The 57,671-nt window shown below is 35.7% G+C and carries 46 protein-coding genes and 2 pseudogenes (1 of these 48 only partly in view); 42 read left to right on the top strand and 6 right to left on the bottom strand.

Annotated features, from left to right (window positions below):
* The 12 genes from KHA95_RS20780 to KHA95_RS20725 form a co-directional block, all read left to right on the top strand.
* Nucleotides 1–1,064, top strand: the 3' portion of a protein-coding gene (locus KHA95_RS20780; RefSeq protein ID WP_213139489.1) for a glycoside hydrolase family 3 protein. It extends 1,060 nt beyond the left edge of the window; only the last 1,064 of its 2,124 coding nucleotides appear in the window; its start codon lies beyond the left edge, outside the window; its stop codon occupies nt 1,062–1,064.
* A 418-nt stretch (nt 1,065–1,482) separates the two neighbouring features.
* Nucleotides 1,483–2,817, top strand: a complete 1,335-nt coding sequence (locus tag KHA95_RS20775; protein ID WP_213139488.1) for an ABC transporter substrate-binding protein — start codon at nt 1,483–1,485, stop codon at nt 2,815–2,817.
* A gap of 39 nt (nt 2,818–2,856) precedes the next feature.
* On the top strand, nt 2,857–3,777 hold the full coding sequence (locus KHA95_RS20770) for a carbohydrate ABC transporter permease (RefSeq protein ID WP_213139487.1): 921 nt from the start codon (nt 2,857–2,859) through the stop codon (nt 3,775–3,777).
* Entirely contained in the window at nt 3,777–4,598 is an 822-nt protein-coding gene (locus tag KHA95_RS20765) for a carbohydrate ABC transporter permease (RefSeq protein WP_213139486.1), read from the top strand. The genes KHA95_RS20770 and KHA95_RS20765 overlap by 1 nt, the downstream gene beginning before the upstream one ends.
* Before the next feature lie 25 nt (nt 4,599–4,623).
* Nucleotides 4,624–6,801: an ADP-ribosylglycohydrolase family protein gene (locus tag KHA95_RS20760; protein WP_213139485.1), complete on the top strand. Its 2,178-nt coding sequence runs from the start codon at nt 4,624–4,626 to the stop codon at nt 6,799–6,801.
* Between the two features lie 108 nt (nt 6,802–6,909).
* Nucleotides 6,910–7,995: a response regulator transcription factor gene (locus KHA95_RS20755; protein WP_213139484.1), complete on the top strand. Its 1,086-nt coding sequence runs from the start codon at nt 6,910–6,912 to the stop codon at nt 7,993–7,995.
* Nucleotides 7,992–9,809, top strand: coding sequence for a sensor histidine kinase (locus KHA95_RS20750; RefSeq protein WP_213139483.1), 1,818 nt, complete (start codon nt 7,992–7,994; stop codon nt 9,807–9,809). The genes KHA95_RS20755 and KHA95_RS20750 overlap by 4 nt, the downstream gene beginning before the upstream one ends.
* 40 nt (nt 9,810–9,849) lie before the next feature.
* Nucleotides 9,850–10,788 (top strand): ribokinase, encoded by a 939-nt coding sequence (gene rbsK, locus KHA95_RS20745; RefSeq protein WP_213139482.1) that lies wholly within the window; start codon nt 9,850–9,852, stop codon nt 10,786–10,788.
* 841 nt (nt 10,789–11,629) lie between these two features.
* A complete protein-coding gene (locus KHA95_RS20740; RefSeq protein ID WP_213139481.1) occupies nt 11,630–12,475 on the top strand; it encodes a PRD domain-containing protein in 846 nt (281 codons plus the stop codon).
* 118 nt (nt 12,476–12,593) lie between these two features.
* Nucleotides 12,594–14,495 carry a beta-glucoside-specific PTS transporter subunit IIABC gene (locus KHA95_RS20735; protein WP_213139480.1) on the top strand — a complete coding sequence of 634 codons (1,902 nt, stop codon included), beginning with the start codon at nt 12,594–12,596 and terminating at the stop codon, nt 14,493–14,495.
* A 63-nt stretch (nt 14,496–14,558) separates the two neighbouring features.
* Complete coding sequence (locus KHA95_RS20730; RefSeq protein WP_481748463.1) at nt 14,559–16,031, top strand: glycoside hydrolase family 1 protein; 1,473 nt, start codon at nt 14,559–14,561, stop codon at nt 16,029–16,031.
* Between the two features lie 48 nt (nt 16,032–16,079).
* Nucleotides 16,080–16,928, top strand: a complete 849-nt coding sequence (locus KHA95_RS20725) for a Cof-type HAD-IIB family hydrolase (protein WP_213139478.1) — start codon at nt 16,080–16,082, stop codon at nt 16,926–16,928.
* Between the two features lie 701 nt (nt 16,929–17,629).
* Here the strand turns inward: KHA95_RS20725 and KHA95_RS20720 are convergent.
* Nucleotides 17,630–18,892, bottom strand: coding sequence for an MFS transporter (locus KHA95_RS20720; RefSeq protein WP_213139477.1), 1,263 nt, complete (start codon nt 18,890–18,892; stop codon nt 17,630–17,632).
* Nucleotides 18,893–19,189: 297 nt separating this feature from the next.
* Here KHA95_RS20720 and KHA95_RS20715 point away from each other — a divergent pair.
* From KHA95_RS20715 to KHA95_RS20620, 20 genes and pseudogenes are all read left to right on the top strand, one after another.
* A pseudogene (locus KHA95_RS20715) lies at nt 19,190–19,429 on the top strand (Uma2 family endonuclease); the annotation flags it as partial.
* 94 nt (nt 19,430–19,523) lie between these two features.
* Nucleotides 19,524–19,721 (top strand): annotated as a pseudogene (locus KHA95_RS20710) (class II fructose-bisphosphate aldolase); the annotation flags it as partial.
* 314 nt (nt 19,722–20,035) lie between these two features.
* Entirely contained in the window at nt 20,036–21,193 is a 1,158-nt protein-coding gene (locus KHA95_RS20705) for a Gfo/Idh/MocA family protein (protein WP_249317146.1), read from the top strand.
* A gap of 46 nt (nt 21,194–21,239) precedes the next feature.
* Nucleotides 21,240–22,277: an autoinducer 2 ABC transporter substrate-binding protein gene (locus tag KHA95_RS20700; protein WP_213139475.1), complete on the top strand. Its 1,038-nt coding sequence runs from the start codon at nt 21,240–21,242 to the stop codon at nt 22,275–22,277.
* Between the two features lie 52 nt (nt 22,278–22,329).
* Nucleotides 22,330–23,844: a sugar ABC transporter ATP-binding protein gene (locus KHA95_RS20695; RefSeq protein ID WP_213139474.1), complete on the top strand. Its 1,515-nt coding sequence runs from the start codon at nt 22,330–22,332 to the stop codon at nt 23,842–23,844.
* Nucleotides 23,841–24,860 carry an ABC transporter permease gene (locus KHA95_RS20690; RefSeq protein WP_213139473.1) on the top strand — a complete coding sequence of 340 codons (1,020 nt, stop codon included), beginning with the start codon at nt 23,841–23,843 and terminating at the stop codon, nt 24,858–24,860. Before KHA95_RS20695 ends, KHA95_RS20690 begins: the two co-directional genes overlap by 4 nt.
* Complete coding sequence (locus KHA95_RS20685; protein WP_213139472.1) at nt 24,844–25,884, top strand: ABC transporter permease; 1,041 nt, start codon at nt 24,844–24,846, stop codon at nt 25,882–25,884. The genes KHA95_RS20690 and KHA95_RS20685 overlap by 17 nt, the downstream gene beginning before the upstream one ends.
* Complete coding sequence (locus tag KHA95_RS20680) at nt 25,881–26,360, top strand: VOC family protein (protein ID WP_213139471.1); 480 nt, start codon at nt 25,881–25,883, stop codon at nt 26,358–26,360. Before KHA95_RS20685 ends, KHA95_RS20680 begins: the two co-directional genes overlap by 4 nt.
* A gap of 121 nt (nt 26,361–26,481) precedes the next feature.
* Entirely contained in the window at nt 26,482–28,242 is a 1,761-nt protein-coding gene (locus tag KHA95_RS20675) for a sensor histidine kinase (RefSeq protein WP_213139470.1), read from the top strand.
* A 13-nt stretch (nt 28,243–28,255) separates the two neighbouring features.
* Nucleotides 28,256–29,890, top strand: a complete 1,635-nt coding sequence (locus KHA95_RS20670) for a response regulator (RefSeq protein WP_213139469.1) — start codon at nt 28,256–28,258, stop codon at nt 29,888–29,890.
* 14 nt (nt 29,891–29,904) lie between these two features.
* A complete protein-coding gene (locus KHA95_RS20665; protein ID WP_213139468.1) occupies nt 29,905–30,864 on the top strand; it encodes a carbohydrate kinase family protein in 960 nt (319 codons plus the stop codon).
* A gap of 361 nt (nt 30,865–31,225) precedes the next feature.
* Nucleotides 31,226–33,331, top strand: coding sequence for a BglG family transcription antiterminator (locus KHA95_RS20660; protein ID WP_213139467.1), 2,106 nt, complete (start codon nt 31,226–31,228; stop codon nt 33,329–33,331).
* 61 nt (nt 33,332–33,392) lie between these two features.
* Nucleotides 33,393–33,830, top strand: coding sequence for a PTS sugar transporter subunit IIA (locus KHA95_RS20655; protein ID WP_213139466.1), 438 nt, complete (start codon nt 33,393–33,395; stop codon nt 33,828–33,830).
* 79 nt (nt 33,831–33,909) lie between these two features.
* The gene (locus KHA95_RS20650; protein WP_213139465.1) at nt 33,910–34,209 is read left to right on the top strand and encodes a PTS sugar transporter subunit IIB; all 300 of its coding nucleotides are present in this window, start codon (nt 33,910–33,912) and stop codon (nt 34,207–34,209) included.
* Between the two features lie 18 nt (nt 34,210–34,227).
* On the top strand, nt 34,228–35,478 hold the full coding sequence (locus KHA95_RS20645) for a PTS transporter subunit IIC (protein ID WP_213139464.1): 1,251 nt from the start codon (nt 34,228–34,230) through the stop codon (nt 35,476–35,478).
* A gap of 18 nt (nt 35,479–35,496) precedes the next feature.
* A complete protein-coding gene (gene rpe / locus KHA95_RS20640; protein WP_213139463.1) occupies nt 35,497–36,138 on the top strand; it encodes a ribulose-phosphate 3-epimerase in 642 nt (213 codons plus the stop codon).
* Nucleotides 36,139–36,157: 19 nt separating this feature from the next.
* On the top strand, nt 36,158–37,210 hold the full coding sequence (locus KHA95_RS20635) for a galactitol-1-phosphate 5-dehydrogenase (RefSeq protein ID WP_213139462.1): 1,053 nt from the start codon (nt 36,158–36,160) through the stop codon (nt 37,208–37,210).
* Between the two features lie 10 nt (nt 37,211–37,220).
* Entirely contained in the window at nt 37,221–37,769 is a 549-nt protein-coding gene (gene hxlB, locus KHA95_RS20630) for a 6-phospho-3-hexuloisomerase (RefSeq protein ID WP_213139461.1), read from the top strand.
* 150 nt (nt 37,770–37,919) lie between these two features.
* Nucleotides 37,920–38,423, top strand: a complete 504-nt coding sequence (locus KHA95_RS20625; protein WP_213139460.1) for an Lrp/AsnC family transcriptional regulator — start codon at nt 37,920–37,922, stop codon at nt 38,421–38,423.
* Nucleotides 38,414–39,586, top strand: a complete 1,173-nt coding sequence (locus KHA95_RS20620; protein WP_213139503.1) for an aminotransferase — start codon at nt 38,414–38,416, stop codon at nt 39,584–39,586. Before KHA95_RS20625 ends, KHA95_RS20620 begins: the two co-directional genes overlap by 10 nt.
* Before the next feature lie 31 nt (nt 39,587–39,617).
* Here the strand turns inward: KHA95_RS20620 and KHA95_RS20615 are convergent, their stop codons facing one another.
* Together KHA95_RS20615 and KHA95_RS20610 are read right to left on the bottom strand one after the other, a co-directional pair.
* Complete coding sequence (locus KHA95_RS20615; RefSeq protein ID WP_213139459.1) at nt 39,618–40,169, bottom strand: DUF420 domain-containing protein; 552 nt, start codon at nt 40,167–40,169, stop codon at nt 39,618–39,620.
* A gap of 191 nt (nt 40,170–40,360) precedes the next feature.
* On the bottom strand, nt 40,361–41,257 hold the full coding sequence (locus KHA95_RS20610; RefSeq protein ID WP_213139502.1) for a DMT family transporter: 897 nt from the start codon (nt 41,255–41,257) through the stop codon (nt 40,361–40,363).
* Nucleotides 41,258–41,427: 170 nt separating this feature from the next.
* Here KHA95_RS20610 and KHA95_RS20605 point away from each other — a divergent pair, with 170 nt between their 5' ends.
* From KHA95_RS20605 to KHA95_RS23300, 3 genes are all read left to right on the top strand, one after another.
* The gene (locus KHA95_RS20605; protein WP_213139501.1) at nt 41,428–42,306 is read left to right on the top strand and encodes a LysR family transcriptional regulator; all 879 of its coding nucleotides are present in this window, start codon (nt 41,428–41,430) and stop codon (nt 42,304–42,306) included.
* Between the two features lie 129 nt (nt 42,307–42,435).
* Complete coding sequence (locus KHA95_RS20600) at nt 42,436–43,311, top strand: GGDEF domain-containing protein (RefSeq protein ID WP_213139458.1); 876 nt, start codon at nt 42,436–42,438, stop codon at nt 43,309–43,311.
* 41 nt (nt 43,312–43,352) lie between these two features.
* Nucleotides 43,353–43,535 (top strand): anti-repressor SinI family protein, encoded by a 183-nt coding sequence (locus KHA95_RS23300; RefSeq protein WP_349305510.1) that lies wholly within the window; start codon nt 43,353–43,355, stop codon nt 43,533–43,535.
* A 56-nt stretch (nt 43,536–43,591) separates the two neighbouring features.
* Here the strand turns inward: KHA95_RS23300 and KHA95_RS20590 are convergent, their stop codons facing one another.
* Nucleotides 43,592–44,707, bottom strand: a complete 1,116-nt coding sequence (locus tag KHA95_RS20590; RefSeq protein WP_213139457.1) for a response regulator — start codon at nt 44,705–44,707, stop codon at nt 43,592–43,594.
* Between the two features lie 137 nt (nt 44,708–44,844).
* Between KHA95_RS20590 and KHA95_RS20585 the strand changes: the two genes are divergently transcribed.
* The gene (locus KHA95_RS20585) at nt 44,845–47,865 is read left to right on the top strand and encodes a hybrid sensor histidine kinase/response regulator (protein ID WP_213139456.1); all 3,021 of its coding nucleotides are present in this window, start codon (nt 44,845–44,847) and stop codon (nt 47,863–47,865) included.
* A 276-nt stretch (nt 47,866–48,141) separates the two neighbouring features.
* Here the strand turns inward: KHA95_RS20585 and KHA95_RS20580 are convergent, their stop codons facing one another.
* Nucleotides 48,142–48,783 (bottom strand): LexA family protein, encoded by a 642-nt coding sequence (locus KHA95_RS20580; protein WP_213139455.1) that lies wholly within the window; start codon nt 48,781–48,783, stop codon nt 48,142–48,144.
* A 144-nt stretch (nt 48,784–48,927) separates the two neighbouring features.
* Between KHA95_RS20580 and KHA95_RS20575 the strand changes: the two genes are divergently transcribed.
* From KHA95_RS20575 to KHA95_RS20565, 3 genes are all read left to right on the top strand, one after another.
* Complete coding sequence (locus KHA95_RS20575; protein ID WP_213139454.1) at nt 48,928–49,137, top strand: helix-turn-helix transcriptional regulator; 210 nt, start codon at nt 48,928–48,930, stop codon at nt 49,135–49,137.
* A gap of 225 nt (nt 49,138–49,362) precedes the next feature.
* Nucleotides 49,363–51,054, top strand: a complete 1,692-nt coding sequence (locus tag KHA95_RS20570; protein ID WP_213139453.1) for a methyl-accepting chemotaxis protein — start codon at nt 49,363–49,365, stop codon at nt 51,052–51,054.
* An 80-nt stretch (nt 51,055–51,134) separates the two neighbouring features.
* Nucleotides 51,135–52,346: an EAL and HDOD domain-containing protein gene (locus tag KHA95_RS20565; RefSeq protein WP_213139452.1), complete on the top strand. Its 1,212-nt coding sequence runs from the start codon at nt 51,135–51,137 to the stop codon at nt 52,344–52,346.
* A 222-nt stretch (nt 52,347–52,568) separates the two neighbouring features.
* Here KHA95_RS20565 and KHA95_RS20560 read toward each other — a convergent pair whose 3' ends face one another.
* Nucleotides 52,569–54,584 (bottom strand): sigma-54-dependent Fis family transcriptional regulator, encoded by a 2,016-nt coding sequence (locus KHA95_RS20560; RefSeq protein WP_213139451.1) that lies wholly within the window; start codon nt 54,582–54,584, stop codon nt 52,569–52,571.
* 340 nt (nt 54,585–54,924) lie between these two features.
* Here KHA95_RS20560 and KHA95_RS20555 point away from each other — a divergent pair, with 340 nt between their 5' ends.
* The 3 genes from KHA95_RS20555 to KHA95_RS20545 are packed head-to-tail and all read left to right on the top strand — an operon-like array spanning nt 54,925 to nt 57,323.
* Nucleotides 54,925–55,968, top strand: a complete 1,044-nt coding sequence (locus KHA95_RS20555) for an amidohydrolase family protein (RefSeq protein WP_213139450.1) — start codon at nt 54,925–54,927, stop codon at nt 55,966–55,968.
* A 37-nt stretch (nt 55,969–56,005) separates the two neighbouring features.
* The gene (locus KHA95_RS20550; protein WP_213139449.1) at nt 56,006–56,713 is read left to right on the top strand and encodes an iron-sulfur cluster assembly protein; all 708 of its coding nucleotides are present in this window, start codon (nt 56,006–56,008) and stop codon (nt 56,711–56,713) included.
* 40 nt (nt 56,714–56,753) lie between these two features.
* On the top strand, nt 56,754–57,323 hold the full coding sequence (locus tag KHA95_RS20545; RefSeq protein WP_213139448.1) for a DJ-1/PfpI family protein: 570 nt from the start codon (nt 56,754–56,756) through the stop codon (nt 57,321–57,323).
* Nucleotides 57,324–57,671: the final 348 nt, after the last annotated feature.

Here is a 57,671-nt window from a genome sequence, read left to right as displayed (position 1 = left end):
ATTATTTCATCAATCATATTCTAAGAGGAAAGCTTGGATTTACAGGCTATATAAATAGTGATAGCGGCATTGTGAATAATATGTGCTGGGGCGTTGAAGAGTTAAGTGAGGCTGAGCGTTTTGCTAAAGCAGTCAACGCTGGAACAGATATCGTTGCTGATACAGGTGATATAGAAAATCTTAAACTAGCCGTTACTAAAGGATGGATTAGTGAAAAACGTATTGATGAAGCGAATGTCAGACTTCTGACAGAAATGTTTACATTAGGTCTTTTCGATGACCGTACGTATAATTCACCAGAATTGGCTACATCTGTTGTAAGTACCCAAGAGCATTGGGATGCGGCTTATGAAGGACATAAAAAATCTGTAACCGTACTTAAAAACCAAAATCAGACATTACCTTTGACAGCTGAAAAGCTTGAAGGTAAAAAAGTATATGTGGAAGTTTTCCACAAGGAAGCAGAACGAGCTACCGCCTACACTGAAAAAGCAAGAAAAGAATGTCAAGAGCTTGGTCAATTTACGTTGACTGATAACCATGAAGAAGCTGATGTAGCGATCCTATTTTTACATCCAAAATCAGGATCTTATTTCAATGCGACACCAGGACTATTAGAACTTGATATCTGTGAGGATAAAGTATTATCAGCCTTGGATGGCTCATTGTATCAAGAAACGACTTTAACTGGCATGAATCATCTTAAAGAAGTGGCAGACAACATTCATAATCGTGGTGGGAAAGTGGTCATTAGTGTGAACGTGACATTACCATGGATTCTTGGAAATGTTGAACCATTGGCGGATGCATTGATTGCTGGATATGATACCTTCTATAATGCGCAGTTTGAAGTAATTGCCGGAAATAGTCAACCAGTAGGTGTTCTACCATTGACATTACCAGCAAGCGATCAAGTCATTGCAGTTTATCAGAATGGTGAGTGTGTATCTAGAAATGATGTACCTGGCTATGACAAGGACAAATATATGCCCGAAGGATTATCCTATGCGTATAAGGATAGCGATGGCAATGTGTATAAGCTTGGGCATGGGTTGAGGTATTAAAAACAATAGGGATATTTGGGCGGCATGGTGTAATAAGTGCCCCCAGTCCTTGATATAACGGGGTTTGTAGTAAAAGTGACGATAAAATGCTAAAACCCTGCTAATATTTGGATTTTATAACAAGTTAAGTTGTAAATTAGAGAAGACCTTTCTTAAGTTGATTAGACTTAAGAAAGGTCTTTTCTTTGGCGTATTTTTGAGCACGAGAGAGTAGGTGTATATATCAAAGATGGAAAATAAAGAATTACTTTTAGGATAAAACTCGCTTATCATCTTTAATCGAACATACCATTTTATAAATTTAGAAGGAAATTTTGTACTAGAATTTGTGCAATTTTGTATGGTGTTCAAGTGAAATTTAATGCGAGATAATAACAATATATAGTAAACGCTTTCAATAGAGGGTGGGAGGGAAATGATGAAAAAGGTTTATATTGTTTTTTGTCTAGTTGTATCAATGTTAATGATTGTTTCTGCTTGTAGTAAGGAATCAGGGGGAGATAGTAAAAAGAAAGATTTGAAGGACGAAAAAATAGAACTTCTTTATATGACTCATACTTCAGATACGGAAGAACAAAAGCGAGTGCTTGAAGAGGATATTATTGGTGCTTTTGAAAAAGAGCATCCAAACATAAAAATAAAATTGATCCAAAATGAAGATCCCGATACACTCGTCCGCCAACAGATGGCTGCGGGCGCTGGTCCAGACATTGTACTTGTAGATGGCCCAACAACATTACTTCAGTTTGCAAAATCAGGTTATTTACTGCCTCTAGATGAATATGCAGATGAATTTGGATGGAATCAGCGCTATTTTGAATGGGCATATGATACAGGATATACAGATGATAAATTGTATGGGCTTCCTGGCCAGTATGAATCATTGGTCGTTTGGTATAACAAAGATATGTTCAAAGAAAACGGATGGCAAGAACCGAACAATTTTCAAGATTTTATTGCTCTAAATGAAAAGATTAAGAAAAGTGGTAAAATCCCGGTTGCTTTTGGAACGACAGATTTCAGGCCCTCTAATGAATGGTGGCTTTCTGTGGTATATAACTCCTATTTAGGGGGAACCGAATTTAAGAAAGTACTAAAAAATGAACTGTCCTGGAGCAGTGACTTAATGCAGGAAGCAACGCAAACTTGGAAGGAACTTTGGCAAGAAGGTTATATCAATGAAAAGCAATCTCACGCAATTTCGATTGAGGATTCATGGTATTTATTTAATAATGAGGAAGCGGCAATGAAGATGGAAGGAACCTGGGCTACTAGTAGACTTACTACAGATCCACCATCATTTGAAGTTGACTTTTTCGTAATGCCAGCATGGCGTGACGGACTTGAACCTACCCTCCCCATGGCACTAGGTGAATCTGCAGGTATTAATTCAAAAACAAAGCATCCAAAAGAGTCTGCACAATTCCTTGATTGGCTTTTTAGTGATGAGGTAGGAACATTAATGGCTGAACAGGGCCTCTTTTATCCAAATGAAAATATTGATGTAACATCCATAAATAATATTGATCCAATCATTTTGAAAGTTTATGAAGCATTAGAAGAATCGTTTGAAAAAGGGAATACAGGTTATGCATCATGGACATATTGGGGTCCAAATGTCGAACAATATCTATGGGACAACATTGATGGTGTATTTCTCGAACAATTTACGGTCGAGGAATATTTGAGAAATGCTGACGAAAAAGCGAAAAAAGATGAAGATGAAGGATTATTGTTTGATTTTAAGGAGTAAGGGGTGTATGCCCCTTTCCTTTAAGGAGTGTGTAAATAGATGGAAGCTTCAACTACGGCTACCTATTCGAAAGGGTTAGTTAGGAACAAGAAATATTATCGGAAAAGATTATTACCTTGGTTACTTCTTTCCCCAGCATTACTATTATTACTCCTTGTTGTTGGTGGACCAATTGTTGGTACTCTATGGCTATCCTTCACCAACTGGGATGGGATAGGTTCAGCTGAATTCATTGGATTAAAGAATTTTACTTCTTTAATAAACGATAAAGTTTTTTACGCTGCGTTATTAAATAATGTGAAATGGATGGCTTTCTTCTTAACGATACCTGTAATCGCAGCCTTAAGTATTGCACTTTTAGTTAGCAAAGTTAATTACGGTCAAAAGTTTTATCGTGTAATGGTGTTCTTGCCATATATTGTAGCTACGGTCGTAACTGCTAAAATATGGCTTTGGCTTTACAACCCGTATGTTGGGATAAATGTCATTTTAAAAAATTGGGGTCTAGAAAATATTGCATTGTCTTGGCTGGGAGACAGTAAAATTGTGCTCTATGCCGTCGCCCTTGCAGATGGTTGGCATTTTTGGGGGTTTCTAGTCGTTCTTTTTCTAATAGCATTACAACAACTGGATTCCTCATTGGAAGAAGCTGCAATCGTGGAAGGGGCTAATAAAGTCCAAGTATTCTGGTCTGTGATACTACCTCAGTTGCGTCCAACTTTTGTGTTAATTTATATGCTTTTAATAATATGGTCATTTGCAGCATTTGACTATGTTTTCGTAATGACTCAAGGTGGTCCAGGAAGTGCATCGGAACTTTTAGCGACATATATGTATAAATTAGCGATTTATAACCAGCAACCTGGGTATGCGAGTGCTGTTGCAATGACGATGGGGATATTTAGCATAATTGTGATTTTGGGCTTTGGCTATTTAAAGAAAAAAGGTTGGGATGTTTAATGAAGAAAAAGCGATTTGACTGGAGACATATCCCCTTATTAATAGCTGTGGCTGTATCAATCGGTCCATTGATTTTATTATTTAGTAATGCGTTGAAACCACGTAATGAATTTCAGAAGAACCCATTTGGATTACCGTCTCGAATAGAATTTTCTAACCTATTAGAGGCTTGGCAAAAAGGAGAATATGGACAGGCATTTCTAAACAGTACGATAGTAGGCGTGTCTACGATTATTATTATTTGCATTAGCGCTGGATTAGCAGCTTATGCCTTATCCAAGCTAAATTTTAAAGGTTCAAATGCAATTATGGGTTTTCTGTTATTTGTTCTATCTATTCCGATGGGTCTATTTTTAGTACCATTATTTTTTATATGGAAAAATCTTGGATTAATGGATTCTTTATTTGGATTAATTCTTATTTATTCAGCTATATTTTTACCTTTTAATATCTTTCTCCTTCGCTCTTTTTTTGTGGCGATTCCTAACGAGTTAATTGACAGTGCTAAAGTTGATGGGTGTAGTGAGTTGCAAGTAATTTATAGAATCATTCTTCCATTGGCAAGCCCTGCGTTTCTTACTGTTGTTCTATTAGTTGGATTATGGACATGGAATGAATTTTTCTTTGCAAATGCCTTTTTGCAATCTGAGGAATTAAAAACAGTAGCAACTAAGTACTTAGTATTTACTGGCCGATTTACAGCCGATTGGACGATGTTATCTGCGGCAGGTGTTATTACAATATTACCTATTACAGTGATATTTCTTTTTCTTCAGCGGCAATTTATTGAAGGAATAGCAGAAGGTAGTGTAAAAGGATAATAAAATCATAAGTGGGGGTAATAAAATGAACGTGATAAATGCATTGGATAGCGATGAAACATTGAAAATTATGCCTAAAGACTATGTGGAACGTGTGTATGCTGGATGGCTTGGAAAAGTGATAGGTGTACGGCATGGAGCGAACATAGAGATGTGGTCGTATGACCGAATAAATAAAGCGTTTGGTGAAATAACCGGTTACGTGCATGAGTTTAAAAATTTTGCCGCAGATGATGATACAAACGGTCCTCTATTCTTTTTACGGACACTCGAAGATTATACTCATACAAGAGAGATTACCCCTGAGGAATTTGGACTTACTTGGTTAAATTATGCTCCTGACGGACATGGATTTTATTGGTGGGGTGGATATGGCAAATCTAGCGAACATACCGCATATTTAAACTTGAAAAATGGAATAATGGCTCCCCGTTCCGGCTCAATTGAGCAAAATGGATGTACAATTGCCGAGCAAATTGGTGGTCAAATATTTATTGATGTCTGGGGGCTAATTGCCCCAGGTCAACCGAAGCTAGCAGCTGAATATGCGGAAAAGATTGCTAGTGTTTCCCACGATGGAAATGGGAAATATGGCGGTATGTTCCTTGCTGCTTGTATTGCAGCGGCTTTTACTGAAAAAAGTATGATCCATATCATTGAAGCAGGGTTAGGAGTAATACCTGAGGATTGTGATTATGCTAAGATGACAAAGGATATTATACGATTCTATGAAGCTCACCCTACTAATTGGAGAGATTGCTTTAAGTATATTCAAGAAAACTATGGCTATGACCGTTATCAGGGAGTGTGTCATATTATTCCTAACTCAGCCGTGATTGTATTATCTCTATTATATGGGGAAAGTGATTTTTCTAAGACGATTAATATTTGTAACATGTGCGGTTGGGATACCGACTGTAATGTCGGGAATGTCGGAACAATTCTTGGCGTTTTCAATGGATTAGATGGAATCGATAACTCTTGGAGATCACCAATTAACGACTTCCTTTGCTGCTCAAGTGTAATTGGTACATTAAATATATTAGACTTACCTTGGTGTGCGTCTTATATTGCCGATTTAGGATATAAGGTTATGGAGGCAAAAGTACCTGAAAAATGGGATCGAATATTAAAAGAAGAGGCTGCAAAATATCATTTCGAATATCCGGGTTCAACCCATGCGTTTCGAGTTGAAAGTGACTCTGACAACACTAAAGCTTATGCCGAAAATACAAAAGAAGTTGCATATAGTGGAGAGCGCTCATTAAAAGTAACGTTTGATTATGTAAACGGTGGCTATGGTTATCGTTCTTACGTTAAAACATATTATACACCTGGAGATTTTAACGATAGTCGTTATGATCCAAGTTTTTCACCAACCCTTTATCCGGGACAGTCTATCAATTGTTGTGTAATGGTACCAGAGGGAACGGTTAGTGACGTTATTGCACGATTATACGTGAAAGATCGTAATAAAGGAATAAGACATTATGGAGAAAAAGTTAATCTTTTAATTGGTAAATGGGAAAAATTGGAGTACCAAATTCCTGCGATGAATGGAGTATGTATTGAAGAAGCTGGGATTGAGTTTATTCCGGTTCAAGAAGAAAGAAGAATAGGATTACCTTCACTAATAGCCTATATTGATGATTTTAATTTCTTTGGAGCTCCAGATTATGAAGTTGATTTTACATTAGAAAGAATAGAAAAATGGAACGAGCTGCATTTAGAAATAAGCCAATTCACCTATCTTAGAGGTTTATGGACGCTAGAGGAAGGTCAATTAAGTGGAAGTTATTTTGGAGAACCAGCTGAATCATATACTGGGGATATCCAATGGAGAAATTACCAATTTGAGGCGACTGTTATACCTAAAATTGGTAAATGCCATAATATAAATTTTCGTGTACAAGGAGGAATTCGCTCCTATGCAGTTGGACTAAGTGAAGATAATAAAATTACTTTATATAAAAATAATAATGGATATAAAGCCCTTGTATCAGCGGACTTTAAATGGTGTTTAGATAAATCATATAATATAAAAGTGGAGGCTGTTAATAATCACTTTAAAATATTTGTAGATGATTTACATGTCTTAACCTACGAAGATCACCATTCACCGTATTTGTCAGGACAAATTGGTTTCTCTAATTTCGAGGCTAGTCACACTCATTATAGTAAATTTAAAGTTAAAGGAATGTAATGTGACCCTTCAATCTCGATCTTCCAATGTGGAAGATCGAGATTTATATTCTGAATCCATTACCTATTCTGTTATTTCCCACTTATAATAAAAATGAGGTGGAAATATATGAAAGTCAATATATTAGTTGTAGAAGATGAAAAAAAAGTAAGGGATAGTATATTGAGTTTTATTGAGGAGTTGGGATGTTATTACAATATTGTAGGGAGTGCCTCAAATGGCTATGAAGCTATTAAGTTTTTTAAATCACAAACGATACACATTTTACTAACGGATTTAAGAATGCCCAAAATGGATGGTTTCGAACTTATTCGAAAAGCTTATGAAAGATCGCCTGAAACTAAAATGATTATCTTAAGTGGTTACGACGATTTTGAATATGCCAGACGTGCAATGCGGTTTGGAGTAAAAGATTATTTGCTAAAACCGATAGAAAGAGAGGAATTAAACAAAGCTTTAGTCAATGCAACTTCCTCTCTTTTTTCTATCCCAAAGAACATGTTGTTTTTTGTTAATCAGGAAAAATGGGATATGAGATTAATACGCTTAGAGGCCAAACTTCTTGATGCAGTCGAAATAGGGAATGTGACAGCCGCTGAAGAGGCTTTAGAAAGATTACTTTTAGGATTTCAGCAAAAGGTAAATGAAGATCGATTGCGTTTCATCCCTTTTATAGTTGACACATTAACATCTCTTAGAAAACGATTATCATCTATTGATACAGTTCAACTCTATTTTGATCAAGAAATAGACTCTTTGTTAAGTGCATTTGAACCACAGAACTCATTAGAAGAAATTAATCAAAGAGTGAAGCAATTTATTATTTATTGTGTGAAAACCGTTAATATGTGCAGACAACAATCATGTCCCGATATTTTGTTTAATTGTAAAAAAATCTTGGATGAACAATATAAATTGGATCTGACGTTGACAATGATAGCCCAAATGGTCGGTGTAACACCCTCTTATTTAAGTCGCTTATTTAAAAAAGAAGTAGGGATCAATTTTGTAGACTATTTACAACAAATACGCATTAATAAAGCGAAGGACTTATTAAATATACCAAATATGAAAATATTAGAGGTTTCTGAAATGGTTGGATTTAATAATGCCGAGTATTTTTCGAGGATCTTCAAGAGGTTTACGGGGATTACTCCGCAGAATTATCGTTCTCAAAGTGTGAAAGAGGAGTGATACCTAAACTATTAATTATTATTCGTATGCGCTTTAGCCTTTATCGAAAATTGATAATAACTTTGTTCTGCTTAGCATTTTTGCCACTAATATTATTTAGTATGATCGGATATAAATCATTTTCAAACATTTTATTAGAAATGATCGCTGAATCAAATATTCATATTCTGGATCAAGTTCAAGATTATTCAGAAGATGCATTTGGTAATTTAACGGATATACTTACAAAAGTGTCTATCCACAGCGAAACTCAGAGGATGCTTAAAGAAGAAGTAAAGGATGAGTGGGAGGCCTATACAGAGGCTCGTTTTTTTGCAGACTATTCTAATCAATTACTTGTAGGACATCCTGAGGTAAGTAAGATAACCATATACAATTTTAAAAATAAACGATTAGATAGTTTGGGAAGATTTCTACCATTGAAGGAAGAAGATAATATTGTAAAAGAGTTAAAGCAGCAGTTTAAATATGCTCCTATCGCAAAAAGTTCAATTCAAATTGGGGAGTTAGGTCAACCCTTTATATCATTCGGTCGCGAAATTATTGACTTGAATACAGGTAGACCTATTGGGATAGCGGTACTTGACTATAATTTAGACTATCTTATGAAGGAATTTGATGAGATTAAACTGCTTAAATCTGGTTATGTTATTCTTCTTGATGAAAATTATGATGTAATATACCAACCGAATAAAAAGATAGCTAACAAAGAGTTATATAAAAAAATATTGGCACATAGGGATCAAAAAATCCTTTTAACTAAAAATGAAAAAGGAGAGGACTCCCTGTATTTGAAAAATTCAATTCCAAGTTTAAACTGGTATTTGATAGGGGTTGTTCCTTATGATGAAGTATTAGAAAAACTAAAACCTATTCACTATGAGTTTTATTTCTTTATAATTATTATTCTTCTAACGATATTAATCGTAGCAATCACTCTTCATAAATTATTTGTTAAACCTATACGTAAACTACAATTTATGATGAATAAGGTTCAAACTGGTGATTTTAGTGTGAGGGTTCACTTTAATCGAAATGATGAAATTGCACAATTAGGTGACAGCTTTAATATGATGGTAATAAAAGTGGAAGAACTTATTGATCGTGTATATCAAGTAGAAATTAATGAATCAAGAGCATTACTTCTACAAAAACAAGCAGAGTTAGAAGCGTTGCAAGAAAAAATAACCCCACATTTTTTATATAATACACTAAATTCTATTAGTTGGGTGGCAAATCGAAGAGGAGTTCGCGAGATAGAAGGGATTGTTCATTCACTTAGTAACTTATTACGTTACAGTTTAGAGGATCCCTCAAAAATCGTAACGTTAAAAGAGGAATTAGATTATTTAATGATGTATGGAGAAATTATAAATTTTCGTTATGATCAAGAAATCGAATTTATATACGAAATTGATAGTTCGGTAGATAAAGCAATTATTCCTCGTTTAACAATACAACCAATTGTAGAGAATGTGATGAAGCATGCGTTTGAAAATATTGACGATGTGAAACGAATTATAATAAAGGCATATAGGGTTAAGGACTTAGTGATAATTGATGTCGTGGATAATGGGAAAGGAATATCCAACAATAAACTAAAAGAAATCGATCAAAAGTTAAATCAACCTATACAGGGTCCAGTTGACCGAATTACTGAAGTAAATAAATATAAGTATCAAAAAAGTATGGGTCTAATAAATGTACAACACAGAATCAAGCTATTTTTTGGAGAAGATTATGGAATAGAAGTAAAAAAGGCAAATATAGTAGGGACAATGGTTCGAATAATAATACCTTATAAGACCGAGTAATCAGTTGCGTTGCAAAGTTAATAGAGCCGAGGTGCTAACCATGAAGGAAATTCTCGTAGTTGGTAGTATAAATATGGATGTAGTGAATAAAGTAGATAAGCACCCATTACCTGGGCAAACGATCCATGGAAAAGGAGTTCAATACATACCTGGAGGAAAAGGAGCCAATCAGGCAGTTGCCGCTCGGCGATTAGGTGGGAATGTAACGATGATAGGTGCGGTTGGTACAGATATATTTGGTTTAGAGTTAATAAATTCCCTCAAAGAGAATAAAGTTAATATAGAAAATATCTTAATAAAAGAAAGTACCTCTGGTTTAGCTTTTATTACTGTTGATACAAAAGGGGAGAATAGCATCATTCTATCCAAAGGAGCAAATGGCTTACTTGATAAGAGTGATATGAAATCATTACTTGATGTACTAAGTCATACCCATATTGTTTTACTTCAAAATGAAATTCAGTGGGAAGTGAATCAATATGTAATCAATGAAGCGAACAGAAGAGGGATTCATGTGTTTTTTAATCCAGCTCCCGCCTTTGAAGTACCTGATGATATCTTATCAAGAATTGATGTACTTATTGTGAATGAAACAGAAGCGGAAGCAATAACAGGATTGAATATTACCACAAGATCAGATGCGGAAAAAGCAGCGGATTTATTGATACAGGCTAAAGTTCGGCAAGTATTAATAACTATGGGGGAGCAAGGAGCGTATTTTGCCGGAGCGGATGGAAAAACTGTGTTCACTCCTGCCTTTAATGTAAAAGCAGTAGATACAACAGCGGCAGGGGATACGTTTATTGGCGCATTTTCTGTGGCATTCAGTTTAGGTAAAAGTATTGAGGATTGTTTATTATTTGCTTCCGCGGCTTCTGCGATAACAGTAACGAGATTCGGTGCACAATCTTCAACACCTTCTGAGGAAGAAATTGCTCATTTTTTGCTAGAACATAAAAGTAACCAGGTTTATCTTTGAGCTCGAGAAGCAAGTGTTTAAACAATTAGAACCTACTTTGAAGTAATCTCCGGTAACAGCCAATTCTCGGCGTTACCATGAACAACAAAGTGAGTCAAACTGCAACTTTCAAGAGCATTTGGAGAAATAGACAACGACAACATTCCAGCAACAAGTTATATATCAATTCATTTAAAAATATAGAATCTACTTATTAAAAAGCAATTTAAAGATCTTGATATATTGGCGTTTGTACAATTTTATGGAAAAGTGTATCAGTGTTTATGGTAGCGGAGGCATGATATATTAATATCCCTCCAACCCTTGATATGAATGAGTTTGTAAGTAAGATGAGAGTGTTTTGCTAACATCGAGGATAATAATTGTGTCATCCCGTAAGTTCACTGAACTTTTGGGAGACTTCTTTTTTCAATTTTTGCGTGGCGTGAAGGTACACATTTTTAGTTATTTGATCATCATTATGACCAAGTCGGTCCATGATTTGTTCGAGTGAGACCACAGCCTCTGCAAGTCACAAATTATTCACGGTTTCAAATCATTTGCTTAACTATATATTTGTAATCACTCTTACGTAAGCTATAAAATCGATCTATCTTTTTCCGATATGTAAATAAAAGTGCCTTAATATCAACTACTGTTTTATTACTCCCTTGAAAAAAAAGAAGTATGTGGGTTGACAAACTTAAATATTAATGTAAAGTATTAAGTAGATACAGGAGTGTTACTGATACGATCAGGCACCACCAAGTCAATTGTAACAAAAAATAAGAGCTTACTCTATTTTTATTGTTATTTTTTGATATTGGTGTTTTTTTATGGGTTTTTTAGGGGTGAGATGAATATGCTTACGTTAATAAAATCATTAAACAACAATATCATATTAGCAAAATCAGAAGAAACAAATGAAGAACTAATTTTATTTGGGAATGGTCTTGGTTTTAAAAAAAAGAAGGGTGACCCAATAGACCCAAGTAAAGCACAGAAGGTCTTTCATCCTAAGGAAAGTATGGAAACCAGTAAACTGTTGGAAAATATTTCCACAGAGGTACTAACAGTAACGGAAAAAATAGTTAGTCTAGGTGAACAGAAGATAAAAAGTAAATTAAATCATTCAATACTGCTTGCGTTAGCGGATCATATACAATTCGCAATCGATAGAGACGATGATTTAATTAAAGATAATCCACTACAATGGGAAGTTCCTTATTTATATTATGCAGAACATAAAATAGGGAAGATGGCTTTGGAAATCATAAAAGAGGATCTGGGAATAACACTTCCAGAAATGGAGGCTTCTTTTATAGCTTTACATTTTGTTAATGCACAAACAGATAGTAACTCGATGGAAGATACTATTCTTATTACTAGGCTAATCAAAAATATCATTAATATTATTCAACATTTATTTGATAGAGAGTTAGACAAAACAACAATTAATTACTCGAGATTTATAACCCATCTACGTTATTTCATTGCCCGTCAGAAAATCAAAAAACGGACCGATAGTCAGATGGATGAACAATTTAAGGAAATCATTCAAAAGCAGTATATGAAAAGCTATGCTTGTGCTTTAATAATTAAAGAAATGATTAAAAAAGAATTTCAGTGGCAGATTACAGAGGATGAAGTCACTTATTTAATTATTCATATAGAAAAATTAACAAAAGAAAATAAAAAAAGATTATAATAACTTCTCATTTAGGGGTGTTACTTTTACAAGGCATTAACCTAAGCAGAGTTTGCACAGAATACTGTGTAAACATTGCTTAGGTTTTTTTTTACAAAAAAGGAAAGAAGGGAAGAATATGGGGAATAAAAAGCTGGCTGAAGCAATCATTAAAGAAATGGGGGGAAATGGGAATATTCATCAAAGTTGGCATTGTATAACACGTTTACGATTCAATGTAGAAAATAAAGACAAAATAAACATAGATAAAATCAAATTATTGGAAGGCGTTCTTGGAGCGCAATATAAAAGTGGGCAGTTTCAAGTGATTATAGGGAGTAATGTTGCTGATCTATATGCGGAAGTTAATAAATTATTAGATGAGAAAACTGTGAACAAGGGTACCCCTAAACAGAAGTTAAATGTAGTTGAGTATGTTTTTGATGTTATTTCAGGAATTTTTACGCCCGTATTGCCTGCGATTGTAGGAGGAGGATTACTTAAGGGAATTTTAGCTTTACTCGTAACTTTTAATCTCCTCTCTGATAAGGGTTCTAACTACGAGATTTTGACGTTTATCTCTGATGCACCGTTTCACTTCTTACCTTTTCTATTAGCTTTTTCAGCAGCTAGAAAATTTAACACAGATTCATCTTTAGCCATTGCGCTTGCAGGGGTTTTAATGTATCCGCAAATCATGACATATGCCAATAGTGGGGAAGTTATTTCATTAAAGTTTTTAGGGCTTCCGATACCTATGAACAGTTATGCTTCGTCCGTTATTCCGATTATTTTAGGTGTATTACTATTAAGTTATGTATATAAACAACTTGATAAGATAATCCCTAAATCATTACGTATTATTTTCCTACCGGTTTTAAGTTTGGTCATAACCGCGCCATTAACTCTAGGTCTTATTGCACCGTTAGGTAGATATGTTGGTATTTATCTAGATACATTCTTTACTGGTCTATTCTCCGTTGCAGGTCCTATTGCAGGTTTGTTATTAGGGGGTCTTATGCCACTTATCGTTATCACAGGTATGCACTATGCGTTTTTCCCAGGTGCTTTTGCCGCCTTTGATAAATATGGCTATGATATCATGCTTTTGCCAATGAATCTTGTCGCGAATTTAGCCCAAGCTGGTGCTACTTTAGGCGTGTTCATTAAGACAAAGGATAAGAAAATGAAACAATTATCTATCTCCACATTTATACCAGCCGTTTTTGGTATTACGGAACCTACTATATATGGAGTTACCATGAAGTTAAAGAAACCTTTTTATGCAAGTTTAGTAGGCGGTGCTGTTGGAGGTGCTATTTTTGGTTTCTTCGCTGTAAAAGCAACTGCATTTACTGTTCCAGGAATTATGGCTATTCCAACTTATATAATAAAAGATACAAATAATTTATTGTATGCCTCTATCGGGGTTGCTTCTAGCTTCCTAGTCGCAATGATTGTAACTTTACTATTAGGCTTTAAAGAAGAAACAGCAAAAGCAACTGAAGAAATAGTGGAGGGAAAAAATGCAAAACCAGTAATAGATGATAATGTATCTAATGCTATAAAAGAAAATCCAAATGCACCTATTGATGTATCCTCACCTTTAACAGGTAAAGTAATTCCATTAAAAGAAGTTCCTGATTCTACATTTTCCAAAGAACTTGTCGGAAAAGGCGTAGCAATTATACCCGAGGAAGGGATTGTATATGCTCCTTTTCCAGGAAAAGTAATCATGTCTACTCCGACGAACCATGCCATAGGCATTGTTTCTGATGATGGAGTTGAATTATTAATTCATGTTGGATTAGAAACAGTTTCTTTAAATGGCAAAGGATTTAAATTATTAGTAAGAGAAGGCGAAGAATTCCATGTTGGGGACAAGCTGTTATCCTTTGATATAGAACTGTTAAAACAAGAGGACGTTTCATTAATATCTCCAATTGTTGTTACGAATATAGCACAGTATTTAGATGTAATTTCTACTAATGATCAACAAGCAAAAGCTTGTGAAAGTAAGTTATTCATGTTAATTAGATAAAACTCCCTATAAATAATTGGGATTTTATATATACAATAAAAAGATTTTAGGAGGAACATGAACATGTTGAAATCAATAGAAAAAGGCTTTCCTAAGAATTTTTTATGGGGGGGAGCCACAGCTGCAAATCAAATTGAGGGTGCTTTTGATATAGATGGAAAAGGTTTGTCAACATCAGATATGGCAGCATATAAAGATCCATATGCTGGAGATTCAGTAGATAATTTTACATTTAATGTTAGTTCTGTCGAACTTGAGGAATATTTAAATAATCCTAGTAAATATGTATTTCCGAAGCGCTGGGGAATTGACTTTTACAATCATTACAAAGAAGATATTGCTTTATTTGCAGAAATGGGTTTTAAAACCTTCCGTCTATCGATTGCTTGGCCCCGTATTTTCCCTACGGGTCTAGAAGATGAGCCAAACGAAAAAGGTTTGGAATTTTACGATAAAGTATTTGATGAATGTGCTAAATATGGGATTGAACCATTAGTAACAATGTCTCATTATGAAATGCCAATTGAATTAACGAAAAAGTATAATGGCTGGATTAGCCGTGAATTAATTCCGCTATTTGAAAAATATGCCATCGTTCTGTTTAACCGTTATAAAGATAAAGTAAAATATTGGATTACCTTTAATGAAATGAATATGAATTTAAATAGTTTATATACTGGTGCTGGTGTACTTGCAGATAAAGTAGATAATCAGTTAGAAGCCGCCTACCAGGCCTCTCACCATCAATTTTTAGCGAGTGCTGTTGCGGTGAAAGCAGCTCGTGATATTATGCCGGATGCAAAAATAGGTTGTATGATTAATCAAATCGAATCTTATGCAAGAACTACAAAACCAGAAGATCAACTTCAAGCTTTAAAATCAAATCAATTAAATATGTTCTATCCAGATGTAAAAGTACGTGGCGCTTACCCAAGTTATATGATTCGTTATTTTGCTGAAAATAATATTCAACTTCAGGTAGAGGAAGGGGACGAACAAATTCTTAGGGATGGAACCGTTGATTACGTTGCAATCAGCTACTATATGTCCCATGTAACAGAAGCAAGGGAAGATGCGGCTGAGTTAGCAGGAACCTTTGATAGCCCAATCAAAAATGAGCATTTAGAGCTGTCCGAATGGGATTGGCCAATCGATCCAATTGGATTAAGAATCTCGTTAAATAAATTATATGATCGTTATCAAGTCCCATTATTTGTAGTTGAAAATGGTTTAGGAGCTAGAGATATAGTGACAGAAGATGGAAAAATCCATGATGATTATCGGATTGACTACATTAAAAAGCATATTATTGCATTGAAAGAGGCAATAGAGGATGGTGTCGATTTAATGGGTTACACCCCTTGGGGATGTATTGACCTTATCAGTTGTGGTACTTCACAAATGACTAAACGTTACGGTTTCATTTATGTTGACCAAGATGATGAGGGAAATGGTTCACTTAAACGTATTCGAAAAGATTCATTCTATTGGTTCAAGGATGTAATTGCTGCCAATGGAGGAAATTTAGAAGGGTAATTTATTAAAAGGGGGAATTCCCCCTTTTATTTATTTAGGAGTGAAAGTGTGAATAAGAAGATTATTTTCATGGATATTGATGGTACATTGTGTACCCCAAATGGAGAAGTTCCTGCCACTGCCCAAAAAGCTATCCGTATAGCTAGAAAAAATGGTCATCAAATTTATCTTTGTACAGGTCGATCAAAACCTGAAATAGTGGATGATATCATATCGATAGGTTTTGATGGAGTGATTGGTGCTGGAGGAGGATATATAGAGATAGGTGGCAAAGTCGTTCATTATCAAACGATGGCTAAAGATTCTGTTCTAGAAATTATTGATTATTTTGATAAGAATAAAATTGGTTATTATATAGAATCAAATGAAGGTCTATTTGGTAGTGATAATTGTATCGAGGCTATACGAACACGTGTTACTGAAGGCTATCCTATTAATAGTGAAGCATATGTAAATGCTGATGCGGAGTTTAATTGGTTTTATGAATTAATAGATAAGTATAAAACCCAAAAAATTGATTATAGTAAAGTTAATAAGATTTCATTTATTAGTAATCAAGATCATCCTTTTGTACAAATAGACAGCAGGTTTAAAAACAAGTTTGAAATATATCGTACAACTGTTCGTCAATTTGGTTCGGAAAGTGGAGAAATAGCTTTGAAAGATGTGAACAAATTGACTGCGATAGAGTTCGTTCTTCAATACCTAGATGTGGATAAAACTAATACTATGGCATATGGTGATGGAAATAATGATATAAAAATGTTTGAAGCTGTTGCATATGGTGTTGCAATGGAAAATGCCTCTGAAGAATTAAAAGAAGTTTCTAAAGAGATCACCTCTAAGGCAGAAGAAGACGGAGTATTTAAGAGCTTTACATTAAACGGTTTGATCTAAGAAAAAATGGAACAGTAAATAATCTATCATTTGAAAAAAATAAGCATTGAAGTTATAGAAAAGAATATAGTGAATTAATCAGATGCTAGAAAATGTAAATTGTTGATACCAAGAGCTACCTTTGAAACATTATTATACAGACTGTCTCTTTGAAAATGCTAACTTTTTGCTAACGCAATCCAATGAAAAACGATAATTTCTCGTTAAAGATGTTACAGACAAAAATTAGTAAAACATCGATGAACCGTAATTTTAGCACATGGAATGAAGCATATTACACACTCTCACCTTACGCGTGGCCGTGCATCCAACCCTTGGTATAAATGGGTTGTAAGCGAGATGAGATGAGAGTGGTTTGCTAACATTGAGGATTTTATTCGAGGCTTCTTATAAGTTAATTAAACTTATAAGGAGCTTCTTTTTATTCGTTACATTAGATATGTAGATTTATATTAAAAAGCTGTACAGATTGCGGAGTAAAAAAAATAAAAGATCACTCCTTCCAGAACGGTGATTGGAAATAATACTTGCTATGTTATATGTTGTTCTTGATAGAAAGTCATATCTAAATATCTGATGATAAACGAATCATTAAGAGTGATCTTATTTGTGGCTAACTATTGCATTCCGGGGATGCCACCTCTTGCTAAAATGAAGATGAATGATCTTCACCTCTCGGGAAAATTAATATCCCCAGCCACCTATTTACTATAATCAGATATCGGCTTTCTGGTATCTGATCGCCCTTTTTCCTTAATACTAAGTACTCCCATCAAACCAATGATTGAAAAAATTACTGGAATGATGAAACCGTAGTAGTAGCCAGCACTTATATTTCCAGAAGCTTGAAAATGGTCCAATATACGTCCGAAAATGCTAGGAAGCAATACAGCACTCAAAAATCCACCTGTATTCGCAAACCCGGAAACAAGGCCGGATTCTGATAGAGGATAGGATTGACGGATGAGGGTAAAGGTTAACATACATGCTCCATAACAAAGACCAATCATAAAGAAAAGTGTTATAACGATGAAAATCGGCGGCTTCCCATAAAAAATCAGAAAGGCAGACCAGCTTAATAACATAGTTATATGAACGATAACATATAGTCGTTTCACCATTTCTAACCGAATTGAAATCCAGCTGGATAGCGGTGCACCAATAATTGCTCCAATAAGACCAATCATGATAAGCTGGCTTGCATCTGAGCGCTCCATCCCAAACACATTCATCCCATAAGGCACAGCCCACGAACCAATAAATCCAACATACGCACCGACCATTCCAAAGTGACAAAAGAATAAAGACCATGCTTGCCAACTCGAACAAATTCTTTTCAGTAAAACTATTGTTTTTTCGGGTTGTACTTCATTTTTTACAAATACCAATTGCTTCGGCTTTTTTACAAGTACAAAGTAAAGAATCATCCCAAATAAGCATATTAACAGCCCTGCTGTAAAAAATGCTGTTCTCCAGCCGAGAAGGTCAATCCACAAGGAAAAAGGGACGGTCGCCAAAACGAAACCAAGGCTCCCTGTCATTCCAGCCCAACCAATTAATTTTACAAATTCCTTTGCACTAAACCATTGGCTCAAAATTAATACCATATTTACCCAGATTGTTGCATCTCCGATCCCTGTTAATATTCTTGCGAAAAACAGGACAAATTCATGCGTACCAAGACTATAAATTATTGTACCGATCCCTGTCAGGAGAGCCCCAATAATTAGAAAAAAATTGGGACCAAAACGATCGGCTAAAATCCCCATTGGAATTTGCAAACCGGTATAAACAAAAAATTGTATGCTTGCCAGGAGCCCAATCGTTGATGCCGTTACAGCAAAATCCTTCATTAACTGATCTGTAATCAAGCCCGGAGCCGTTCGCTGACTTGACATTAATAAATAAGTAAACGTGACAGCAGCAAATACAATCCATCTAAATCGGCTATTTTGTTTGTCCAATGATATCTACTCCAGTAGTGTTTTACTTTTATGTATATGGGATAACTGCAATAGTAGAAATGTTTTTTCTAAGAACCTTGTGAAACAAGACGAAGATGAAATAAGCTTTTTAAATGGAATTGAAAATCCAGCTTTTCGGCATGGATGGATAAAACACTGAAATTGTTAATCATATCGACGATAAATCTGAAGGAGTTAATGCCTAGTTCATTTTCAGCTTAAAATGTAAACAATGTTCATTTCATGATCGCTAGAAAAAGTAAACGAATAAATATATAATAAGGTGTCCCAAATCTTGTTGTGGAAGTGCTATCGAAAAGTACACAAAGAAAAGACTTAATAAAAAAACTTGATTTATATATGTCTTGCGGCGTGAACGAGTATTGGATCGTCAATCCAGACAATCATGAAGTAACGATTTATCAATTTGAAGAAAATAACATCCATCATTATTCTACTTTTAAAAAGGGCGAAATAGCACAATCTTTTATTTTTAAGGAACTCCGTGCCGAGATCGATAGGATTTTTCGGTTATAGAAAACTGACACAAATTATATATACGAACATGTTAGGAGGTATAATCGGAATGACGTAATAATCTGCTTATCCCTTGATATATAAGGCACGGCATGGAATGACAAAAGTGAATGTATCAACAGAGCTGAAAAATGCCTATTCTGAAGCTATTCGTAAGCATTTTGAAGAAGAACCAGAAAGTCTTGATCCTCGCGCTTACTTGCAAAAGGCAAAAGATGCTGCTAAAGAGATGGCAAAGTCTAAAATTAGAATGGTAGGAAGTGAAGGAAAAGTCGTGCCGCAGTTTGTATAGGACATAAGGATTTAACTATTCATAAGGAACACCTCTTCATGCATTTGATGGTTCGCACCTTCATCATACATGGGAGATGTTCCTTTTTTAAATATTCAGTTCCTTTATGAAAGGTTAACATGATAATTAAAGAATAGTTAATCAATTTTAGAGAATCGTTGATTAACAATAAAAATGAAAGTGCTAACATTGAAGTGAAGATATGGATAAGAGAGATGGTAGCAGATACGTTATATGCATCAGTGGATAATCGCCCTCTCATCTTTGCATTATTTACAAAATAAAAACAATTAAATTAAAGGAGGATTCAAAAAATGGTAGTCAAAGCGGGGGTAATTGGGACAGGCTTTATTGGGCCCATTCATGTAGAGGCGATTCGCCGAACAAATTTAGGTGAAGTTGTAGCTATTGCCGGTAGTAATATTGAGACAGCAAAAGAAAAAGCCAAACACTTAAGGATTGAAAAAGCTTATGGTGATTACCGAGACCTTCTAAAGGACGATGAAGTGGAAGTAGTTCATATTTGTACTCCGAATAATCTTCACTATCAAATGGCGAAAGAAGCATTACTGGCTGGAAAACATGTTGTATGTGAAAAACCACTGACCATGACAAGGGAAGAAGCGGAGGATTTACTGGAGCTTGTTAATAAAACTGGCTTAGTTAATGCGGTAAATTTTAATGTCAGATATTATCCAATGGTTCGAGAATCACGAATAAAAGTGGAGTCTGGAGATGTCGGCATCATTAATGCGATACAAGGTTCATATTTACAAGACTGGTTGTTCTTTGACACAGATTATAGTTGGCGTTTAGAACCAGAATTGAGTGGAGAATCTAAAGCAGTTGCCGATATCGGTACTCACTGGCTAGATTTAATTGAATATATTTCTAAAAAGATAATTGTTGAAGTTATGGCTGATTTTGCTACGTTCCATAAAACACGTAAGAAACCATTAAAACCAGTTGAAACGTGGTCTAGTAAGTTAATTGAATCAAGTGATTACGAGGAGGTCCAAGTTAAAACAGAAGATTACGCAAGTGTACTTTTACATTTTGAAGATGGTGGTCATGGTGTGTTTACGGTCAATCAGGTTGCAGCAGGTAGAAAGAACCGGGTTCAGTTTGAGATTAATGGCTCTAAGTCTTCACTAGTATGGGAGTCAGAAAGGCCAAATGAACTTCTCATCGGATATAGAGAGAAGGCAAATGAGATGCTTCTTCGCGATCCAGCATTAGTCAGTGACGATACGCGAAGTATTGTTTCTTATCCTGGTGGACATAATGAAGGTTTCCCTGATACAACCAAACAGCTCTTTAAGGAAGTTTATCAAGAAATTTTATCGGGTGAGCGACAAGGGTTAGAACCTAATTCTCGTTTTCCTTCATTTTATCATGGATATAGAGAGGTGTTACTGTGTGATGCAATTATTGAAAGTGCTAAAACGAGAAAATGGGTTGAGGTTAAGTGATCGATGAGTAGGATGTAGTAAAAATGATTTAATAGGGGGAAAAAGGATGGGAAAGGTTATTCGCATATTTGGAATATTACTTATGCTTATGTCTGTTGCACTAGCTGGTTGCAGCGGCGATGAAAAAAGTAGTGGTAACACTTCTAGCGATGAAAGTAAGAAGTCTGGTGATGGGGCGACATACAAAATTGCGACCGTTGTAAAAGTAAGTGGTTCTGAGTGGTTTGAGAGGATGGAGCAAGGAATTCAAAACTACAGTGAAGAAACGGGAGATGAGACTTTTTTACTTGGACCGCCAGAACTTGATGCTGCCCAACAAAGAAAAATAATTGAAGATTTGATTGCACAACAAGTGGACGCAATTTTCGTTGTTCCGATTTCTCCAGAATCATTGGATCCGGTATTAAAGCGGGCTAGGGATGAGGGGATCGTTGTTGTAACACACGAAGCAGCAGGAATTAAGAATGCTGATTATGATATAGAAGCATTTGATAATGGTGAGTATGGGGAACATTTTATGGATCAATTAGCAACTAGTATGGGCGAAAAAGGTGATTATGCCATTATGGTGGGAAGTTTGACTGCAAAATCTCATAATGAAGCTACTGATGCTGCTATTGCCTTGCAAAAGGAAAAATATCCTGAAATGAATCTTGTAGCAGAGAGAGTAGAGTCGAATGATGATACAACCACGGCGTATGAGAGAACAAAGGAATTACTAAAAGCACACCCAAGCATTAAAGGTTTAATAGGATTTGCAATGATTGATCCTGCTGGTATGTCGCTTGCAATTGAGGAAATGGGTCTTACAGGCAAGGTTCAAGTATTTGGAACAAGCCTAGTTTCTGTATCTGGAAAGTATATCGATTCAGATATTGTCAATTCAATTAGCTTCTGGGATCCCGCTGATATTGGTAATTTAGGAATGAAAGTAGTACGAAAGGCTCTCGAAGGTGAGCAAATCAATGATGGTGAGGATCTAGGTGTGGAGGGTTATAACAATATTAATCTAGTTGATAATGTGATTGAAGGTCAGGCTTGGATTGACGTAAATAAGGAAAATATGTCTGAGTATGATTTTTAATACATCGTTTAAATAAAACAATATGAAAAATGTAGAAAGGAGGATATCAACTATGTCTGACATATTAATAGATGTTGAAAATATAAGTAAATCATTTTCAGGAGTTCAAGCATTAGATCAGGTCAATCTAACGATAAAAGTTGGAGAAATTCACTGTTTAATGGGTGGAAATGGGTGTGGGAAATCAACTTTGATAAAGTTGATTTCCGGAGTGGAAGTTCCAAGTAGCGGCCGAATTGTTATCGGAAAAAACCTCTATAAGAGGCTACGTCCGATTGATGCTATTCGAGAAGGTATCCAAGTCATTTATCAAGACTTTTCTTTGTTTCCTAATCTGACTGTGGCGGAAAACATTGCTCTTGGTAGTGAAGTAGCAAAAGGAAGGCGGGTTGTAAATTGGAAAGGTGTTAGTAAAATAGCCAAGGATGCATTAAAACAGATAGGGGCAAATATGGACCTGAATGCGTTAGTGGAGACTCTTTCCGTATCAGACAAACAAATGATTGCTATTTCAAGGGCTATTGTTCAAAAAGCAAAATTGATCATAATGGACGAACCGACAACCGCTCTTACTGAGAAAGAAGTTGCGACTCTATTCAGGATCATAAAAAGATTACAAGCGAAAGGAATAGCTATTTTATTTGTAAGTCATAAGTTAAATGAGGTTTTTAACATATCAGAACATATTACAGTATTAAGAAATGGTAAAAATGTTGTTTCTGGTGATGTAAGAACGTTTAACCAAGCCAGTTTAGTCAAGGCGATGACGGGAAGGGAGATAAAGGGTACCCCCTATCTATTTCAAAAACAGTCTAAAGATAAACCAAGTCTGTTAAAAGTAGAAAATTACACAAAAAGGAATAAATTCAAAGATATATTCTTAGAGTTGTATCCAGGTGAAATTTTGGGAATTACGGGGTTGTTGGGTTCGGGGCGTACCGAATTTGCACTTTCCCTCTATGGTATGGAACCAGCTGATTCTGGAAACTTATCCTTAAATGGGAAACAAGTCAGAATAAAGTCTGTACATGATTCAACTAAGCATGGGATTGCTTATGTACCTGAAGATAGATTGACAGAAGGCTTATTTTTATCCCATTCCATTGGGAAAAACATAATGATTGGATCCATACGGAATTTTGCATCAAGACTTAATTTAATCGCGTACAATCGCGTAGAAGAAGAAACAAGTAATTGGATGAAAAGATTGAATATTTCAACTCCCTCATCTGATTTGCCTGTAAGTAGCTTGTCAGGAGGTAATCAACAGCGAGTAGTATTAGCGAAATGCCTTGCAACTAAGCCGCAAATACTAATCTTAAATGGACCTACTGTCGGTGTTGATGTTGGGTCTAAGGCTGATATTTACTCCATATTAAGGAAACTCGCAAAAGAAGGAATGGGAATCGTCATCATCTCAGATGATATTCCTGAGCTTGTTGAGAATTGTAACCGGGTGATAATGATGAAAAGAGGCAGAATAGACAGCGAGTATGCTAAGGAAACCTTAACAGAAGAGGATTTGAATAGAGGGTTACAGACAGATGTTAAGGAGCGAGTAATATGAAGCAATTATTCCGAAAAAGTGAGTTCTTCATAGGACTAACAATCATTGCAATTAGCCTCTTTGTAGGTTTTTTAAATGAGAGTTTCTATTCAGTTGCTAATATATTCGACCTTCTTAGAAGCACCGTAGTTATTGGAATTCTTGCGATGGGTGTATTATTAGTACTTATTTCAGGTGGAATTGATGTCTCATTCCCAGCAATTGCAATCTTTTCTTATTACGCAACGATAAAATTGTTAAATGTTTTTCATTTTGATGGTGGAATAATATGGATCTTGATTGTTGCTGCGGGAATTGGACTTCTATTGGGATTATTCAACTCTATCTTTATTGCATTCTTTAAAATGCAAACATTGATCGCCACATTAGGAACGGCAACCTTATACAGAGGGATCCTATTTGTATTTCTTGGAACTACTGTGATCAATCAAATTCCCAATTCATTAACGAATTTTGGTAAGTCGAGTATCTTTAAAATAGCTAGTTCTGACGGCACTAGTGGACTCTCAAGTACGATAATTCTTCTAGTAATTGTGGCTTTAGTCACTTGGATATTACTTAAATATACAATAATAGGTAGAGGGATTTATGCACTTGGGGGGGATCCGACTTCCGCCAAACGAATTGGATTCAATCTAACAAAACTACAAATTTTTATTTATGGGTTAGTGGGGATATTCTCTGGAATCGCGGGAGTGGTTCATGGCTCAACTGTGCGTAATGCAAATCCATTTGATCTATTTGGAATAGAATTAAATGTTATTGCTGCTGTTGTGCTTGGCGGGGCGAGAATTACTGGTGGATACGGGAATGTACAAGGAACTTTACTTGGAGTCTTTTTAGTTGTACTTATTAATAACAATTTAATATTAATGGGTGTTTCCTCTTATTGGCAAAAGGTTGTGATAGGAATGCTTATTCTAGTGGGAACTTCCATTACTTCTTATCAAAGTAGGATGAAAGCAAACATTAATCTGCTTGGAGAAGAGGGGGGATTGCATGCAATTAATAGGTAAAGAGTTTAATAAACTCCAAGATAATCTTTCTCTGTTTAGGAATCGAGATGGAAGCATCATTCAATTACTAATTTTAATGTTTGTCATTATAGGAATAATGACTATTTCAAATCCAGGTCTTTACTTGACTTGGAGAAATTTTGAAGCGATTGCATTTAGTTTTCCGCAGTTTGGATTGCTATCTATTGCCATCATGGTTACGATGCTCTCCGGAGGCATCGATCTTTCCGTTATTAGTACGGCTAATTTGTCCGGAATAGTAGCGGCTATGATACTAACCACCTGGATTCCAGCAGGGGCTGGATCTGGCCAGGTTATATTGGTGACTACGCTAGCTATTGTAGTTGCTATATTAGTTGGATTGCTTTGTGGAATCTTTAATGGAATGTTAATAACAATTATCAAAATACCAGAAATTTTAGCTACATTAGGTACGATGCAAGTATTCATGGGCATTGCAATAGTTTTAACGAAAGGCCATGCAATCGTAGGATTTCCTGAACAGCTCCTTTTTTTAGGAAATGATACATTGGTAGGCATTCCAATTCCATTAATTATTTTCATAGCTACTATATTTATCATTACAGTCATACTTAATAAAACAGCTTACGGATATGAACTATACATGCTAGGAGCAAATCGCACCGCAGCGAGATTTACGGGGATTAGAAACAATGTGATTCTTTTAAGGACGTATATGCTGAGTGGATGCTTATCTGCAATCGCAGGAATTATGATTATATCCCAAACGAATTCTGCTAAGGCAGATTATGGTTCTTCGTATTTATTTCCAGCTATTGTAGTAACAGTAATGGGGGGAGTAAATCCGAACGGGGGAGTTGGTCGTGTTTTCGGTGTGATAATTGCAATTTTATCAATGCAATTTCTATCAAGTGGATTTAATATGTTGCGTATCGGAGGCAGTGCGAGTAATTATGTTCAAGATATAGCGTGGGGATCATTTTTATTACTTGTGATGATGATTAACTATTGGAAAAATAAAAAAGGGGGAATAAGAAAATGAGAAAATATAAACAGGTTGCTTTGGTAGTTAAAGATGTTCAAAAAACAATGAAACACTATTGGGAAATATTAGGGATTGGTCCTTGGGATGTAAGACATTTTACACCTAAAACAGTAAAAGATTTTCATTATATGGGTAATAAGGTTACAGAAGAATTTGAATTCATTTGTGCAGTATGTTGGGAAGGGGATATAGAGATAGAACTCATTCAACCGATAAAGGGGCCAAATGTATATTGGAAATTTCTTGAGGAAAATGGAGAAGGACTACATCATATTAAGGAAATTGTTGAAGATGAAAAAATCCCTGAGGTTTTACAAAAATTTAGGGACAATGGATTTGAAGTAACTCAAACAGGTTGGATTGATAACGATGTTCACTATTATTTAAATACTAAGAATACCTTGGGGTTTGACTACGAAGTTGGTAATGGAGGGAAAATTGGTCCGCCAGATCGACGTTATCCTGACCTATAAAATGTAGGTTTTATGGACAAGAGGAATAGCTGAAACTATGGGAACTTTCTTTTGTCCATAATAAACTTCATAGCTCTATTGATGTATAATATCCTTATTAACTAAAAATGGATGGCTGAGCATGAATTTAAGTAGAGTCTATTCGAATCTATCAATAAACAAGAAATTTCTACTCCACTTTATTGTTTTATCCCTAATCCCAATTTTAATACTCGGTGGTATTGCCTATTTCATTACATACAAGATCTCTAAGGAAAATGCTATTAATTATAGCGAAGTAATTGTTCAACAATCTACTAGAGAAATGGATAATTTTCTAATAGAGGTAAATAATGCGGCATTAATGGCAGTTAAAGAACCTGATATTCAAGAATCGTTAAGGACTCCTTTAAGTGATGATATTATGATTCGATATAATGAAGAATTAAAATTAAATAAAAGATTACATTTTATTCAAAGCTTTTATGATAATCTTTATGGAATCTATGTTATTAGCGAAAATGGCGGTAAATATAAATCCAATTCCCGTGTAGTAAAAGGGGAGGATTTGACCAAAAGTGAAAATTATAAGTCTGTAATCTCACAAAATAAAATGGTTTGGTTTTCTACAAGCTCGGATGCGCCAGTGGTAAAAAATAATGTTGAGTTATTAGTTTCAGCTGGACTCCGAATAAGGGATAAATTAAGTGGGAATATATCTGGCATTGTCTACGTTGACATACAGGAATCTGTGTTTTCTAATTTTGTTGGTGCGGAGCTGGGGAAAAATGGGTACATGTATATTATCGATGAACATAATAATCTCATTACTCATCCCAATAAAGATCTAATTTATCAAACAAATCTATTAGATAGTTCTACTTCTAAAAATCTAATGGATGGTTCCAATAGTCATTCTTTGGATGATTTCATCATTATTGAAGAGAAATCATCTGTTAGTGGGTGGAAAGTAATTGGAGTTATACCTATAAATGAATTAACAAAGGAAAGCAAAATCATTAGGGGATTTATTGCTGGTATATTATTAATTGTTTGTATTTTTGCAACCGTATTTGCTTTTCTTATTTATAGAAATATTTTTACACCAATTAAGGAAATGACAATCTCGATGAAAAAGGTTGAAGCTGGAGATTTACAAGTAACAATGTCTTCAAGATACAAAGATGAAATTGGTCAGTTAAGTAACAGTTTTAGTTTGATGATACGAAGAATGAGAAGACTAATAGCAAAGGTATATAAGGAACAAGAATCCTTACGTCAGGCTGAGTTAAAATCACTGCAATATCAAATAAATCCGCATTTTTTATATAATACCCTTGATTCGATCGTATGGTTAGCAAGGGCCAATAAAAATGATGAAGTAATAAAAATGATTCTTTCAATCACAAAATTATTTCGAATTGGAATAAGTAAGGGGAAAGATATTATTACTATTCAAGAAGAAATTGAACACGCGGATAATTATTTAATAATTCAAAAAACGAGATATTCAAAGAAATTCGATTATAAAATTGAGATTCCGGATAGTGTTAAGCAATACAGTATTGTAAAAGTTATATTACAGCCACTTATAGAGAACGCAATTTATCATGGTATAAAAATGAAAAAAGAAAAAGGTTTCATCTATATTTCTGCTAAGGAATCTGCTGATTCTATAACAATACTTATCCATGATACGGGAATAGGTATGAGTAAGGAAAAACTAGAAAAATTGAATAATGTCTTAATGGGGCAGCCTGAAGAATCAATGTCCATATATGGTATTAAAAACGTGGATGAGAGATTGAAATTATTTTACGGAAGAAATTATGGTTTGAAATTTCGTAGCGTTTTTCAAGAAGGAACAACTGTCGAAGTTAAAATACCAAAAGTCTATTCTTAAAGGGTTGGTGCAGATGAATGTCTTAATTGTTGATGATGAAGATATGATTCGAGAAGGCATTAGTTCGAGTATTTCTTGGAAACAACTAGAAATGAATGTAATAGGTAAAGCAGAAGATGGGTTGGAGGCATTAGAAATTTTTTATAAAAACATACCTGAAATTGTGATTACAGATATAAAAATGCCATTCATGAATGGATTGGAATTAATTGAAAAGATAAGGAATGAATTTCCTGACACTTATATTATTATTATTAGTGGATACGATCAATTTGAATATGCACAAAAAGCTGTAAAAATGGGTGCATTTGATTATATATTAAAGCCGATTGAAATAGATTATGTTGAAAGTTTATTACTAAAAATAAAAAAAGATTATGATAATAAAAAAATGCATAAAAAGAGTGAGAAATTACTAAAAGAACAAGCAGATAATAGTTTGGAATTATTACAAACGCAATTTCTTAAGGATATTATGGTAGGGAAAATTACAGATGAAAAAATAATTGAAGAGAAAAGTAAAAAATTAGGGTTCGATCGTGCTATGAATAACTATAATAAAGTGATCATTCTAGACATGGATGATTCGGCCCATATATACAATAATACTTTAGATAAAGAGTTTTCTGAAATTATAAAAGGAATAATCCAGACAGAACATAATGTGTATTCAATTGAAATCGAAAAAAAACGAATGGTGATTTGTTGTTTAGGTGAAGGCGAACGTTTTATAAGTAAACGTATTAGCGAAATAAGTAAAAAAATCCGAAATGAGTTATTGGATCAGCTGCAAAAGACGATAACGATTGGTTTTGGGGAAAATTATAATTCCTTATGTTTACTACAAAAATCTTACGAAGAAGCGCTTAGGTGTCTAGAGTATAAATTTTTTATGGGATATAACCAAAATATTTATTATGAAGACATAAAGGATAGGGTAAATCATTATTCAAATGTTATAAATAATAATGACAATGAAATCATTTATAGTCTTGATTTTTCTAATAAGGCATTACTAAGTCAATCAGTCACTCAAATATTTTCTAAAATGAAAGATGCAGGTGGAGATTCTTACTTGTATACAAAAATGATAGTAAGTAGTATTTACATGTATGGTATTAGAGCGCTAAATGAGGTTGAAGGAACGATTGACGAAGTATTTGATAACCCGATTGTAGAAATTGAAAATAATACAAAATACCAAACAATTGATGCTGTAATAGAAAATTTAATAAGCAACTTACATAAAATATCAGATTATATAAGTAGCAGAAAATATGGTGAGTTTAAATATATAGTAGAAAAAGCAAAAGGGTATATTAACCAAAAGTATTGTTTATCTACATTTTCAATTAATGATGTTGCTAAGTATTCAAATATGAGTGTGAGTTATTTTAGTATGATATTTAAGAGAGAAACAGGTTTTACCTTTATAGATTATTTAACAATGTTAAGGGTAGACAAAGCTAAATATTTACTAAAAGTTTCAAACTATAAAACCTATGAAATATCGGAGATTGTTGGATATAATAATTCCACTTATTTTAGTACAACATTTAAAAAATATACAGGATACTCACCTAGTAGTTATCGAAAGATACATATTAACAAAGAAATTTTAGGGGAAGATATATACGAAAAACGATAAAAAGTGGGGATGGTATGTCAAAGGCTGTTATTTGTATTGGTGAATTATTAGTTGATTTTATCTGTAAGGATATTAATTCTAACTTAAGATTAGGCAGTCAATTTATTAAAAAAGCGGGAGGGGCACCAGCGAATGTAGCAGCAGCGATATCTAAACTTGGGGGCAATGCATCTTTTGCAGGAAAGGTTGGCAATGATCCTTTTGGTGCCTTTTTGGAAGAATCATTGATAGATGCAGGTGTAGATACATCAATGGTCATTAAGGATCATACTATGCCGACTACATTAGCCTTTGTTTCATTGCGAGCAAGTGGTGAGCGAGATTTTATTTTTAATAGAGGAGCAGATCAGCTCTATACTAAAGCAGATTTAAATATTGAAAAAGTAAAACAAGCAAAAATTGTTCATTTCGGTTCTGCAACAGCTTTGTTAGATGCCCCCTTTCAAAAAACTTATTTATATGCAATGAAAATGGCGGTAACTAATGGGGGATATGTGACATTCGATCCAAACTATCGTGAAGACTTGTGGAGGGGACGTATTAACGATTTTGTCTCGCTGTCTAAGGAGTGTGTAAAATCTGCAGATTTAGTAAAATTAAGTGAAGAGGAATTAGAGATTATTACTGGGACAAAAGATAAGAATAAAGCATTGAAAATCTTGCATGACACTGGCGCTGGTATTATTACAGTTACCTTGGGGAAGCAAGGGACATTATTGTCGAATGGAAATCATATAGAATTAGTTGATAGTATTAATGTAAAATCAATTGATTCTACTGGAGCGGGAGATGCGTTTATTGGAGGGATGTTATTTCAGCTTGCTCAACTAGAAAATCTAGAAATTGTTAGAGAGGATATTCACAAACTTTCACAGATCGTTGACTTTTCTAATAAAGTAGGAGCAATCACTTGTACGAAAATGGGAGCGATCTCTTCTTTACCGACCTATGAGGAAGTTCTTAATTTAAATTAGTTGATTTCCTTTCATGACTAAATTAGGGTATAGACTCTCGGACAGTAAATTCGTTCGCTTTAGGGAGAAGCGCATGATTCATCTTCTACAACAGAGATTCTTTACTAAGTGTTCTACTAGGTTAAACTACTTTATCTAATAATAAGGGATTATTTTTAAGTTGCAAAAGACCAGGGGGCATCCACTTGCTATATTAATATAGTAAGTGGATGGCCCTGTTTATTTTTTAAAAGTCCAATTTTGCAATTTTCCTAGTGACTCATTTGGTCTTATTTTTCTTCGACATTTTTCTTATAGTTGATTTAGGGCATAATACTTAAGAACTTAGTTCTAAGACTTATGTTTGAGGTGGGCTGATAAAATGGATCAAAGAAGTTTGGCAATATTAAATCTGCTTGTTCAGAGCGAATCTTATATGACAGTCCAAGAACTTGCACAAGCATTTAATGTGTCAAGACGAACGATTTACAATGATTTATCAAAGATTAATGATTTGTTAAAGGAGAGTGGTTATCCCGAAGTTAGGCAAGTACGTGGACAAGGACTCTATCTTGATGAAAATGTAAAGGAAAAATTGAGATCGCAATTTTCTGTAAGCGATTATCCGTACTATGAATATTCTCCTAGTGAGAGGAGAGCTTGGATTTATATTTTTATTACCATTCAAGAACATCCTCATTTCATAAATGATTTTATAGAGTTATTCCAAGTAAGTAGAAATACGATCCTCGAAGATATAAAAAAATTAAAAGAGGAATTAAGTGATTTTCAACTAAGCATCGAATCAGGACGTTATGAAGGTTATTACGTAAATGGCGAGGAAAATGATATAAGGCGAGTATTAATTCACTACCTAACATTTGTAACACCCGAAAGTGGATGGTATCAAATCATTGTTAATTCAGAAATAGCGGATCATCTAGAGCAAAGGCTGCCTCGGCCATATACAATATTCAATATTTATGAGCTGTGTTTGTTAAAGAACCTATTAATTGAATATGAAAGAAAGTTCCAGATCGAATTCACTGATGAAATTTTGAATCACTTCGTCATTTGGTTTTATTTATTTTCTAGACGGATACGGCAGGGAAAATATGTTGGCATTGATCCTGTGGAAAAAGAAGTGATTAATTCTACTGAGGCAATTAAAGGTGCAAAAATTTTATGTTCTCAACTCTCAACTACCGTGAATATAAGCATCCCAGAAGTTGAAATGTATTATATTGCTAAATATTTATTAAGCGCGAAGGTGAATTACGATTTAAATCCTGTCTATGAAAATGATGAAATGCGATTATTGGCTCACGTCGTTGAAAGCATGGTCTCCGATTTTCAACTGTATGCGGCTGTCAATTTTTCTGAGAAAGAACAAATGATAAAAAATCTCTTTATCCATTTGAAGCCTGCTTATTATCGAATAAGGTATGGGATTAAAGTAGAAAATATTTTACTTGATTCTGTTGAACAAAACTATCCAGAAGTATTTCGTCTAACAAAAAAAGTCATTCATCATTTTGAAAGATTCATACATCAATCTGTAAATGATAGTGAAATTGCTTATATAGCGATGCATTTTGGTGGATGGCTACGGCGAGAAGGAATTACTTTAGGTTCGGTTCGAAGAAAGTTACTAATAGTCTGTACAAGCGGATTAGGCACTTCCCGAATATTGGAGTCGCAATTAGCCGGGCTATTTTCAAATGTCGATATTGTAGGAGTCGTTTCCTTAAGGGAGTATGAAAAACAAGATTTAGCTGTAGATTTTATTGTTTCAACCGTTCCGCTTCCTGATAAAGGCATTCCGATTTTCGTAGCTAAGCCGATATTGGACAATAAAGATAAAGAACAATTGTTAAGAAAAATCAATAGCTTAAATAATGAAACAAAAACGGAACAACTATATTCGGTGGATACGCTAATGGATATGGTAAAACGTTATGCAATGGTAGAAAACGAAGAAGAATTAAAGCGGGAATTTAGAAGATATTTACACTCTCCAATTTCTGTCGAGAGCGCAAAAAGAAAACCATCTTTAGCTGATTTATTGGATTCGGAAAAAATGATTACAGCTAAACAAGTAACGATTTGGGAAGAAGCGATTAAACAAGCTGCTTTACCTTTATTGAACGAAGGTTATATAAACAATTGCTATGTGCAAAAAATGATTGATAATGTCTTAAAGCTAGGTCCTTACATCGTTATATCCGAACAGTTTGCACTTCCTCATGCGTCACCGACAGATGGAGTGAAAAAGACAGGAATGAGTATGTTGCTTCTAGAAAAACCGGTTGATTTAATGGGAGAACCTGTTCGGATTTTTGTTGTCTTGGCGTCATGGGATAATGAACAACATTTAAAAGCACTCGGACAATTAACAAAGCTAGTAAAGGAAAACCGAAAAGAAATGTTAGGTATTAAGGATAAAGAACAGATCATGCAATTGATTCAAACGTATTCGACTAGATAGTTTCAGGTTATATAGAAGATTTGAAGATATGAATTCCAAGTGAGCGTAAGGAGATGAAGGCGTGTTAAAGCAATATTTACATGGTGACCTTGTATTTTTGGATCAAAAATACAACGATTACGAGGGTTTATTGTCCAAAATAATGGAAACATTGGTTAGCAATAATTATGTTGAAAAGGAATTTGAGGAAGCACTGATAGAGCGTGAAAGGGAATTTCCAACTGGCTTGCAATTAGATGGATATGCAGTGGCCATTCCGCATGGAGGTGCTCAATATGTGAAGCAAGATTTTATTTCCTTAGTTACTCTAAAGAATCCAATCACAATGAATCGAATGGACAATCCGCAAGAATCATTGGCGGTGGATGTCCTGTTTATTATCGGATTCGGTAACTCAGAAACCCATTTAAGCTGTTTGAAAGAACTGATGGGGCTGATTCAAGATCCTAAGGTTATTGAAGATATGAAAAATGGCATCTCGCTAATGTCAATATTGTAAGGGAATCTTTACTTGAGATACTAGATGTACACAAATTCTTTGGAAATTAAATGATTTAATATTATTGGAGGAATGAAAAATGTCAAATTCAAATATTCAAATCGTAGTAGCTTGCGGAAGTGGAATTGCAACGTCAACGATCGCAGCAGATGCAGTGACAGAGTTATTAAAAGAAATTGGAATTAACAATTACAAAATTATTAAAACAAGCATGACAGAATTACCTAGCCATGTTGATAGTGCAGACGTTATTTTAACAACGAATAATTATAAAAACGATGAAAAACCATGTGTCAACATTATGGGATTTGTAACAGGAATTAATGAAGATGGCTTAAAAAGTAAGCTAAAAGATTTATTCTTAGAACTTAATAAATAGTTAAAGGGGAAACTACTTATGGATGCAATATTTAATATTGTAAAATCAATCACTGATTTGGGAGCTACGGCGATTTTACCAATTATCATCGCAATATTAGGGTTAGTTTTCCGCATGAAAATTGGAAATGCGATTAAATCTGGTCTTCTTGTCGGGGTAGGATTTTTAGGTTTAACACTCGTTGTCGGACTACTAAATAGCTCACTAGAACCAGCAATTGAATACTATGCAAAGATTGGCTCTGGCTTTACAATCGCAGATGTTGGTTGGCCAGCTGTCGGTGCGGCCTCTTGGGTCGCTCCATTTGCAGCATTAGCCATTCCTTTAGGCCTTCTAATAAATTTAGCGTTAGTTCGGCTGAAATGGACAAATACATTAAATGTTGATATTTGGAATTACATGCATTTTCTAATTCCAGGTGCATTAGCATACTTTCTATTTGATAGTTTTTGGTTAGGACTTATTATCACGTTAGCTATGTCCGTGATCGCTTTATTTGTTGGAGATTTGATTGCGAAGAAATGGCAGGACTATTTTGGACTTGAAGGTACAACATGTACAACAATTATTTATTCGGCATGGGGCTACCCAATTCCTTGGTTAGTCAATAAAATCATTGATTTCATCCCAGGTGTGAATAAATGGAATATTTCCTTGGATAAAATCAATAAAAGAATGGGTGTTTTTGGCGAACCCGTGATTATTGGATTTATTGTCGGGCTTATTTTAGGGCTAATTACAAAAAGGCCTGTGTCCGAAGTCGTTCCGATGGCAATTGGGATTGCCGGAGTTATGGTATTAATGCCAGCAGTCGTTCGAATCATGATGGAAGGGCTATCTCCAATCGGAAAAGCGGCTAGAGATTTTATGATTAAACGAATGGGCGATAACTCTAAATTAAACGTTGGTATGGATATTGCCCTCGGTCTAGGTGATCCAACAACAATTACAACAACAGTCGTTTCGATTCCGCTTGTGATGTTATTTGCTCTTATTTTACCTGGAGTTCAATTCTTCCCGATCGGACTGTTAATGTCGATCACGTATATTTCAGTTATGTGTACGTTAACAAGTAAAGGAAATCTATTCCGTTCGGTTGTTTCAACGGTTGTATTCTGTATCATTACATTTTACCTTGCAGCACTGATTGCGCCAGGTGCAACGCATATGCTTACGAGTGCAGGCGTTAAGTTAACTGGTCTAGGAACAGATGTTACTTTCTCTGAACCTTGGAACTTAGTCATCTATTGGTTTAGTACTTTAAAATAATTGGAGGATGAGACAAAAATGAGTTTGATTTTACCATCCTTATTTGCTGCAAACATAATGGATTTAAAAAATGAATGCGATGCCTTATATGAAGAAGGGTTTGAGGTGCTTCATGTCGATATGATGGACGGTAATTTCGTCCCTCATATCGCCTTTGGCCCGGAACAAATTAAACAAATCAAGAAGCAAGTGAAGATGAAATTAGATGTTCATATGATGGTTTCATCGCCTGAGCATCAAATCGCAAGTGTATTAGAAACTGGAGCGGAAATGATCTCTGTACACTATGAATCAACTCCGCATGTTAGATATGTGATTGATCAAATTAAACAGCATGATCGTAAAGCGGGGATTGTTATTAATCCCGGAACAGACACATCGCTTTTAAAACCTTTTCTAAATACGGTTGATTATATTTTAGTGATGTCGATCAATCCTGGCAGACCAGGGCAAACGTTTATGGAAGAAACGATCGACAGAATTAAAGAGCTAAAAGCAATGATTGGCGAACGCGATATTCAAATTGAAGTGGATGGCGGCATTGACGAAGTGACCGCAAGTAAATGTATCGAAGCGGGTGCTTCAATGATCGTGATTGGATCATATTTGTTTGCTGATCAAAAGGCGAATGTCAAATCCTTAAAAATGCTTGAAAACTAGGCAAAGAGAGGTTGCACAAATGAAATCATTAAAACTGTATGGAATAAGAGATTTACGTTTCGAAGAAGCAGAGAAACCCCAGCTAGCCAATGGCGATGAAGTGATCGTCAAAATCAAAGCAAGCGGGATTTGCGGGTCTGATATTTCACGTTACAGAAAATTAGGTGCGCATACGCCTGGGCAAGTATGGGGGCATGAATTTGCAGGTGTCGTAGAGCAAGTCGGTGAGAATGTGACGAGCCTCAAAGTCGGTGATCATGTTGCGGGAGTTCCAGCGATCATTGATGAAAATGACTATTATTATCGGGCGGGACAGCCGGCTAGAGCGGATTCTTTAAGTGCGATCGGTGCGAAAGAGCCTGGCGGGTTTGCTGAATATATTAAACTTCCAGCGAAAAATTTAGTTAAAGTACCAGATGAATTGGACTTTGATGCAGCTTCTATGGTTGAACCTTCAACGGTCGTTTTACACGGTTATTTCCGGACAAACCTAACGGTAGGAGATGATGTTGTAATCGTTGGTGCTGGGGGAACAATTGGACTTTTCGCTGTTCAATGGGCAAAAATCTTCGGTGCTAAACGAGTCATTGCGGTTGATATTGATGATGAAAAACTGCAAATCGCGCAAGAACTTGGTGCGGATTACACCATTAATTCGCTGAATGAGGATGTTTTGACAAAAGTATCTGAGTATACCGATAGGATGAATGCGGATATTGTTGTTGAAGCAGCTGGAACACCTATTACAGCCGCCACTGTATTTGGATACGCAAAAAAAGGAGGCGGGGTTGTCTTTTTAGGTATCCCATATGCGGACATTTCAATGGAAAGATTTTATTTTGAAAAAATCTTGAGAAGTGAACTGACGGTTTGGGGTTCATGGAGTTGTGTGTCTGCTCCATTCCCAGGAAAGGAATGGGAAACGACGATTCATTTCATGAACAATAAACGATTAAATACTGAAAAAATGATTACCCATCGAATTCAACTCGAAGAAGGTCCGGAAATGTTTGAGAAGTTGATGGAAAGAAACGAGTTAATTGGCAAAGTCATTATGTATCCAGAAGTATGAGGGTGATTGTATGAGTAAACTAATGAAACAACTTGAAGCTATAATGAAGGAACTTGAAGCCGGTCTTTCGCTCATGGATGTCAGCGAGAGCGAAGAAGTCCTGCAAACATTGAAGAATGCAGATCGAATTTTCCTCGCTGGAGCGGGCAGGTCAGGTTTAGCGATCCGTGCTTTTGCCAATCGATTATTGCACCTAGGCAAGACGGTTTACATGGTAGGAGATATTACTACTCCAAGCATTGGAGCCAACGATGTCTTATTTATCGGCTCCGGTTCAGGTGAAACATCGAGCCTCGTTGTCAATGCGGAAAAAGCGAAACAATTAGGTGCAAAGGTTATACTCAATACTACGAATCCGCAGTCAACTTTAGGAAAAATAGCAGATTGTAAGCTGGTTATCAAAGCCGCTAATAAAGACAATGGTTCATCCATTCAACCAATGGGCGCAGCGTTTGAACAATTAAGTTTTCTCGTGTATGATGCAATCATTTTACAATGGATCACAGCTTTTGATGTAGCATTCGACTCTATGAGAGCTAGACATGCAAATTTAGAGTAAGTGCAAAAAGTTGTAATGAAAGGGAAAGACGGAGACTTAGCTCTCCGTCCTTTTTTGCGTTATAAGAAAAATCCACTTTGTTTATCTACTTACATATGTAGTATAATTTTCAAATAGAGATCTGATTTTTTGAGAAGGAGCAGTATATGCATGAAGCTAAATAATCAGGAATTAGAAATTTTATCGATACTGGAAGAAAATCATAAATTACCGGTGCAAGATATTGCGATGATGGTAAATACAACAGTTGAACATGTTGAACAGACGATTGAAAAGTTAGAAAAAGAAAATATTATTGTTAGTTATCCAGCATTAATTAATTGGAGCAAAGTAGAAGGAAAAGAAGTCATTGAAGCGATGATTGATGTGAAGGTAACGCCTAAACGCGGTGTTGGCTTTGATGAAGTGGCGGAAAGAATTTATCGCTATCCAGAAGTCACTTCATTGTATTTAATGTCAGGCACATATGATTTGTCAATCACGATCGAAGGCAGAACGATGACAGAAATCGCTACATTCGTATCAAATAAATTATCAACAATTGATAATGTTGTCTCAACAACGACTCATTTTATGCTAAAAAGATATAAGCATGATGGCGTTATATTGGAAGATAAAGATGATACGGACCGCAGAATGGTGGTATCTCCGTGAATTATCAAACCTATTTATCCGAGACAGCGCAGAAGATTCAACCGTCAGGGATACGGAAATTTTTTGATTTGGCGTCAAGCATGAAGGGGGTTATTTCCTTAGGGGTTGGGGAGCCTGATTTTATCACTCCTTGGAATATAAGGGAAGCAACGATTGCCTCTATGGAAGACGGCTATACTTCTTATACTGCGAATGCTGGATTATTGGAATTAAGACAAGAAATCTCCGCGTATATAGACAGACGTTTTCACGTTCATTATGATCCGAGTGATCAAATCATCGTCACGGTTGGAGCAAGCCAAGCGTTGGATTTAGCGTTTCGTACGTTACTAAATGCAGGGGATGAAGTATTAATTGTCGAACCGGCATTCGTTTCTTATGCCTCCCTTATTACAATGGCTGGTGGGAGACCAATTCCGATCTCCACAAATGCTGAAAATGGTTTCAAAGTAACAGCTGAACAAATTGAAAAAAAAGTGACGAATAACACAAAAGCAATTTTATTATGTTCGCCAAACAATCCAACCGGAACGTACTTAAATGCAGAAGAATTGACCGAAATTGCAGAAGTCGTAAAAAGGCATGATTTGATCGTCGTTTCTGACGAAATTTACGCAGAATTAACGTATGATGAGGAGTATACAAGCATTACTTCGGTTGAAGGCATGTATGAACGGACGATTTTAATTAACGGCTTTTCAAAAGGATTTGCGATGACAGGTTGGCGATTAGGTTTTGTGGCGGCGCCAAGTGAAATGACACAAGTAATGCTGAAGTTGCATCAATTTACGACGATGTGTGCACCCCATATGCTTCAGCACGGGGCAATTGAAGCGTTACGAAATAGTGATGACGTTGTCGATAAAATGAAAAGCAGTTATCGAAGAAGAAGGAATTATATCGTCCAATCACTAAATACAATTGGCTTAGATTGCCATACACCAGGCGGGGCTTTTTACGTTTTTCCTTCGATTAAAGGAACAGGACTGACCTCTGAACAATTTGCGGAACAATTACTGAAACAAGAAAAAGTAGCAGTCGTACCGGGAAGCGCATTTGGTCAATGTGGAGAAGGGTATGTAAGATGTTCATACGCAACATCAATGGAACAATTGCAGGAAGCAATGAAAAGAATCCAGAGATTTGTCGATACGTTACAATAAAAAAGGATGGAAGCAAGATGCTTCCATCCTTTTAATAATACGGTGAAATCAAAAGATAGACTAACACGCCTGTTAAGCTAACGTACAGCCAAATCGGCATCGTCCAGCGGGCGATTTTTTTATGACGTTCATTTTCCATGTTCCAAGCGCGAGCCACACTCGTAAGCGCTAGTGGAACAATCGCCGCAGCTAAAAGGATATGTGTAATCAAGATAAAGTAATAAAAAATAGCTAGAAATCCTTCTCCGCCATAAGGCGTGGAAGGTGAAACATAATGAAAGGCGACGTACGTGACGAGGAAAAGAGAAGTTGTCACAAATGCCGCATAGATGAAACGGCGATGCACCTTCACATTTCGTTTCAGAATGGCAATCAAAGCCCCAACTAAAAATAAAAAGGTAAAACTATTCAAAATCGCATTGATGCGCGGCAGAATCGTTACATCAAATGCATCGAAATCATCCATCCCCGGCATGCCTGAAAGAACAGCTATCGCACCAATCAGGATAATGGAAATGGTAATGATCATCGGCCGGTAATTTCGCTTTCGAGGTTCGGTCACTAGACTATTGCTATGATTCATTGTTACATACGCTCCATTATTAGTAATATACAATCTCTGAAAGTAGTGTATCATAACTGGTTCAGATATAAAATTTGTTTTGCGTTAAGTTCACAGTCTTTTCGGTATTGACCAAATAAAGGGGAATGACCTTTAAGTAGATTTGCATATTTTTTGTTTATGATAGCTGACAGTACTATAAGCTTAGGCTTTTAACTTTTCAGTTGTTCGCTTAATTCTTTTCTCAGGATGAACTTGTTAAAATCGATTTTAGTAGCCAAGATCCCCATTAAGACAAGACTGGCACCTAAGTAACCTTTTACTGGAAGTAATTCCCCTAAGAAAATAAAAGCAAATAACGCCGCGAAAACAGGCTCTAATGAGAAGATAAGACCTGTATGTGTAGGTGTCGTATATTTTTGGGCGACGGTTTGGCCAATAAAACCAAACGCGCTGCATAGTATGCTTAATGCCAAAATAGACAACCATGATTCGGTTGTGTTAGGAAGATGTGTTTCTTCAAATAATAATGAAAGCAAAAGTCCCCATGCCCCAGTAAAGCCGAGTTGTAAAATCCCAAGAGTAATCGAATCTACATTTTTCGTTAATTTATCCGTAACAATAATATAAATGGCGTAAAATAATGCTCCAAAAATGATGAGAAGATCCCCTAAACTAATCTTCAATCCATGATGATTTAACGTTAATAGGGCTATGCCTACTATCGCGAAGCCTATGCCAAGGACTGTTCGTCGATCTGTCTTTTTTCTAAAAAAGATTGCTAGTAACAGGGGGACAAATACGACTGCAAGACTAAATAGAAATCCCGCATTTGAGACGGACGTGGATTGCACTCCAATCGTGACAACGGAAATGGCTAAAAACAAAATGGTTCCCAATATAAATCCGCGTTTGACTAATTGGAAGTCGATATGTAAGAGGCGCTTGTAAAACAAGGCACCAGCAATAATAAATGCGATGCAAAAACGTAATGCGACCAAGTTGAATCCTTGAATTGAATCAAGACCTACCTTCGTAAATAAATAGGATGCACCCCAAAACATGGTAACTACAATCATAGTGAAATTCGCCTTTGATTGATGATTCAATCCAGTCTTTTCTCTTTTTACGAATCTTAAAGCCTTATTTCCATTCACAACTTATCACCTAGCCTTTCACAAATTGATTAGTATTTATTATAGTTGTAGAATTAGAATAAGAAAAATGAATGTTTTTAAGGGTTAACATGAAATAAATTAATGTAAAGGGAGTGATCAAACTGTCACTTGCTAAGTTTGAGATATTTAATACAGTTGTGGAATTAGGGAGCCTCACGAAAGCGGGGGAAACACTAGGTTTGACCCAATCTGCCGTAAGTCATGCTATTTCAAGCATTGAATCAGAATGGGGATTTACGATTCTTAATCGTGGACGTTCAGGAATCCATCTGACAAGCAATGGGGAGCGCGTCTTAACGTATATACGTGAAATTTTAAGATGGAACGAAGAAATGCTTCAAGAAATTGCTTATATTAATGGTTTGGAAATAGGAACAGTGCGAATAGGAACGATTTCGAGCGTGTCCATTCATTGGCTTCCTGAAATTATGAAAATATTTAATGAAAATCATCCATCAATTGAAATCAAACTGATGGAAGGGGATTATGATGATGTTGAGCATTGGATATCAACTGGTTTAGTTGATTTTGGTTTTGTATCTTTGCCAACCACGCAACGTTTTGAAATGATTCCTTTAAAAGAAGATAAAATGCTTTGCCTCTTCTCAGAAGGACACCCGCTTGCTAAGCAAAAGAAAATTAGCTTTGAAATGATCAAAGAGGAACCTTTAATCAAATCGAAAAAAGGAAGCGATAATGATTTAAAACGAATATTAACAGAAAACAATATTGTTCCTAATATAAAATATGAGCTTTCAGATGATCAAGCCATTATTTCAATGGTTGAGAACGGAATGGGAATTAGCATCCTTCCTGAAATGGTTTTACATAGGGTTTCAGCCAACATTCGAATTGTTGAGTTAGAAGGAGATAATTATCGCACAATCGGTATTGCGGCTACATCTTTTAAAACGATCGCCCCGGCTACGAAGAAATTCATTGAATATTTAAAATCATGGTTAAGGGAGCATACGAGCTAAATGCTACGAGAGGGCAATAAATCTGAATAAGAAAGTTTAAGTGTTTTGTAAGTTTCTCAGTATAAGATACGTAATATACACATTTTTACAATATCGAGAACGAGAGGTTAAAAGGAGGGGAAATTTCTTTTGGGAAATAAAAAGATAACACTCATGCGAAGTAATGAGTTTATCCATTTAACGCCTATTTTGCTAGAAGCTTTTATCGCAATTTTAGTAAATCAAAGTGGGGAAATTATAAAAGCAAATAAAAAATTTTTACGTTCATTAAATTATTCTTTAAAGGATTTAGAAAATGTAACGATCGGCGAGCTGATCAATGTAAATAATACGGTAAAATTTCTAGAACAATTAACAATAAAATTACATGATTATTGCTATTGGTCAGGCCAAATAATGATAAAAAATAAAGCAAATCAGACGATTGATTCGAATGTACGCGTTTTCCCCTGGAATACACCATCAGAGGAATCTACTAACTACCTTTTTCTTATTACTCCATTGAATAATGAAAGATTAATTGAAATGGCGTATACGGATGAACTAACTGGGCTTCCTAATTATAGAAAGTTTCGAGAAGTGCTCCAAATGCTTATAGAAAAAAACAAACAGCAAGCCACTAAATTTGCTCTATTATTTATTGATATAGATCATTTTAAAGAAATTAACGATACGTTTGGACATTTAGTTGGTGATCAACTGTTGAAGGAATTTGGATGTGACTTAACAAAGTCAATGGAAAATAACTCATATATTTTTAGAAAAAGTGGCGATGAGTTTTTAATGATAGTAGAAGATATAGCAGAGGTAAAGAATGTTTTCTATATGATACAGCAGCAATGTGCACATCCTTATTATATTAAAAATCATCGAATCAACATCAACATAAGTATTGGAATTAGTATTTTCCCTGATCATGGAAGTTCGGAATATACGCTACTTGAAAGTACAGATAGGTCAATGTACGAAAATAAAAAAACACGAACAAGTTTCATTCAGTTGTAAACGAACAGCAGGTGAAGCAACAATTGTGAGAAAGTTATTTATTGGCTAATAAAGAAAAAATGGCATTAACGTTTAACAAACTAGCAATCATTGGAGGAGGTAATGTGGTAAAAGGAGTGAAAAATGTTGATCGTGAATGGATGTTACTAATCTTAGAAGCTAAACAGATCGGATTAACTATTGAGGAAATTAGGGCATTTCTTAATCAGGAAAAATCGGGATAGATAGATGAAACTTTTTCCGCAAACTTCCTTTCGGAAAAAGTTTCATCATTTCATGCTCAGAAAATTTCATCGTACAATTTAGTCAAATCGAGGTTCGGCTCGATTCCTAAGTCAGCACGTAGCATATTTTTATATTCTTGATATAGTTTTATTGCCTCAGTACGCTTCCCTTGCTGTAAAAGTAATTGCAGACTAAGCCGAATATTTTCATCTAGGTAGGGAGCTAATTTTCGTTGGAATTGGAGATAATAGAGCGCTTTTGTCTGGTCTATTAGAAGGAAATACTGAATCACTTTATCCAAGAGTTCTATCGTCTTATCTTCGTATTCTTGGGTTATATTAAAAGCCCAATCATAATTATTTATCGCCATATAGGGCCCCTTGTATCGTTGAATCGTTTCTATTGCTAAGTCTATATTTGCTTCATCTAGCATAATGAGTTTTTGCTGCGCTACGTCAAATGTTATTACATCACAATCGATTGGATCTAATGATAGAGAGTAACTTTGATTTGAAAACGTAATACAATTTTCATAGCCAATGTTGTTCAAGGTTTTTCGTAAATGAGAGAGGCAAGTATGTAAATTTATTTTTGCCCTTTTATATTCTTGTTCAGGCCACAAACTTTCGATAATAATATCTCGATGAATATAGTGATTCAAATGCATTAATAAGAATGCAAATAACTCTTTAACCTTCGCCGTCTTAAAATGAAGCAACTGGCGATCATGAAATACTTGAAATTCACCAAAACAGTTAACAACAAGAGGTTTGGTCAAAGGGCCTTCAGGTATAGGAGCTGGTGACTTTTCCATCAGTTTAGCCAATCGATGCATTGTTTTCTGCAGTCTTCTTGATGTAACGGGTTTTAATAAATAATCAATTGAATCGACTTCAAAGGCTTGTAAAGCATACTCGGAATGTGCTGTAACAAAGACAATATGGATTGAGGATTGGATAGAATGTATCGCTTCTGCTAACTCTAGCCCATTTAACTCCATCATATGAATATCCAAAAAAGCGACGTCAATTGTCTCCATTTTTAGATCATCGAGGATCTGATTCTGGTTTGTATAGGATTTTACAACTTGAATGTTAGGAAAAGCTTGTAACTTTTTTTTCAAAGAAATAAGTGATAGCTCTTCGTCATCAACAATAATTGCCCGAATCATAGAAATTCATCCTTTTTCTTATTTTGAATAATATGTAAGAAAATAGAAATCTCATAATTATTATACAACAACTGTAAAAGTTTTTTCTTTAATATAAAAATTTAAGAAAGGTTATAACTGTTTTAAAAGGAGACATCATGAGGCGGAAAATATCAATTATTCTATTAATATCTATTTTTTTTGTTATCCTGCTTAGTTTCACTAAGGGAGCTTTTGTTAGTTGGAAAAATCAGCCGTATGTAGAAAATGGGGTGCTTAACTTACAAGACCGGAGCACTGAAGAAAACAGCGTGATTCAGCTAAATGGTGAATGGGAATTTTATCAAGACGAGTTACTTGATCCCGAAATCTTTAATACTGATCTATATAGTAAAGAATACATACAGGTTCCGGCTACATGGGACAGTCATTTTACTTCAAATCAAAACAACATTGAGGTCGGCACATACCGAGTGACGATTCAATTGCCAAAGGATGAAAGATATAGTATAAAAGTTCATTCCATTCGGCATGCAAGTAAAGTTTTCATGAATGGAATAGAGGTGGGGGGAAAAGGAACACCATCGGAAACGGAACAAGAATATGCATATCGTGAAGGCAAATATGTAGCAACTAGTGATAGTGCAGATAAAAAAATAGAAATCATCATTCAAGTTGCGAATAAAAAATATGTGCCAAACGGGGGGATTGTTAAACCAATTATTTTTGGTGAAGCCGATCAAATAACAAGGATACACCATAAAAACTTACTAGTAGATGGTTTTATCGTTGGCGGATATTTTTTATTGGCAGTCATTTTTTTCTTTCATTATATTCAGTCTAGAAAAGAATGGAATGAACTTTATTTCGCTATCTTTTGTTTGGTGCAGGGCGGATATGTATCTACACAAAATGAAAAGCTTATTTATTTGTTTTATCCCGAAGTTCCAAACAATATCTTGCATAGCATTCAATTATCCTTTATTTATCTTTCCGTTCTGTTCTTTTTACTATTTATTAAAGATATGTTTAGGCAATACTCTAATCCAAAATTAACAAAATTCTTTAGTGTTATGTTAGGTGTTTTAGCTATCTATTTTGGCTTTCCTAAGCCGTCTGGTTATAGTCTTATATCGATACAATTCATGCATATTTTGGTTGTCGGTTCATTAGCATTGGTCTATCTATATATTTTAATGATTCTCATTCGTTCATTTATTGGCAAACTAGAAGGTGCTGAATATATACTAGTTGCCACAGTCTGTTTTACTTGTTATGGACTCGGATTAGGAATTGAATTGCTGCTTGAAGTTGATGTTGGTCAAATTCCAATACTATTATTTTTACTAATGAGTCTTAGTCTTTCCATTTTCATTGGCTTCAGGCGTCAACTTGCATATAAAAAAGTGGATGATCTATCTAAAGAATTATTGGTTCAAGAACAATTAAAAGATGACTTTTTAAGAAAAACATCTGAAGAATTAAGGTCTCCAGTTAAAGGGATCATTCATGCAACAAGTACGTTGATGGAAGGAAGGGTGGGACCATTAAAGAAAGGGCAACAAGAGATTGTATTTTCCGTTAATAATAATGGAAAGAAATTGGCGCACCTAGCAGATGATTTGTTTCATGCGGGATCAGATGCTAACCAATTAAGCTTAAAGTTAGAGCCTGTAAATTTGCGAGTAGTAAATGAAATGATAGAAGAACTGTCTATATTGATTCCAGATAAGGTTTCAATTGAAAACCGCATTCCCTTAAATATGCCTTATGTAACGGCTGATGAAAAGAGCTTAAAGCAAGTAATATTAAACTTGCTACAAAATGCAATCAAATATACAGCGGCTGGAAAAATAATTGTATCGGCAGAACTGGTAAGAAACAAGGTACATTTCTCCATTGATGACACAGGGATAGGAATCGAAAATCAATATTTAGAGCGAATATTTGATACGTTTTACCAAGTTCCGCACGTAAATAAAAATAATGATGAGGGCAAAGGTCTTGGTTTAAGCATAGCAAAAAAATTTATTACGCTTATGGAGGGAGATATTTGGGCAAGATCAATCTTAGGAAGAGGCACTCGCTTTATTTTTACCTTACCTGTTTATGAAGATGACATATTTGATTCTATTCCGACTGAGAATGAGATCCAACCAGATGTTAGAGTGAATATGAAGGGAACTGATACCCCTTCAGGAAAAATATTGCTAGTTGATGCTAACGAGCAAAGTCTTGCGAAAATCACAAAGTATTTAAACAATGATGGATTTACGGTCATTGCATGTGTCAAAAGTGAAGAAGCCTTAAACATATTGAAAAAAGAACATATTAGTCTAGCGGTGATTGAATTAAATATGCCCCATACATCAGGTGTAGAGTTGAGTATTAGTATTCGAAAGGAATATCATTTAGCGGAGTTACCGATATTGCTTCTATCTTCATCAGGGCGTTTAGACGATATTATCCAATCCTTGCAGAGTGGAGCGAATGACGTCATCCAGAAACCAATCTTGCAAGAAGAATTTCTTTCTCGGATTCACTCACTGCTTGCGATGACGGAAGCAGTCCAACGATCTGTTCAAAATGAAATGAGCCATTATTATGCTCAAATTGCACCTCATTTTCTTTATAATACGTTAAATACGATTATCGGTTTAAGTTTTAAAAACTCCAAGAAAGTTCCCGAGGCATTAGAACATTTATCCGTTTATTTCCGTTCTAAATTAGATTTTCAAAAACAGCAAGCGATCATACCATTAGAGGAAGAAATTGAGCTAGTTGAGTCTTATTTAGCGATTGAAAAACTTCGATTTGGCAATCGATTAAACATTATTTATGATATTGATGAAACGATTCAAGCAATGATTCCAGCGATGACCATTCAGCCATTAGTAGAAAATGCAGTCCAACATGGATTGATTAAAAAACGTGTCGGAGGCACATTGATGCTCTCTATACAAAAAGATAACGGAAAAGTAACGGTTATTATTGAAGATAATGGGTGCGGGATACCGAAAGACAAACAGGAGCAGCTTCTTCATGGTCACAGCCAGCGGATTGGGTTTAAAAATCCATTTGAAAAAGTAAAATTACTAAAAAATTCATCCTTTCAATTAATAAGTAAGGAGGGAGAAGGGACGAGGATTGTCATTATATTTGAAGATATGCAAAGATAAAAAGTGGATGAGGTTTTACGGGCGGCATGATGTAATCATTTTGGCAGGCTGTTTTATAAAGCTGTCATATTCAGTAGATTGTTCCCCTAATGCTTCTCAATTAATACGATTAGCGCCGACGGAAGACCGATATAAAGGTCATCATGATTTAACGCTTAGTTTTTAATACAAATACGTATCTATTCGTTTTTTCATCCTATCACCTCCATCGTTTATACTAGAAAGAGCAGGCAATCCGAATGAGGATGCTGCTCTTTTTAATTACAATCGTTGGAATTAGAGTCTGTACCTTACTTCTACTGCTTTCCCGATAATAAGGGCTGGATTGTCTTCAGTGATGAGAATTGGCTCATGACTGCTATTGAGAGGCATCAGCAGAACCATACCTCCTTGTCTTGTTACTTTCTTCAAGCTGGCTTCTTCATCGCGGTTGACTAGAACAGCCGCGATTTCCCCGGATTCAACTTCTGATTGCTCACGGATAAGGACGAGAGACCCGTCTGGAATCTTCGGCTCCATGCTGTCTCCCTTTGCCTCTAAGTAGTAAAGCGCTCCACTCGGTAAGTCATCTGGAGATTCGTAGCGGTAGTCTATTATGTTTTCTTTAGCGAGTATTGAATCATGACAAGCGATAACACCTAGAACCGGAATTTTGACTGTTTGTGGAGATACTTCCACTAGGTTTAAAGAACTCTCTTCAGTTAGGTCCGAACGTTTGACATTAAAGTAATCTGCCAAGCGCTGTTGGCTTTTTAATCCCGGATACCTTTTTCCTAACATCCAACTTGAGACGGTCGTTTCAGCGACACCTATATCGCGAGCCATATCAGTTTGTGTTATCCCTCTTTTATCCAAAAACCTTTGGATATTGTTAGATAAAACTTTTCTTTGATATGAAAGCGTTATATCCTCTTTCATCTAACATCTCTCCTTTCATAGCTTATTCTATACCTTAAGTGCAGAATCTAAAACAATCTTATGGAAGATACTGCACTTTCTGTGTTGACACTGCACTTTTAGTGTACTATTGTGTAGGTAACAACAAAAAAGGAGGTTTGCGACATGCACCGACCTGTTGATTTGAGTCTTAAAGCAGCTCGTGTAGAAAAAGGTTTTACGCAAGAAGCATTGGCCGAGAAGCTAGGCGTATCAAAGCGAACCTTAGTTAGTTGGGAAAACGGAGACGTAGAATTAAAGCCTCTCGTACTCTATGCAATGGCATATGTGTTTCAAATGGATGCCGATTATCTAAGAGTCCCCGATAAGAGATAACTTTTTGATTCAGACTGCACTTTAAGTGTAACGGGAGTGGTGAGAGTAAGATATTAAGAGTTTTGTAAGCGGGAGACTCTATACCGGGAATAAGAAGATAGGAATCTTGTATAGAAGGTATATATGAGGAATTCTATTTTTGGGAGGTAGGGTTGGGTCGTACAAGGAACATGAACTTGCCGGTGACAGTAGTATCAAGATAATATAAAGAATAGAGGAATTTAGATGGGAAAAGTAGGATTTAAGAGTATTAGAGGTAAATTGATTTTTTCATTTTCAATTGTTGTTTTGTTGGTGATTGGATTAGGCATTTACAACCTTGTTTCGGTTAAAAACGTCAATGATATGACAGAGGATATCGTTAACCAGGAAGTCAAGTTGTTGATTGCCGATCAAAAGTTGGCGACAACGATGGCAAATCGGCTTGCCACTGTTCGGGCGTATATATTGTTTGGGGACCCGAAATTTAAAGAGCAATTTTATGAATATACAGAGAGGAGTAAACAATATCAAGCTGATGCTGAGGCGCTTGAAGCTTCCGCGGAATTTAATCAACTCATGGCCGAAACCGTGACGTGGAGAGATGCAATTGTCAGTGAAGTTTTCGACGAATACGACAAGGGGAACGAAGAGGTTGCTCGCCAAAATCTTCGAAGGTTGGCGGAGGACGGTACAGCACTCATAAATGGTTATGAAGAGATGGCCGATAATCGGGAGCAGATAACTAACAAAAAAGGAAGCGCGATTATCGCCAATGGAGATGATACCTTCAAAATGGTTTCAGTTGTCACCGTTTTTGTTGTTGTAATCAGTATGATCGCTGCGGTATTGGTGTCTTCGGTCATTTCAAAACCGATCATTAGAGTGATGGAACGTATGAAGTTAGTTGCGACTGGCGATTTAAGTCATGAGCCATTAACCGAACAGGCACGAGATGAGGTAGGACAGTTAGTTGTCGCAACGAATGAAATGAGCGCTAGTACACGAGAATTATTAAATAAAATCAGCAGTGTGTCTGAAACGGTTACGGGACAAAGTGAGGAGTTGACACAATCATCGAATGAAGTGAATGCGGCATCCGAACAAGTCGCTGTTACAATGCAAGAATTGGCTCATGGGATTGAAAACGAAGCCCAAAGTGCTACTGATCTTGCAACGATTATGGAGGTTTTTACAACGAAAGTTGAAGAAGCGAACATGAAAGGGGATTCGATTCACCAAGCTTCGCAACAAGTGATTGGAAAAACGGCAGAAGGCACTCAGTTGATGGAAAGATCGACCGAGCAGATGAATAAGATTGATGCAATTGTACATGACGCTGTTTTAAAAATAAAAGGATTGGATACCCAATCACAAGAAATATCAAAATTGGTTGTTGTCATTAAGGAAATCGCAGACCAAACGAATCTATTGGCTTTGAATGCTGCGATTGAAGCTGCAAGGGCAGGAGAACACGGTAAAGGTTTTGCGGTCGTGGCAGAAGAAGTGAAAAAACTTGCCGAACAAGTGGCGATCTCTGTAACAGATATCACAGGAATTGTGGATACCATCCAAAGTGAATCTAGCATGGTCACAGTATCTTTGCAAGATAGTTATACGGAAGTCCAAAGAGGAACAGAACAATTACAAGTTACGAGCAATACATTTACAGAGATAAGGAATTCAGTTAATGATATGGCGAATAATATTTCGATTATTTCTGAAAACCTAGCGGATATTTCTACAAGTAGCGAAGAAATGAGTGGTTCTGTTGAAGAAATAGCGGCTATTTCAGAGCAGTCCGCTGCTGGCGTGCAAGAAACCGCTGCCTCCATGCAACAAACAAGCAGCTCTATGGAAGATGTGGCAAGTAGCTCTGCACAACTCGCCCAATTAGCTGAAGAGTTAAATGGTCTAGTTCAACAATTTAAAATCTAATAATGACTCAAATGAATAAAGGGTTCGGAATGTGGATACATATTGCTGTGCAGTTACTATGTGGTGGATGAGGTGTAGAAATGGAGGAAGTTTTTGTAGGGAAACAACCTATATTGGATGTGAACGGTGATCTTTTTTCGTTTGAGTTGCTGTATCGAAATAGTGATAGCAATGCTTTCCCGGATGTTGATCCCGAAATGGCGACAATCGAGGTTATTGTGAATACGTACTTGTCACCAGGCTTTGAACAAATTGCCGCAAAGAAAACATTTATTAATTTTACAGCTACGCTTCTTGCAACAGATATTTTTGATACCCTTGATCCTGATCGGGTTGTCATTGAGATTTTAGAGGATGTAGCCATGACACCTGCGCTTTTGACAAATCTCAAGAAATTGAAAAGTATGGGATTTCAACTTGCACTGGATGATTTTATTCTACAATGGCAACACATCCTATACCCAGATTTATTTCAAACGATTGATTATATCAAGGTGGATTTTCTTTCCACTACCCAGTCAGAGCGGTCCGCAATAGAAGCATTGAAATTCAAGTACCCTCACATTATCCTGCTGGCTGAAAAAATAGAGACGACTGAACAGTTCGAATTGGCGAAGTCTCTAGGTTATGAACTTTTTCAGGGGTATTATTTTGCAAAACCTGGCATCGTTAAAGGAGCAAAGTTACCTTCGGATACTTTACTCTACTTTGAAATTCTTAAACTATTGGACAAAGAGGAGCCAAACATTGAGGAGATTGCGACATTGATCATGAGGGACATCTCATTGACTTATAAATTGCTAAAGCACTTAAATACGTATGCGTTTGGGTCTTCAATAAAAATTACCTCTATTCACCAAGCAATTGTCAGAATGGGATTAAAGGAATTTAAGAAATGGATTCAATTTCTCATCATCTACCAAAAAAGCTCAAAGGGTCTGGATGGGCGGATTAAAGTGCTTGTGAATTTTTCTTTGACAAGAGCGAAAATATGCGAATTGCTTGCTGCGCGAAGCGGGAAGTACAAAACGGATGAATACTACATGCTAGGCATGTTTTCACTCATCGACTTGATATTAAAACAGAACCCAACAGATATCTTTCCATTACTACCTGTATCCCAGGAGGTTATTGAGACATTAGGCGACCAAGAAACCGAAATGACCCCTTACCTTCAAATAGCAGAAGCCTTGGAACGTTTGGATTATAGGGATGCTGTTCAGCAAGCAGAACGATTGGGAATAAGTAGGAAGGAACTGAGCGAACTTGCGTTAAAAGCAGCAGTTGTTTGACTTAGGGAAGACAATCAACTTATCATTTTATTGGCATCTTTAACTGAATTATAGTCAGTTGATAGTTTAAAAGACATCTTCTGAACTAATTAAAGAAAAGGATTATTGGTGGTAAAAAATGCCCGCATTTTGACCGGAAAATAAATACGGAGGTCTCTTACTAATGCTAATTATCGAGAGACTTCCGTATATTTCGACCGTTGTCACGAAAGATTTACCCAATCAATTATCATCGTTTTTAGCTAAACTACCAAGTTTTCTATAAATCGTACTTCTGTGGATGCCTAATTTTTTAGCTGCTTTTGACACATTTCCTTCGGACTCATTAAGCACAGCAAGGATCGTATCTAATTCCTGCTGTTTTAAAGATGGCATTTTTGATATTGAATCTTGATAAAGAGGGAGCGACTCAGCAACTTGTTCAGTCTTCCATATTTTAGAATGATGGGGCAAGCTTGCTTGTTCGTTCATTGTTCTATTTTCAAACCATTCATCTGGTAAATCTGCAAGCGTGAAAAGATTCTCTTTTGCCCTTATGACCATTTTATAAGCAAGATTCCTTAGTTCACGTACATTACCTGGCCAAGAATACTTTTCCAAAACAGCTAAAACGGGTTTATCAACTTTTATTTGTGGCCGTCCCAGCTCTGCGCAAGATTTTTTTAATAAGTGATCTAAAATGATTGGAATGTCTCCTGTTCTTCTCCTTAGCGGAGGCACATGCAAGGAGAGAATATTAAGCCGATAATACAGATCTTTACGAAATTTGCCCGCTTCGCAAGCTTCTATTAAATCACGATTTGTTGCCGTAATTACTCGAACATTTAGCTTAATTGGTTGCCTTCCGCCAAGACGAACGATCTCTTTTTCTTCAAGAGCTCGTAACAATAGTACTTGTAAATCTAATGGCAATTCTCCAATTTCATCTAAAAAGATTGTACCACCTTGAGCTTGTTCAAATTTACCAGGTTGCCCCCCTTTTAAACTGCCTGTAAACGAACCTTCCTCGTATCCGAATAGTTCACTTGCTGCCAGTTCTTTTGGGATGGCTCCACAATTAACCGCAACAAAAGGATTGGATGACCGAGCACTAGCTGAATGAATGGATTGAGCTAATAATTCTTTTCCTGTACCACTTTCCCCTGCTATCATCACAACTAAATCTAAGTTTGCTATTAAACGGGCCTCTTCAATCATAGATAAAAATTCTTTAGAGCGACCAATCATACTTGAAAAAGAATATTTTGTAACATTTCTTGTGCGATTTGTTAAAGATTTGATTGGCGAAATCGCGTAGACGATAAATCCTATCAATGATTTTTGCACGTAAAAAGGAATAGATTCAAACACCCAATCTCCACTTCTCTCTTCGGATTTCCATTTATACGGTTGCTCTACTGCTAAGGCTGTATCGTTTAAGATCACGAGTTGGTTCTTTTCGTTTACCCAGTCATTTTCATAGAATAAAGAAGAGGCTTTAATGACTTTATGTCCACGATCAAGTACAGCGATGATATCTCCCCGCCCTTTTCTTATTCTTTCTGAAAAATGCTCTAGTAATAAAAAGTGCTCCAATTTCAGCTTATTAAGAAGATGTTGTTCAATCGTCTGAGCCATGAAAAGGACAGCTGAGAGAGAGTGGGGATGTACTCCGTCCCAAATACCCGTTATGTTAATAGCTCCTAAAATCTTTTTTGTCGCAGGGTCTTTAATCGGTGATGCTGAACAGACCCAATTATGTACGGGTTGACAAAAATGCTCACTAGCAAAAACTTGAAAAGGGGAACCGATTGCAAGCGACGTTCCCATCCCATTTGTTCCAACATGTTGTTCAGACCAAGAAGATCCCACAATGAAATTCATTTCTTCAGCTTTCTCTTTAAGTGATGGATCCCCATCAATAGATAATATTTCTCCATAGGGATTGCAGAAGGTGAGTAAATATCCTGAGTCTACGGTTGACTCTTTTAATCTAATAAGCAGAGATTCTTTGGTGGAATAAAAGGGGTTGATCGATTGATATTCTTGAACTTTGTCTTCACTTAAACGAATAGGAGCCCTTCCGTGAAGAGGATGTACTCCATGTTTTAAAGAGCGTTCCCATGATTGATACGTTAAAGATCGTACCGTGGAAGGTGAATTTTCACCAGATACAAACTGTTCCCAAGCTTTTTCAATTTTAACTCTTTCTCTTCCAGGGGAGGAAGAAGCACCTAATGGTACAAATGGATATTTCATATGATTATCATCCTTTTTAAAATAATGTAAATATGTCTTACCTTCACAACGAAAATTCCATGTGTCGCATATTGCTTCATTAATGTTCCTAATAAATACATTGTCGCATATTTCACCAAAAATGATCAATTGAAATAACTGAATATTAGTTATATTAAAAATACATTTTGTGTTTTGTTTGAATTATGTAATTAATAAAGATTCGTATAGCCTCAATGTTTAGCACGAAGTATCAATGACTAAGACTGAAAATAAATCCCTAGTTTTAATATATTAAAAGTTTTTGGCATGATAATTGCATTGTTAATGATAGTGACTATTCATTTAAGGGGGAGAATAAATGTATAGAACAAAAGATGGTGAAGAAATATTTGTTATTGATTCCCATGTCGCAATTTGGGACGCAAGCAAGGAAAATCAATTAAACGTTCATGGTGAAGAATTTATTGACTGCTTTTATGATTATCATCAAATAAGTCCAGATGAATATATCTGGGCGAAAGACCATTTTTTGAAATACGATCCTGAAACCTTAGTGGAGGATGTCATCATCAATGGATATTCTGACATGGCCATTTTCCAACCAGTCATGCTTAGCGAATTTTATAAAAATGGATTCGCCAACTTTCATGCTGTTGATGAAATCTTGAAGAAGCATCCAGATCGTTTCATTTGCAATGGTTTATTTGACCCTCGTCATGGTGATCGCGGATTAGCAGATCTAGAAGTACTGGTGAAAAAGTACAATACGAAGGGAGTCAAACTTTACACAGCTGATTGGTATGGAGATTCAAAAGGATATAAGCTTTCTGATCCTTGGGCATATCGTTATTTAGAAAAGTGTCAGGAATTAGGAGTGAAAAATATTCATGTTCATAAAGGACCTACGATTCGACCGCTGAATCGGGATGCTTTTGACGTCGCTGATGTTGATGACGCAGCAAGTGCTTTTCCGGAACTAAACTTCATTGTTGAACATGTTGGGTTGCCTAGATTAGAAGATTTTTGTTGGATTGCTAAACAAGATAAGAATGTGTATGCAGGGTTATCGGTGGCAATTGCTTTCATTCATCAACGTCCGCGTTATTTTGCAGAAATAATTAGTGAATTGCTGTATTGGCTTGGTGAGGATCGTATTCTTTTCGGAAGTGATTATGCTATTTGGGAGCCAAAATGGATTATTGAAAAATTTATTGATTTTGAGATACCCGAAGATATTTTAAAGGAAACAGGTGTGACATTTGATCTAAATGTGAAAAAGAAAATTTTAGCAGAAAATGCAGCAAAGCTATATAACATTGATATTGATGCTCAAAAAGAAAAGCTGCGTCATTGTGAACTGGCTTCTAAAGTTATTTCATCACCAGAAAAAGTACTAAGCTGAGCCATTCATTAGTTGATTCACAGGGAGGTGTTACTTTATGAACAAAGAAAAACAAGTCTACGAGAGACTTGATAAAGTTTATGATCCTGAATTAGATCAACCTCTAACTGAATTAGGATTTATTGATCGAACGATCATTAAGGATGATCAAGTAGAAGTGATTTTTAGGTTACCAACATACTGGTGTTCTCCAAACTTCGCTTATATTATGGCGGAGGATATAAAGAAATACGTATCAGAATTACATTGGGTAAATCAAGTAACAGTGAATTTAATCGACCACTGTGCATCGGATGAAATTAATCAAGGTGTCACTGATGGTAAGCGCTTTAGTGAATCTTTTGGAGGGGAGGCGGGCGGAGATCTTGAAGAAGTTCGAAAGACATTTCAAATAAAGGCGTTTTATGCGCGACAAGAAAAAATGATTAAACATTTACTCTCAGAAAATATGCCAAAAGAAAGGATCATCACTTTATCCTTTGACGAGCTAAATGGGATGGGACTTTCAAAAGAAGGACAACAATTAAGAGAAAGATATGTAGAGAAGAAAACACAATTAAATCAATCAACCTATGCATTCCCAACTCCAGAGGGAGAAGCATTAAACAGAGATGAATTTGAAGATTATGTACGTAATTTAAAACGAACGAGATTGAGTATGGAATTTAATGGACATTATTGCAGGGGTTTACTAGAGGCGCGCTATAAGTTGCCGTCGAATGAAGACAAATTGGTAAAGAATTAATTGTATACGATAAAAATATAAAAGGAAAAGGTGATGGAAGATGAGTAAAAATGTATTAATCGTAACTGGTGACGCAGTAGAGGCTTTAGAAGTGTTTTATCCATACTATCGCTGTATTGAAGAAAATATCAGTTGCACGATTGCATCTCCAACAAAAAAGAAGCTCCAAACCGTTGTTCATGACTTCCTAGAATTGGAGACATTCACGGAAAAACAGGCGTATCTCATTGAGTCACATGCTTCTGTGGACGATATTAATCCAGCTGATTATGATGGTCTTATTATCCCGGGAGGACGTGCTCCTGAATACATTCGTATGAATAAAAAAGTGCAAGAAATTACGGCTCATTTTCTAAAAGAAAATAAGCCATTGGGCGTCATCTGCCACGGTCAGCTGGTACTTACAACAGTTCGTGAATATATTAAAGGGCGAGAAATGACCGCTTATACAGCATGTCGACCAGAAGTAGAAGCAGCTGGAGCAACGTACATTGAAGAATTGCTACACGTCGATGGAAACATTGTTTCAGGACATGCCTGGCCAGATCTTCCAGGCTTTATGAGAGAATTCTTTAAATTGCTAAAGGTAGAAAAAGGGATAATGGTGTAATCCGTTCTTTGGATTAATCAACAATCACTAGCTTGCTAATCGTTTTAAAAAGTATATCGTTAAAAAAATCAAAAGCCTTCTCTCATGCAGAGAGGGCTTTTCTGCATGGGGGTTTTGGTTTGAATGATCGTTCGACCCGTTTTTGAGGTGCTTTTTATCTGCATCTTTCACTTTTCGAAAACAACGATAATAAATCCATACCTCCCATCTTCTGTCTATTTACCAGTCATCAATTTTAATTAAGATAATTTCATTTTATAAAAGCCAAATCACCCAATCGATTGTCTAATAGGTAGAAATTATTAAGATAAAGTGACTGGAGGGAAGAGAGTGGATTTATTAAAAATC

Origin of the sequence: Bacillus sp. FJAT-50079 (assembly GCF_018343515.1) — a bacterium.
Classification (GTDB): Bacteria; Bacillota; Bacilli; order Bacillales; family Bacillaceae_C; genus Lederbergia.
The sequence above is the reverse complement of the archived record's forward strand: the minus strand, read 5'-3'. Positions and strand labels throughout refer to the sequence as shown.

Excerpts from the sequence above, each read along its gene's own strand:
- KHA95_RS20555 (WP_213139450.1), top strand. The coding sequence starts at position 54,925 with ATGTATAGAACAAAAGATGGTGAAGAAATATTTGTTATTGATTCCCAT.
- KHA95_RS20730 (WP_481748463.1), top strand. The coding sequence starts at position 14,559 with ATGTTGAAATCAATAGAAAAAGGCTTTCCTAAGAATTTTTTATGGGGG.
- KHA95_RS20575 (WP_213139454.1), top strand. The coding sequence starts at position 48,928 with ATGCACCGACCTGTTGATTTGAGTCTTAAAGCAGCTCGTGTAGAAAAA.
- KHA95_RS20550 (WP_213139449.1), top strand. The coding sequence starts at position 56,006 with ATGAACAAAGAAAAACAAGTCTACGAGAGACTTGATAAAGTTTATGAT.
- KHA95_RS20695 (WP_213139474.1), top strand. The coding sequence starts at position 22,330 with ATGTCTGACATATTAATAGATGTTGAAAATATAAGTAAATCATTTTCA.
- KHA95_RS20700 (WP_213139475.1), top strand. The coding sequence starts at position 21,240 with ATGGGAAAGGTTATTCGCATATTTGGAATATTACTTATGCTTATGTCT.
- KHA95_RS20770 (WP_213139487.1), top strand. The coding sequence starts at position 2,857 with ATGGAAGCTTCAACTACGGCTACCTATTCGAAAGGGTTAGTTAGGAAC.
- KHA95_RS20580 (WP_213139455.1), bottom strand. The coding sequence starts at position 48,783 with ATGAAAGAGGATATAACGCTTTCATATCAAAGAAAAGTTTTATCTAAC.
- KHA95_RS20775 (WP_213139488.1), top strand. The coding sequence starts at position 1,483 with ATGAAAAAGGTTTATATTGTTTTTTGTCTAGTTGTATCAATGTTAATG.
- KHA95_RS20590 (WP_213139457.1), bottom strand. The coding sequence starts at position 44,707 with ATGATTCGGGCAATTATTGTTGATGACGAAGAGCTATCACTTATTTCT.
- KHA95_RS20680 (WP_213139471.1), top strand. The coding sequence starts at position 25,881 with ATGAGAAAATATAAACAGGTTGCTTTGGTAGTTAAAGATGTTCAAAAA.
- KHA95_RS20765 (WP_213139486.1), top strand. The coding sequence starts at position 3,777 with ATGAAGAAAAAGCGATTTGACTGGAGACATATCCCCTTATTAATAGCT.
- KHA95_RS20585 (WP_213139456.1), top strand. The coding sequence starts at position 44,845 with ATGAGGCGGAAAATATCAATTATTCTATTAATATCTATTTTTTTTGTT.
- KHA95_RS20705 (WP_249317146.1), top strand. The coding sequence starts at position 20,036 with ATGGTAGTCAAAGCGGGGGTAATTGGGACAGGCTTTATTGGGCCCATT.
- KHA95_RS20565 (WP_213139452.1), top strand. The coding sequence starts at position 51,135 with ATGGAGGAAGTTTTTGTAGGGAAACAACCTATATTGGATGTGAACGGT.
- KHA95_RS20760 (WP_213139485.1), top strand. The coding sequence starts at position 4,624 with ATGAACGTGATAAATGCATTGGATAGCGATGAAACATTGAAAATTATG.
- KHA95_RS20735 (WP_213139480.1), top strand. The coding sequence starts at position 12,594 with ATGGGGAATAAAAAGCTGGCTGAAGCAATCATTAAAGAAATGGGGGGA.
- KHA95_RS20560 (WP_213139451.1), bottom strand. The coding sequence starts at position 54,584 with ATGAAATATCCATTTGTACCATTAGGTGCTTCTTCCTCCCCTGGAAGA.
- KHA95_RS20755 (WP_213139484.1), top strand. The coding sequence starts at position 6,910 with ATGAAAGTCAATATATTAGTTGTAGAAGATGAAAAAAAAGTAAGGGAT.
- rbsK (WP_213139482.1), top strand. The coding sequence starts at position 9,850 with ATGAAGGAAATTCTCGTAGTTGGTAGTATAAATATGGATGTAGTGAAT.
- KHA95_RS20615 (WP_213139459.1), bottom strand. The coding sequence starts at position 40,169 with ATGAATCATAGCAATAGTCTAGTGACCGAACCTCGAAAGCGAAATTAC.
- KHA95_RS20740 (WP_213139481.1), top strand. The coding sequence starts at position 11,630 with ATGCTTACGTTAATAAAATCATTAAACAACAATATCATATTAGCAAAA.
- KHA95_RS20690 (WP_213139473.1), top strand. The coding sequence starts at position 23,841 with ATGAAGCAATTATTCCGAAAAAGTGAGTTCTTCATAGGACTAACAATC.
- KHA95_RS20675 (WP_213139470.1), top strand. The coding sequence starts at position 26,482 with ATGAATTTAAGTAGAGTCTATTCGAATCTATCAATAAACAAGAAATTT.
- KHA95_RS20670 (WP_213139469.1), top strand. The coding sequence starts at position 28,256 with ATGAATGTCTTAATTGTTGATGATGAAGATATGATTCGAGAAGGCATT.
- rpe (WP_213139463.1), top strand. The coding sequence starts at position 35,497 with ATGAGTTTGATTTTACCATCCTTATTTGCTGCAAACATAATGGATTTA.
- KHA95_RS20645 (WP_213139464.1), top strand. The coding sequence starts at position 34,228 with ATGGATGCAATATTTAATATTGTAAAATCAATCACTGATTTGGGAGCT.
- hxlB (WP_213139461.1), top strand. The coding sequence starts at position 37,221 with ATGAGTAAACTAATGAAACAACTTGAAGCTATAATGAAGGAACTTGAA.
- KHA95_RS20650 (WP_213139465.1), top strand. The coding sequence starts at position 33,910 with ATGTCAAATTCAAATATTCAAATCGTAGTAGCTTGCGGAAGTGGAATT.
- KHA95_RS20685 (WP_213139472.1), top strand. The coding sequence starts at position 24,844 with ATGCAATTAATAGGTAAAGAGTTTAATAAACTCCAAGATAATCTTTCT.
- KHA95_RS20625 (WP_213139460.1), top strand. The coding sequence starts at position 37,920 with ATGAAGCTAAATAATCAGGAATTAGAAATTTTATCGATACTGGAAGAA.
- KHA95_RS20660 (WP_213139467.1), top strand. The coding sequence starts at position 31,226 with ATGGATCAAAGAAGTTTGGCAATATTAAATCTGCTTGTTCAGAGCGAA.
- KHA95_RS20545 (WP_213139448.1), top strand. The coding sequence starts at position 56,754 with ATGAGTAAAAATGTATTAATCGTAACTGGTGACGCAGTAGAGGCTTTA.
- KHA95_RS20635 (WP_213139462.1), top strand. The coding sequence starts at position 36,158 with ATGAAATCATTAAAACTGTATGGAATAAGAGATTTACGTTTCGAAGAA.
- KHA95_RS20665 (WP_213139468.1), top strand. The coding sequence starts at position 29,905 with ATGTCAAAGGCTGTTATTTGTATTGGTGAATTATTAGTTGATTTTATC.
- KHA95_RS20570 (WP_213139453.1), top strand. The coding sequence starts at position 49,363 with ATGGGAAAAGTAGGATTTAAGAGTATTAGAGGTAAATTGATTTTTTCA.